This is a genomic window from Pseudoduganella sp. GW821-FHT05F09, from assembly GCF_059419605.1.
The window spans coordinates 1-54,676 of record NZ_JBWKSD010000015.1 but is presented as its reverse complement, the minus strand read 5'-3'; the positions used below and the strand labels follow the sequence as shown (position 1 = coordinate 54,676).

The following is a 54,676-nucleotide window of genomic DNA, read 5'->3' as shown; positions in this document are numbered from 1 at the left end:
GGGATGTAGCTGTCCAGTGCGTCGGCCAGAGCCATGATGGCTACTTCGCCCAGAGGACCGGTGTCGCCGTCCAGTGCTTTACGTGCCGAACCTTTGATGATCGGCAGGTCGTCGCCTGGGAACTCGTATTTCGAAAGCAGCTCGCGCACTTCCATTTCAACCAGTTCCAGCAGCTCTTCGTCGTCGACCAGGTCGCACTTGTTCAGGAACACAACGATGTATGGAACGCCAACCTGGCGGGCCAGCAGGATGTGCTCTCGGGTCTGTGGCATTGGGCCGTCAGCTGCGGAGCAAACCAGGATCGCGCCGTCCATCTGCGCAGCACCGGTAATCATGTTCTTGATGTAGTCGGCGTGGCCTGGGCAGTCAACGTGAGCGTAGTGACGCGATGCGGTCTCGTACTCGACGTGGGCGGTGTTGATGGTAATGCCGCGTGCTTTTTCTTCTGGAGCAGCATCGATCTGGTCGTATGCTTTGGCTTCGCCGCCGAATTTCTTCGACAGAACGGTAGCGATTGCAGCCGTCAGGGTGGTCTTGCCATGGTCAACGTGACCGATGGTGCCGACGTTCACGTGCGGTTTAGTCCGCTCGAATTTACCTTTTGCCATTTTAGACTCCTAACAATTTGATAAGTGTGCAGGGCACGCGCCCGACTGCTTGAGGATGCTGCTTGCTTGATACTGCGAATTCTGGTGCCCTTTACGTGGATTGAACACGTGGCCTCTCCCTTACCAAGGGAGTGCTCTACCACTGAGCTAAAAGGGCTTTATTTGTTGCGATGTACCACATAGATGCAAGCCAACTGGAGCGGGTGAAGGGAATCGAACCCTCGTCGTAAGCTTGGAAGGCTTCTGCTCTACCATTGAGCTACACCCGCGAGGTTTAGATCATCTTCACTACTATCACTCAGTTTTCTTGCAAAAACTTGGTGGAGGGGGCTGGATTCGAACCAGCGTACTCGAAAGAACAGATTTACAGTCTGTCGCCTTTAACCACTCGGCCACCCCTCCGCGAGGAACCGCAGAGTATGAAGCAACTTCTTTGACTTGTCAACACTGTCTGCAGAATTTTTCGACTTCATTTTCTGCAAGCTGCGATGTTTCGTCTGCTTCGGGGCGAGATTGTAATCACAAGAATGTGATTGTGCAAGTGTTGTTTTTAAGTTGAATGATTTCTTATAGAATCGACATCTTGACGCATACATCCGATGCGCCGGAACTGGCCCCGACTGGAGCAGCCGATTTTGGAACCCTACGCTTTTCCCGCAGCCGCCGCCCCCTCTTTCCGCTGGCGCCCGCTGCTGCTGGCCAACGCCGCCCTGCTGCTGGCCTACCTGGCGGCCGGCCGCCTGGGGCTGGAGATGGCGCTGGGCGCGGCCTACGCCAGCCCGCTGTTCGTGCCGGCCGGCATCGCGCTGGCGACGGTGTTCACACTGGGGCCGCGCCTGCTGCCGGCGGTGGCGCTGGGCGCGGTGCTGGTCAACCTGCTACCGCTGGGCAACGCGCCCGCGCCGGCCTGGCCTTCGGGCGTGGCCCTGCTGGCGGCGCTGGCGGCCGGCGCCGGCGCCACCTTGCAAGCCTGGGTGGCCAGCCTGGTGCTGCGGCGCGCGGTGCAGCCGGCGCTGGGGCGCGGGCGCGACGTGCTGGGCTTTATGCTGCTGGCGCCGCTGCTCGCCCTGGTCAGCTGCACGGTGGCGATAGGCGCCAATGGCCTGCTCGGCACGCTGGCCCCGGCCGCGCTGCCGGTCAACTGGTTCACCTGGTGGCTGGGCGACACCACCGGCATCCTGCTGGCCGCGCCGCTGACCTGGATCCTCATCGGCCAGCCGCGCCCGCTGTGGCGCCGCCGCCGCTGGCTGGCGGGCCTGCCGCTGCTGGTGTCGAGCGCGGTGTTCGTCGGCATCTACTTCCAGGTCGAACACTGGGAGAACGTGCAGCAGCTGCAAACCTTCCGCCTCAAGGCGCAGCAGCTGGGCGACTTGCTGCAGGCCCAGTTCAGCGAGCACGAGCGCTTCATCTACGCCATGTCCAAGGCGCTCAACGACCCGCAGCGCGCCATGGGCGCGAGCGACTTCAGCAATTTCGCGTCCGGCTATCTGGACCGGCGCCCCGAGCTGCTGTCCATGAGCTGGCTCAAGCCGGTCGGCCAGGCGCAGCGCGCCGCCTACGAGCAATGGGGCCGGCAGACCATCGATCCCGCCTTTGAAGTGCGTGAAGGCGGCGGCGAGCACCGCATGCAGCGCGCCGGCGAACGCCCGCAGTACATGGTGTCGACCTATATCGAACCCATGAGCAGCAGGCGCTACCTCGGCATCGACTTCCTCAGCGAGCCGGTGCGCGCGGAGGCGGTGCGGCGGGCGCTGCATAGCGGCCAGCCCACCGTCAGCGCGCCCATTTCGCTGTTCCGCCACACCGAGAAGAACGGCCTGATTCTGCTGCAGGCGGTGCAGGCCCCGGGCGACGCCGCCAGCACCATAGGCATGCTGCTGATTTCCATCCATGCGGACTCCTACATCGAGCGCGCCATCGCGCAGGTGAACTTCCCCGCCATGCAGGTGCGCTTGCAGGACGTGAGCGCCGCGCCGCCGCGCACCCTGTACGACCGCCTGCCGCGTTCCGCGCAGGGTGCGGCCGACGGCGCGGCAGCCCACGCGGCCCAGGTGCAGCGCCGCCTGCGCTTCGGCGGCCGCGACTATCTGCTGACTGCGGCGCCCACGGCCGATTACGCGGCGGCCCAGCGCGGCTGGCAAAGCTGGACCGTGCTGACCTGCGGCCTGCTGCTGACCGCGCTGCTGGGCGGCATGATGCTGCTGATCTCGGGCGAGCGCGCGCTGATCCAGGACCAGGTGAAGGACGCCACGCGCCGCCTGCGCGAACGCGAAGCCCGCCTGCAGGCCATCCTCGACAAGGCGGCCGACGCCATCCTCACCATCGCCAGCGACGGCACGCTGGTGTCGGCCAACGGCGCGGCCGGGCGCCTGTTCGGCTACGCGCCCGAGCAGATGCCCGGCTTGCGCCTGGAGCACCTGCTGCCGGTGGCCGACGGCGACACCGCCTCCGGCCTGCTGCGTGCGGTCGCCAGCGGCGTCACCCACGAGCACGAGGCCACCGGCTGGCGCAGCGACGGCAGCGCCTTCCCGCTGGCGCTGTCGGTGAGCGAAGTCGAGCTGCCGGACGAGCACCTGTTCGTCGCCATCCTGCACGACCTGACCGAGCAGCAGCGCGCGCAGGAGCGCATCCACCGCCTGGCCCACCACGACCCGCTCACCGGGCTGGACAACCGCCTGTCGCTGAACCTGCGCCTGGACCAGCTGCTGGCGCAGGCGCGCCGCAGCCAGGGCAGCGGCGCGGTGATGTTCATCGACCTCGACCACTTCAAGAAAATCAACGACACGCACGGCCACCAGGTGGGCGACCTGCTGCTGATCGGCGTGGCCAACCGCCTGCGCGAGCTGCTGCGCGAAATCGACTCCATCGCCCGCCTGGGCGGCGACGAATTCATCGTCCTGGCGGGCAACGCCCCCAACAACCCGATTACGCCCGACAGCGCCAGCCAGATCGCGGTGCGCATCGTGGACGCGCTCAGCACGCCGTTTGTGCTGCAGGGAAAAACCATCCACAGCGGCGCCAGCGTGGGCGTGGCCATGTTTCCGTCCGACGGCGGCGACGGCCCCACGCTGCTGCGCCACGCCGACACCGCCATGTACGCCGCCAAGAGCCAGGGCCGGGGCAATTTCCAGTTCTTCTCGCCCTCGATGAACGCCGCCACGCACGAGCGGCTGCTGCTGGAAAGCCGGCTGTGGCAGGCGCTGGAGCAAAACGAATTCGAGCTCTACCTGCAAGCCCAGGTGGAACTCGAAGGCGGCAGCGTGATCGGTGCCGAGGCGCTGCTGCGCTGGCACCATCCCGAGCTGGGCATGGTGGGGCCGGACCGCTTCATTCCCATCGCCGAGGAGTCCGGCCTGATCCTGCCGCTGGGCGACTGGGTGCTGCGGCGCGCCGTGGAGCGGCTGCAGCTGTGGCGGGACTGCGGCCTGGGCCATTTGCGGCTGGCGGTCAACCTGTCGGCGCGGCAATGCCACGGCAGCGCGCTGCTGCCGCAGCTGGACCGGCTGCTGGCCGAAAGCGGCATCAACCCTGCCCTGCTGGAACTGGAGATCACCGAATCGGCCGCCATGCAGGACCCCGAGCACAGCCGCAAACTGCTGCGCGAACTGCGCTCGCGCGGGCTGAAGGTGGCCATCGACGACTTCGGCACCGGCTACTCCTCGCTGAGCTACCTGAAGCTGTTCGAGCTGGACCGCATCAAGATCGACCGGGGCTTCGTGAAGGACATCGAGACCGATCCGAACGATGCGGTGATCGTGGCGGCCACCATCGCGCTGGCCCATTCGCTGGGGCTGGCGGTGGTGGCGGAAGGCGTGGAAACGGCGGCCCAGCGCGAATTCCTGCGCAGCAAAGGCTGCGAGGAGGCGCAGGGCTATCTGTTCGCCCGGCCGGTGCCGGTGGAGCAGTTCGAGGCGCTGGCGCGCGCCAGCCTGGCGCAGCAGGCGGCGTAAGGACGCTAGCGCAGCAAAGGCGCCAGATCCTCGCCCAGCTTCTCCTGCGCCAGCGGGAGGATGCGGCTGGCGTCGCCGGAGGCCAGCACGGCGGTGACCCATTCCTGCACGGCGGCAAGGCCATGGCGGCTTTCCAGGCCGTCGAACAGCGCCAGCGCCGCACCGTAGCGGCCCTGCTCATTGGCCAGGTCCTGCATGAAGTCGCCCGGGCCGAACTTGAACGGCCCTTTCGGCACATAGGACGGATCTTGCGCAGCAAGGGCGCGCTCCTCGCTGCTCATCTGGCGCGCTACCGCCTCCGGCCGGACACGCATGCCGCCCCAGGCGCCCAGACGGGGCGCGTCCAGCCTGGCGCGCTCGGCGGCCAGCCCGGCGCGCCGCCGCTCGGCCATGTCGGGCCGCACCTGGCGCGTGACCTTCAGGCCGGCCCATTCCGCATGCCCCTCCTGGAACCAGCGCGGCAGCTTGATGGCGCCGCGCGCCTGGCTGAAGTGCACCTGCTCATGGGGCATCACCTCGATCAGGAAATTCAGCGCCGCCTCGTCCCAGCCGGCGCTGCGGAACACGTTCAGCCAGCGCGCCTCGCCGCCCTTGGGCGCCACATAGTCCGGATTGGTGGTGATGGTCATGGCCGACCAGCGCAGGCCGCGGCGCGCGTCGGGAATGACGGGCGCCAGCAGGTCCAGCAGGCCGGCGAGACAGGCGGCCTTGGACTCCACGCCCTGGGCCAGGGCCGGCTCGAAATAAATCCTGGCGCTGGCGTCCGTAGCGGCCGAACGCGCCTCGGCATAAGGCAAGTCGCCGGCGGCGCCGGGCGACAGGGTCACGGCAATGCCGGGCACGGCCACGGCGCCGGTGGCGGCCAGGCCGCAGGCCTGGTCCAGGGCTGCCGCTTGCGGCGCGGCGGGCGCCTGCTGCGCTCCCGCCGCCGCGCAAGCGGACGACAGCACCGCCGGCAGCAGCCGGCGGCGCACCTCAGGCTTGAATTGAAAATTGGCGAACTGCAGACGGCCTTTCACACACACTCCCCGTAACGATTTCCACCATCATTCCACGGTGAAATCTTTACGGTTAGTTAAATTTGGTAAATTCTGGTAAAGGCCGGATTCAGGACGGCGTCAGCGCCACCAGCACCTGCCCCTTGAGGGCGCGGATCAGCGAGGTTTCGTCGGGCGGCACGCCTTCGGGCGCCGGTTCGCTGCGGTCGGCGTAGAACAGGCCCAGCTGCACGCCCTGCACCACCAGCGGCAGCACGATGAAGCTGCGCGCGTCCGGCAGCAGCTTGCGGTGCCAGGCCGGCAGCAGGTCGCGGATTTTCGGCGTGCTGGCGTCGGCGATCATCAGGTCGGCGTCGTTCTGCATGGCCAGGTGGAACAGGTCGCTGCCCGGCGCCATCGGAAAGGCGAACTCGGCCATGCGCGCGGCGTGCTTTTCGCCGAAGGCGATGCGGGCCCGGAAGGTGCCTGCGCGCGCGTCCTTCAGGCACACGGTGGCGTAGCGGAAGCCCATGCTGCGGTACAGGGTTTCCAGCACCGCCTGGATCACCTCGTTGACCTTGCAGCGCCCCGCCGCGCGCATCTGCGCCACCTCCTGCACGCCCGCCAGCAGCTGCTCGCGCGCGTTGTAGGGCTTGCCGCTGGCGTGCTGGCCTTCTGGCAGCTTGCCGCCCGCGTCCATGGTGGCCAGCAGCAGCACATTCGGCAGGCCTTCGGCGCTTTCCTCGGCCGGCGGCGGCGCCGGCTGCAGCTGCAGCGTGTCGAGCAGCTCGTCCATCTCGCCGCGTATCGCCCCCAGCATCTCCGCCATCCGCTGCCGCTCCAGCCCCAGCGCCGCGCCGTAGCGCTCGAACAGCGCCTTGAGCACGTCGTCCGCCAGGCCGCCCGGACGCACCAGCGCGCGCGCCGCGTCCATGCTGAACGAGACCACCAGGCGCACCCAGTCCTGCCGGTTCGGCGGCGGCTTCTGCACCGGCGCCGGCGGCAGCGCGCCGATGGAGCGCACGATCACGTCCGGGATCTTCCATTCATTGAGGATGGCGGCCGACAGCGTGTCGTAGGTGCTGCCCAGTATCATCTGCGAGGCCTGGCTGATGCTGTGCGCGCCGCCCGCCACCAGCACGTTGATCTCGCGGTAGCGCTCGTGGTGCTGGGACGCGATCAGCAGCGGACCGATATTCTTGAACAGGGCGCCGATGGAGGCTTCCTCCGCGCCCTGGTAGGCCGACAGGCGCGCCAGCTCGCGCCCGATCAGGCTGGCGCACAGCGCCGCCTCCAGCTCCACCCGCACGCTTTGCGCGTGCTTGCTGTTGGCCAGCGTGTCCACCAGCAGCATGGCCAGCGCGGTGGTCTTCACGTTGTCGAAGCCGAGCAGGGAAATGGCGCGCGAGATGGTGGTGACAGCAATACCGCCCACCGTGCGGTAGCGCGGCGTGTTGGCGATGCGCAGCACTTTCTGCGTCAGCGCAGCGTCCGACAGCACGTAGTAGGCCAGCTCCTGCGTGCCGCCCTCGTCCGAGTCCACCAGCTGCACCACGCGCGCCACCGACACGCCCAGCGCGAACACGCCCTCGTCGCTGCACAGTTTCTTCAGCAGGGGACCGCGCACGGGACGCGTGTCCAGCTGGGCGGGATCGTGGGACGAGGCAGACGGCATGGTACGGTATCCAGCTATGCCCTATCAGGGCGGCAAGCCATTGTAGCGCCGCGCGCGCCGCGCCGCGTCAGATTGCCGCCAGCCGTCCGGCCCGGATGTTGTATTTCTTCAATATGTCCTGGTGCAGCGCGGACAGCGCGCCCAGCTTGGGGTTGGCCGGGTCCAGCCGCCGCACGCTGGCGATCAGGTTCAGCGCGTCCTGCCCCAGGGTGCCGTCCCAGCCGGTGTTCTCCAGGCATTTGAGCACCGCCACGGCCGCGTTGAAGACCACCTGGCCGTTGTCGGGCAGCTTGGCCACCGCCTCCATCATCAGCTCGACGGCGCCCTTGTAGTCGCCTTCCTTGGCGCGCGCGGCGCCCACGGCCACCATGTCCACCACTTCCTGCCGGCTTTCCGCCGCCAGCTGCTGCGCCAGCTCGCCCTGCCCCGCGTCCTCCAGCACGCGCATGGCCTTGGCCATGGCGGCGGGGCTGCCGGCGTTGCGCATCACGCCGCGCAGCACTTCGGCGGCCTGCTCGGGCTTGCCGCCTTCCAGGCAGGTACGCGCCAGTTCCAGCCGCAAATCGTTGGACAGGCCGGTGGCGCGGCGGCAGCCGGCCAGCGCGAACTGGATGGATTCGTCCAGCCGCGCCTGGTTGCCGGTGTACTCGTGCAGCATGGCCGAGGAGATCGCGCTGCACACGGCCGTGTTGCGCTGCCCGGCCAGCGATTTGTCCAGGTCGCGGATGACGGCGGCCGCCTGCACCGGGTCGCCCTTGCGCACCAGCGTGGACACCAGCCGCGCGTGGTCCTCGGGGTCGCGGAATTCGGAATAGCGGGCCTTGCTGACCACCTGCTTCCAGGCCTGCTCGGCGGCGTCCAGATCGCCCGCCTCCAGCGCCACTTCGCCCAGCCGGCGCAGGCGGCGCACCGCGTGCGGCGACAGTTCCACCGCCTCGCTCAGCACGGCCTGCGCGCTGCTCCAGTCGCTGCCCACCTCGTGGGTGCGCGCCAGCCAGTCGTAGGCGTCCAGGAAGCGCTTGTTCTGCTCCACCAGCGCGCCCAGCATGGCCTGCGATTCGCCGTGCAGGCCGCGCAGGAACAGGCACTTGGCCTGGCCCAGCCGCGCCCAGTGGATGTTTTTGCTGGCGTACAGCTCGGCGTAGATGGGTTCGGCCAGCTCCGGCTCGCCAAGCTCCATGTGCAGCTCGGCGCGCAGGCGCTGGAAGTCGGCCACGTAGCGCGGCTGCTGCTGCTCGCCGTCCAGGCAGGCGGCGATGGCGCCGCGCTGGTCGCCCAGCGCCACCAGCTGGTGGATGCCGGACAGCGCCCGGCGCTTGTCGAAGGCGCGCGCGATGCGCTCCAGCATATTGTCGGCCGTGAAAGGTTTCAGGATGTAGTCGTTGGGCTGCAGCTCGGCGGCGCTGACCACCTTGTTGAACTGGCCTTCGCCGGTGACCATGAAAAACAGCGTGGCGGGCTGGATCAGGCGGTGGTGGCGCAAGTCCTCCAGCATCTGCTGGCCGTCCTGGCCGCCGTCCAGGCAGTATTCGCACAGCACGATGTCGTAAGTCTTGCTGGACAGCATGCGGATGGCCTGGCCCGAACTGCTGGCGTCCTCGATCCGGGTCACGCCGCACAGATTGAGCATATTGTGCAGGCTGGCGCGCATGCCGGGATGCGGCTCGATGGTGAGCGCGCTGATGCCGGCGCCAAGGCCGGCTGTAAGGCGTGCAGGCTGGCTGGCCCGCCCCGCGGTGAAACCCATAGGCTGATTCATTATTCTTTCCGCAATCCGTCTGCGCATGGGCGAGGCGCACGTGATGGCAGCGGCGCGCAGGGATGCGGCGGCAGGCTGCCTGTAGGCAAAGTATATTACGGAAGTGTGAGAATCTGTGAGATTCGCCTGAAAATGCGGCATTGCGGCATCGCGGCGGTGCCTGCCCGCCACAATGCCGCAGCGGATGCCTTATTTGGCGGACTGCGGCTGCTGGCCCAGTTCCGGGTCGCGCTCGATCACGTCCAGCAGCGCCAGCACCACTTCGGGGTCGAACTGGGCGCCGCTGCGGGCCTTGATGTAGCTCATGACCTCGGGATACGGCCAAGGTTCCTTGTACGGGCGCTCGTGCAGCAGCGAGTCGAACACGTCCACCACCGCCACGATGCGGGCGGAAACCGGGATGTCGCGCCCTTTCAGGCCGTTCGGATAGCCGGCGCCGTCGAAATGCTCGTGGTGCGCGCCGGCGATTTCGGCGCCATAGGTCAGATAGCTGACGCCGTCGACCATATTGGCGGCGCGTTCCAGGATGGTGCGGCCGACGTTGGCATGGGTCTGCATCTGCACCCGCTCGTCGGGCGTGTGCAGGCCCGGCTTGAGCAGGATATGGTCCGGCGTGGCCACCTTGCCGACGTCGTGCAGGATGCTGGCCAGGCCTATCATGTCGAGCAGCTGCGGCGTCAGTTCGTCCTCGTAAACGCCGCGCTCCTTCATGCGGGCCGCGATGGCGGTGGACAGCGCCTGCACGCGGCGCACATGGCCGCCGGTGCCGCTGTCGCGGAACTCGGCCAGGTCGGCCAGCGCCACCACGGTGGCCTCCTGCGCCTTGCGCAGCTGGCCGAACATGTACAGGTTGTCGAAGGCAGCGGCGATGCGCTGGCAGAACACTTCCAGCAGGTCGCGCTGGATCTGCGCCAGCGGCCACGGCGGCGTGACGGAGATCGCCACTTCCCGGTCCTGGGTGTGGATGAACAGCACATTGGCCGGGTGCTCGAACTGGCTTTTCTTTTCGGCGAAGGCCTTGGCGATGGCCGGCCACAGCGGATGCTCGGACGGCATGCGCTCGTTTTCGGCCAGCGGCGCGTAGCCGCCGGTGGCGGCCACCACGGTGGCCGGGCCGGTGTCGCCCTGCATCAGGCACAACACGCCGTCGGCGCCCACGTCCAGGATGGCGGACACCTGGTTCAGCACGCCCGAGGCGAACTCGCGCAGCGAATGGATCTGGTACAGATTGGTGGCGCCGGCCAGGATCTTGCCCAGGCCCACGCGGCTGCGCTCGAGCATGTTCAGGCTCTCGTAGGCGCGCAGCGCGGAGATGACCGTGGTGAACAGCTTCTGCGTGGTCAGCTCGGTCTTGGCCTTGTAGTCGTTGATGTCGTATTCGATGATGACGCGCTGTTCGGGCGCCTGGCCGGGCTGGCCGGTGCGCAGCACCACGCGCACGATGGCGTTGTGCAGTTCCTCGCGGATGCGGCGCGCCAGCAGCAGGCCGGCGTCGTCGGTTTCCATCACCACGTCGAGCAGCACCAGGGCAACGTCGGGCGTGTCGCGCAGGATGTCGTAGGCTTCGCGCCCGCTGTAGGCGGAGAACAGCTCCAGCTCGCGGCCCTTGAAGCTGACATTGCGCAGCGCCAGGCGGGTGACCGCATGCACGTCCACGTCGTCATCGACGATCAGCACGCGCCACAGGCGCTGGTCCGGTGCCGGCAAGCCGGCCGGCGCCACTTCCTCATCGTCCTCGTCGAGCAGCCAGTTGTCGTCTGAGGCGTTTGAATCGGTCATACATTCTCCAAGGTCGCGCGAGGCTGCGCGGTTTGCGCGCGCGGCTCTCGCAGCGCGCGCTGTCTGGTTCCCAGCATAATCAGAATTTGCCAGCCTGACAACCCCCGCCAACGGTGCCGCCGCGCGTTTTCCAACAATAGCAAATGCCCCGGAAAAGGGCTACCCTGATAACACCCCTCATGCGAAGGAGCCACCATGCACGACAGCGCCGACAACACCAGCCAGGCCAGCAGCGATAGCGACGGGCGCGAGTTCCTGGCCTTCAAGCTGGGCAAGGAGGAATACGGCATCGACATCCTGAAGGTGCAGGAGATCCGGGGCTACGAGGCGGTCACGCGCATCGCCAGCGCGCCGGAATTTATCAAGGGCGTGATTAATTTGCGCGGCATCATCATCCCGGTGGTGGATATGCGCATCAAGTTCCGCCTGGGTGAGCCTGTGTATGACGACTTTACCGTCGTGATCATTCTCAATATCAAGGGCCGCGTGGTGGGCATGGTGGTGGACAGCGTGTCGGATGTGACCACGCTGATGCCGGAACAGATCAAGCCGGCGCCGGAAATGGGCACGGCCTTCAGCACCGAGTATGTGCTGGGACTGGGCACCATAGACGAGCGCATGCTGATACTGGTCGATATCGATACGCTGATGTCCAGCCCGGAGATGGGGCTGATTGAGAGTTTGCAGCCGTGATGGCGGGTTACGGCGCTACGCGCCTAACCCGCCCTACCCGCCCTGCTTTTTGCAGTTGGTTTTGTCGGCGGCGGGGTCGATGTTCTGGTAGCGAATTTCGTACTTGCCGCTGGCCAGCTTGTCGACCACCCAGGTGTCGCGCGCCAGCACGTAGGCGTAGCGCACATTGGATTTGCGCTCCAGGTCGTACACCTTGATGAACACGGCCGAGTCGTTGCCGGCGTTGTCCAGCGTGAGCTGCATGTCGTCGCCCTTGTTGCTGACCGGGAAGCCGGCCACGTAGCCGGACTGCGTCGGCCAGGCTTCGCCGTTGGGCGCGGCCAGCGCGGGCGCGTCGGCGTCGCAATCGGCCGGGGCGGCGGTGGCCGTGCCCGGCAGCACCACTTGCGACAGCGCCACCACCTTGATCAGCGGCGCGCGCAGCACGCCGCTTTCTGCCGCGTATGGCTTGGCGACGGCCCAGCTGTCGGCCAGCGGATCGCTCTTGGCTTCGGTCCTGGCGGCGGGCGCCGCGGTGGCGGACGGCGCCGCCGTCAGACCGGCCGCCGCGCTCAGTTCGCTCTTGGTGCCCAGCGCGGCGGCCAGCACCGCCTGCAGGCGCGGTTGGCCGGCCGACACCACGCCGCCCACCCAGCCCACCACCAGGCTCAGGCCCAGCGCCACGCCCCATTTCCAGTTGCGGCGCCAGCCCGGGCGCACCGCGCGCGGCTCGTCCATATGCTCCGGCCAGGCGTGCTCCGGCCCCGCGTGCCGGGGCGCCTTATGGCCGTCCTCGTGGCGCGTGCTTTCCAGCCATTCGATTTCCCATTCCTCGGCCGCGATCCACTCGTCATGCTCCTTGCGGCGCTGCGGATCGGCCAGCGTGCCATAGGCGCTGTTGAGGATGGCCATGATGCGCGCCGCCTTTTCGTCGCCCGGGTTCTTGTCCGGGTGGTATTTCTGGCTCAGCGCCTTGTAGGCGGCACGTATGACTTCCTGCGGCGCCATGCGCGCCACTTTCAGGTTGTCATAGTGAGTGTGTATCTTTCCCATCGTTCCGTTAACTTTTCGACAAGCGCGCCGCGACGGGTGGCCGCGCTGAATCGACCATCATAGCTGATTCCGGGCCGTCAAACCCATCAAACAGCCGACGAAAAGCAGTGCAATTCGCGCAATCAGAGACGATGGCTGCGGTCGGCGGCGGCCAGCCGGGCCGGCAATTCCACATTCTTTCCTATGACCAACACCTTAAACAGCTCGCCCATCTCGGCCGGCGACACAAGTTTCTGCAAAGCATTGGCCTGTGGCAAATATGCCATAGCGTCGGACGGGTCGGTGCGCAGCAGCAGCTCGCCCACCCCGGCACCGATCAGGAAAGCGGCCTGGTTCATATAGGCCAGCACGTCGGCGCCGGCGTCCTGCGCGGCCACGGCGGCGGCGGTGAAGTCCACGTGGGCGGTGATGTCCTGCAGGCCGGGCAGGTAGAAGGGCTCGGCGTGGGCGTGGTGGCGGTAGTGGCACATCAGCGTGCCCTTGTCGCGCTGGTCCAGGTAGTACTCGTGGCCGGGGAAGCCGTAGTCGAGCAGCACGGCGGCGCCGCTGCCCTGGGCCAGCATGCGTCCCAGCGTGGCCATGAAGCCGCAGGCGGTGCCGTGCAGCTCGGTTTCATAGCCCTCCGGCAGTTCGGCCTCCTGTTCGGCGCCGATCTGGCTGGCCAGCTGCCGCTGCAGCTCGGCGCCCATGGCGTGTTCCTCATAGGCGAAGCCGCCGTCCTGGATGGTGACGTACAGCTCGCGCCAGCCGGCGGCGGTCTTGCGCACCAGCTGCACCGGCATGGCGTCCAGCACCTCGTTGCCGAACACGGCGCCATCCCAGCGCTCGGGCAGGGCGTCCAGCCACACCACCTGCGGAAAACCGGCCAGCAGCGCCTGCTGGCGCGCGCGCAGCTCGCCGGACAGCTCGACGATGGCGTACTGCTCCAGCGCGATGCCGGCGGCCTTCAGCTCGGTCAGCATGTCGAAGGCCAGCTTGCCGGTGCCGGCGCCGAACTCGAGGATGCGGGGCGCGCTTTGAGCGATAATAGCGGCTGCCACATGGGCCAGCGTGGCGCCGAACAGCGGCGTCAGCTCGGGGGCGGTTGTAAAATCGCCATCCTTGCCCAGCTTGGCGGCGCCGCCGCTGTAGTAGCCCAGGCCGGGCGCGTACAGGGCCAGCTCCATGAAGCGGCTGAAGGGAATGGCGCCGGGCGCGCGCGCGATTTCGGCGGCGATCAGGTGCTGCAGGGCGTGGGACGCGGCCAGCGCGTCGCTAGTGGGTGCGGGTAAGCTCATCCCGGCATTTTAAACAATTCGATGGAACTATTCATGACACAGGCAGACAACACGGCGGCGCCGGCCCCGGTGGCGCTGGTGACGGGCGCCGGGCGCCGCATCGGCCGCGCCATCGCGCTGGGCATGGCGCAGGCCGGCTGGGACGTGGCGGTGCACTACCGCCATTCGCTGGCCGAGGCGCAGCAGGTGGTGGCGCAGATCGCCGCCATGGGCCGGCGCGCCATCGCCCTGCCCTGCGACCTGGCCGACGAGGCGGCCGTGCGGCGCCTGCTGCCGCAGGCCGTGGCCGTGCTGGGGCCGGTTTCCTGCGTGGTCAACAACGCCTCGCTGTTCGACTACGACAGCGCGGCCAGCTTCACCCAGGCGCGCCTGGCCGAGCACATGGCGGCCAATGTGGCCGCCCCCATCCTGCTGGCGCAGGCGCTGCACGCGGCCACGCCGGAAGGCGCCCAGGCCGTGGTTTTGAATCTGCTCGACCAAAAACTGTACAATCTCAATCCCGACTTCCTGTCCTACACCTTGTCCAAGGCCGCGCTGCACACGGCCACGACCATGCTGGCCCAGGAACTGGCGCCGAAAGTGCGCGTGGCCGGCATAGCGCCCGGCATCACGCTGGTGTCCGGCGAGCAGAGCGAGGACGGCTTCGCCAAGGCGCACACGCAAACGCCGCTGGGCCGTTCCAGCACGCCGGAGGACATCGTGGCCGCCGTGCTGTACGCGGCCGGCGCGCGCGCGCTGACCGGCAGCACGCTGCTGGTCGACGGCGGCCAGCATCTGCAGGCCTCGCCGCGCGACGTGATGTTCCTCGCGAAATAATTATTTATACTCTTTATACTGAAAGTTCAACCATGCTGTCCGCCCTGACCCACCCCCGGCTCCAAGACTGCCGCCGCCTGTTCCTGCGCAACTACGAAGTGCTGATCAACATCGGCGTGCACGATTTCGAGAAGAAGGGCGAGCAGCGCGTCCTGATCAATGTGGACCTGTACATTCCGCTGGCACTGTCGACGCCGACCGCCGACGAGCTGCACGAAGTGGTGGACTACGACTTCATGCGCGAGACCATCGCGCGCCGCATGGCCGAGGGCCATGTGCACCTGCAGGAAACCCTGTGCGACGACGTGGTGCAAGCCATGCTGGCGCACCCGCGCGTGCGCGCCGCGCGCGTGTCGACCATGAAGCCGGACGTCTACCCGGATTGCGAAGGCGTGGGCGTGGAAGTGTTCCGTGTGAAGGATGACGTGTGATGAACGCAGTGATGGAAAACCTGGCCGCAGCGCCAACCGGAAAGTCGGCCGAGAAGATCGCGCTGGAGAACAACAAGCTGCACAAGCGCCTGTGCCGCCTGGTGGGCCAGGCCATCGGCGACTTCAACATGATCGAGGACGGCGACAAGATCATGGTCTGCCTGTCCGGCGGCAAGGACAGCTACGCGCTGCTGGACATCCTGATGACCCTGCGCGAGCGCGCGCCGATCAATTTCGAGATCGTGGCCGTCAACCTGGACCAGAAGCAGCCCAACTTCCCGGCCGACATCCTGCCGGCCTACCTGGAAAAGCTGGGCGTTCCCTACCACATTGAAAACCAGGACACCTACAGCATCGTCAAGCGCCTGATCCCGGAAGGCAAGACCACCTGCTCGCTGTGCTCGCGCCTGCGGCGCGGCATCCTGTACCGCGTGGCCGACGAGCTGGGCTGCAACAAGATCGCCCTGGGCCACCACCGCGACGACATCCTGGAAACCTTCTTCCTGAATATGTTCTTCGGCGGCAAGCTGAAGGGCATGCCGGCCAAGCTGGTGTCGGACGACGGCAAGCACATGGTGATACGCCCGATGGCCTACGTGAAGGAAGCGGACACCGAGCGCTACGCCGAAGTGAAGGGCTTCCCGATCATCCCGTGCGACCTGTGCGGCTCGCAGGAAAACCTGCAGCGCAAGCAGATCAAGAACCTGATGCGCGAATGGGACAAGAAGCATCCGGGGCGCGTGGACAACATCTTCTCGGCGCTGTCGACGGTGGTGCCGTCGCACCTGATGGACCGCGACCTGTTCGGCTTCCAGGACATCAAGGCCGACGGCCTGGCCAACCCGCTGGGCGACATCGCCTTCGACGAAGAGCCCTGCTCCACGCCGAGCACCGTGCCCGGCATCATCCCGCTGCAGCCGCTCTGATTTGCCTCAACCCGACACGCCTTGCCGACGTCATGGCAAGGCGTACAATCGGTTGTCAAACCAGGAGCCAGCCATGGACGCGCCAGCAGCAACCTCATTCCCAGAAACCTTGCAACAGCAGCTGGCTCAACTGGCGGAGCTGACCGGCCAGTCCGAGGCCGACATCGTGCAACTGGCATTGCAAGAATACCTGGACTGCCATCTTCCCGAGATGCTGGAACTGCAAGCGTCCGAGCAACAAGCCGATCGCAAGGAATTTTCGTCCAAAGAAGAAGTCCGGGAAGTATTTGCCCGATATGGCGCATGAATCCGGACTTGAATGGACACCGCTTGCGCTCAATAGCCTGGAGCGGGTTCTTGCGCGCATAGCCCAAGACAATCCAGCCGCCGCGCAGCGCTTCGCCCGAACAGTCAAACAAAAAGCTGAACAATTGCGCCAATACCCCGCGCTTGGCAAAGCTGCCCACAACAAGCGCCGCATACTGCTTGTCCATCCAAACTATCAGCTCACGTACCGGGTTACCGGCCAAGCGGTCGAGATCCTCAACATCCGCCACGTCGCCCGCAAGCCAAAATAGCGATCGCACGGCGCCCAAGGTCGCTTGCCTCAGAAACCACGACTACTCCACGCAATTTTCTTGACACCGAGTGTGCGACGACGCAATATATTAACAAATTCGTTAATTGCTTAATTGAATAATGTCCCTAGATAAAGTTTTTGAAGCGCTGGCATCGGCGCCACGCCGAAAGATATTGGCCTACCTGGCCGAAGCCGAAATGAATACGTCCGAGCTGGCGGTGCGCTTCGAGATGAGCGCGCCGGCGATTTCGCGCCATCTGTCGGTGCTGGAAAATGCGGGGCTGATCAGCAGCGAACGGCGCGGCCAGTTTGTGTTCTACAAACTTACTGCGGACAACGTCGCCAGCACCCTGACCAGCTATGCGCTGGAGCTATGCCCTACCGGCAGGCCGCTCAAGCGCGAGTCAGCCGCCATCGCCGCCAGCCGGCGCAACCGGAAAGACTAGGCAGGAGAAGCAGATGCCTTCGATACCAGACAGCCTGAAACAGCACCGCGTCCACAGCGCGGATCCCGCAGGCGTTGTCGGAGGCGCGGTGCGCTACGCGCCGCTCAAGTCGCTGTGGTTCAGCGCTATGGCGGGCGCCGCGCTGATCGGCGGCATCGCCACTTTTTCCTGGGCCGCATTCGCCATCTTCCTTGCCGCCACCATCTTGGTGCTGCTGTTCGGCCATTCGCTTGGCAGCCACCGCAAGCTGATACACAACAGCTTTCAATGCCCGAAATGGCTGGAGTACACGCTGGTCTATTGCGGTGTGCAGGTCGGCCTGGCCGGCCCGCTTGGCCTGCTGCGCCAGCACGAACTGCGCGACTACGCGCAGCGCATGCCGGACTGCCACGACTACCTGCGCCACGGCCGCAGCGTCTGGCGCGACGGCTGGTGGCAGATCCACTGTGACCTGGCGCTCGACACGCCGCCCGCCATCCGCCTGGAGCCGGCCATCGAAAACAACCGCTTCTACCGCTTCCTGGAGCAAACCTGGATGCTGCAGCAGCTGCCGCCCGCCCTGGCGCTTTTCGCCATCGGCGGCTGGGGCTTTGTCTTTTGGGGCGTGTGCGCGCGCATCACGGCAGGCATTTTCGGCCACTGGCTGATAGGCTACTTCGCACACAACCACGGTCCCATGCATGCCGAAGTCCACGGCGCGGCCGTGCAAGGCCATAACATCCGCTTCGTGTCGCTGCTGACCATGGGCGAATGCTGGCACAACAACCATCATGCCTATCCGGGTTCGGCTTGCCTCGGCCTGTACGCCGGCGAGTGGGACCCGGGCTGGTGGACCCTGCTCTTGTTGCGCCGCGCCGGACTGGCATGGGACCTGCGCCTGCCTCACCAGCTTCCGCAGCGTCCCGAACTGCGCAAACTGGACACGCTGCCGCATTCGCCTTGCATAGCCCCTCCGCTCATGGGAACTATCTCAACTTAAGGATATGCCATGAAGGTCGATACCCATTCCAACGCAGCGCAGGGCAAGCTGGAGTTCGTCAAGAAAATGTCCGGCGGCGATTTCCAGGCGGCGCTGGACGGCGCCATGGGCGGCGCGGCGGCGAAGACGAATCCGGTGGCCGAGCTGGAGGCGTATATGAAGCAGACGCCCGCCGAACGCATGCGCGAGGCGCTGCTGAAGAAGCTGGGCGTGAGCGAGGAGGAGCTGGCGGCCATGCCGCCGGAACAGCGCAAGGGCTTTGAAGAGAAGCTCGGCCAGCTGGTGCAGGAGGAAATGCAGAAGGCCGAGCAGACCAAAGGCGCCCGCATCGATACGAGCGCCTAGGCAGCTACCGCTTAGCGCACCACTGCGCTGCGCATCACAGGGTACAGCTTGAAGCGCTCGTCCCACGACGGATGGCGGCGGGCGAAGAACTCCAGGCGCTGCGCGGAGCTGGCGGCGAAGGCGGGGTCGCTGTCCAGCTTGCGCTTGAACTCGGCCGCCACGGCCGGGTCTTTCAGCTGTTCGCGCGCCACTTCCTCTGCCACGTATTCCTCCATGTATTCCTTGCGCTCGAAGGCGTTGTTGAACGCGCCCCAGGCCAGCAGCGAGTCGGCGCTTTCCGGTTCCAGCATGGCCATCACGAGGCGCGACTTGGCCTGCGCGATGGGCACGAACAGCGCGCCCTTGCCCAATTCGCGCGCTTCCTTGCGCCACGCGCCTTCGACCGCCAGCGCCTGGTGCCCTTCAAAGGACTGCGCGCCGAATTTGCTCTTGTCGGCGCGGAAGGCTTCCACTTCGACCTTGCCCAGGTCCGCGTTCAGCACCTTGTAGCTGATGCCGTGCTGCGCCAGCTTGGCCGCCACCATGGCCGCCTGCGCGGCCGGCACCAGGTAGCCGCCGGCCGGCGCCGCAACCTGCAGGTTGGGCACCACTTCGTCGCGCAGCGGCACGGTCCACATTTGCGGTTTGCTTTCGTCGTAGCGGGTCCACAGCGCGCCGGACACGCTGGACGGCGTGCGCGTGTATTCGTAGCCGGCGAACTGTATCATCCGCGTGCGGTCGGTGGTGCGGTAGCTGAGCGGCACCAGCTGGTTGCCCAGGTTTAGCGCGCGCGCGTCCGCCTCGGCCGCCAGCTTGCGCCACTCGGCGCCGTGCTCGGCCACCTGCGACAGCAGCGACACGATGGTGTTGCGCGTGATGCGCACCCGGGTCGGATAGTCCTTCCACGAATGGGTTTCCACCAGCATGGCGAAGCGGTTGCGCAGCGGGAAATAGCCGGTGGAGAAGCGCGGCGCCGACATGCTGTCCTCGAAACCGGACTGCGGATCGTCGGTCTTGGCGAAGGAGATGTAGTAGTGCTTGGGGTCCGAGCCTTCCTTGCGCAGGTCGGCCATCACCGCCTCGCGCAGCGCCACTCCGGCCGTCATCAGCGCCGCGTCGCCGCCGTGCACCGGCTCCACCTGAATCGACACGTCGGGCTGGAACTTGGCGCCGTCGGTCACGTGCAGGTCGATATAGGCCAGCGGGTCCCAGGCGTTCACCAGCGCCAGCATGGCCTGCATTTCCGGTGCATCGGCCTTCACGTAGTCGCGGTTCAGATTGTAGTTCTGCGCCGTGGTGCGCCAGCCCATCGCCACCGGGCCGCGCTGGTTGGGACGGTTCCATTCGCCGAAGCGCTCGTGGCCGTCGACGTTAAACACCGGCACGAACAGCAGCACCTGCTTGTCCAGCGCGCCCGGCGCGGCCTTGCCGTCGAGCGCCTCGCGCAGCGCCAGGAAGCCGGCGTCCTTGCCGTCGATCTCGCCGGCGTGGATGCCGCCCTGCACCAGCAGCACCGGCAGGCCGCGCTTCCTGGCCTGCTCCGCCGTCAGCGCGCCGCTGCGCGAGACGGCCAGCGCCAGCATGGGCCGGCCTTCCGGCGTGCGGCCGAACTCGAAGCAGCGCACCTGCTTGGGGTAGGCCTGCTGGAAGGCCTTGCACAGCTGCTGCACTTCCTCGTAGCGGCCGGTCTGCTGGAAGCCGGAGCGTTCCGAGACGGTGGTGAGCGCGGGCGCGGCGTGCGCCAGGGGCAAGGCGGCGGAACATGCCAGGGCCAGGGCCAGGGCCAGGGTCAACTGCGGGGTGCGGCGTTTCATGTATCAGTTCTCCAGCGTTCGAAAAAGGGGCGCTCAGCGCGGGGTATGGATGGCGATCTCGCTCACCGGCGGGCGCACCGGCACGGCCAGCGGCTCAGGTATGCCGGAACGCGCGCGCGCGCTGGAGGCGGCCGGGCAGCGGCCGTGCTCGCGGTAGTACAGCGCCGCCGCCAGCTGGCCTTCGGCCGGGTCGCCCTGCGCGCGGCTGAAGTCGTCGGCCACGTTGCAGGTCGGGGCGAAGCCGTCGCTGTAGTCGCCGAAGCCCTTTGCGTTCACGCCCTGGTACTGGATGGTGAAGTAGGTGGTGCCGCAGTTGGGCGTGGGGACAAAGGCGTAGGGCTTGCCGCAGGTCTGGCCGCCGATCAGGTTGACTTCCACGTCGACGCCGCGCAGTCCGTTGATCACCGATTCGCTGGCCGAGCAGGTGCCCGGGCCGGTCAGGATGGTGACGCGCTTCAGATTCAGCTTGGGCAAGGGCGCCAGATAAGGCGCCGGCTTGGCGGTGTACAGGCCGAGCGACAGGGGCAGGAAAATCAGCGGCGTCTGCGGCGCCCCCTTGTCGTTGACCAGGGTATGCTCAAACGTCTTGCCGGCGGTGGGCTCGGCGCCGGCGATCATATAGGCCAGTTCGCTGGCGATCACCAGCAGGCCGCCGCCGTTGTAGCGCATGTCCAGCACCAGGTCGTTCACCTTGGCCTCCTCCAGCTGCTTGAAGGCTTCAATCAGCTGCAGCTCGGACACCGCGTTATGGCTGTTGAAGGTCAGATAGCCCACCTTGCCGGTCGGCGTATCGATCACCTTGGTGTTCTGCACCGGCGGCACGTCCAGCTTGGCCGCTTTCAGGAACACCATGAACTTCTGCAGGCCGCGCGCCAGCAGGAACTCGTGCACTTCGCCGGCCTTGACGGGGAACAGGCCCGCGTTGAGCTTGGCGACGGTGGCCGCGTCGCCGGCCCAGACAAAGTTCTGGAAATCCACCTGCTGCAGCACATCGCCCCGGCGCAGGCCGGCCTGGTCGGCTGGCGAGCCGGGCAGGATGGAGGTGATGGTCCAGGTGCGGGGAATGTTGGGGCCGGTATTGCGGGCCCAGTTCATGCCGTAGCCCAGCTCCACGCCGCGCGACAGTTCGTCGTATTCGGCGCTCGAGTAGGTGAAGTGGTAGCGGTCCTTGGGCTTGCCGTTGGCGGTCAGCAGCGGCGTCTTGAGCACATCGAAGTAACTCAGCGCGGTGCTGTAGGAGGCCGGGTTGTTGGCCGGCACTTCCGAATACCACAGATAGGTGTCGTCGGTCCACAGGCGCAGGAAGGACTTCTCGTCGTCCAGCGTGCCCTGGCGGTCGGGATAGAACGCGGTGGCGGTGGACTGGCGCGGCGCGGCGCACAGGTTCATAAAGCTGGAATAGGCGGGCAAGGCCGGCGCGGCCATGCCGCTGGGCGCGCTGCGCGAGACGGCGGCGGGAGTGTTGCCGGCGGCGCCGGTATTGTTGACGTCGCCGCCGCAGCCGGCCAGGCTGAGCAGCAAAACGGCGGCCCAACACGAGAGTAAGGAAATTTTCATGCGGGAATTATAGTCGCCCGCCATGCCTTTTTTTGTCACAGATTGTTGCAAGCTGTGACGCGGCGGAAGAACAAAGGGGACCGCACCGCAATGCGGCGCGATCCCCTTCAGCATGCTAACCGGCTCAGGCCGCCTGGTGGCTGGCCGGCTGGCCGGCGTGGTAGGCGGCGATCAGGCCGGCTTCCTTGGCCTTGGCCGCCTTCAGGTGGCGCTCCTTCACATGGCCGTAGCCGCGGATGTCTTCCGGAATGCTGGCGATGGCCACCGCCTGCGCCAGGTTGGCGTCCGTCAGCTTGCCCAGCAGGCCGGCCACGGTCTGGCGGTACTCGGCGATCAGCGCGCGCTCCATCTTGCGCTCGGCGGTGTAGCCGAAGATGTCCAGCGCGGTGCCGCGCAGGCCCTTGAACTTGGCCAGCACGCCGAAGGCCTTCATCATCCACGGGCCGAACTGCTGCTTGACCAGGTGGCCTTCCGCATCGGTCTTGGCCAGCAGCGGCGGCGCCAGGTGGAACTTGATCTGGTAGTCGCCTTCGAACATATTCGCCACTTTCTCCTTGAAGGCCGGATCGGTGTACAGGCGCGCCACTTCGTACTCGTCCTTGTACGCCATCAGCTTGTAGAAGTAGCGCGCCACCGCTTCGGTCAGGCGCAGCTGCTTGTGGCCCAGCTTGCCCTCTTCGGCGCGCACGTGGTCCACGAACTCCTTGTAGCGGGCGGCGTAGGCGGCGTCCTGGTAGGCGGTCAGCAGTTCCACGCGGCGCTGGATGATGTCGTCCAGCGACTGCGTGCGCTTGAACTCGATCACCTTGGCTGGCGCGGTCAGGCGGGTCACCATGCCCAGGTCGTGCGCGGCGGTGCGGCCCCAGTTGAAGGCGGTCTTGTTGAAGCCGACCGACACGCCGTTCAGCTCGATCGCCTTGAGCAGCGACGCCTCCGTCAGCGGCACCTGGCCTTTTTGGAAGGCGTAGCCCAGCATGAACATATTGGTGGCGATGGAGTCGCCCATCAACGCGGTGGCGATCTGGCCGGCGTCGACGAACTCCACGCGCTCGGCGCCGCAGGCGCGCATGATTTCGCTTTGCGAGCTGGCGCCCGGGAACTGCCAGTCCGGATTCTTCACGAAGGCCGCCGTGGTGGCGCCGGTGGAATTGACGGCGGCCCAGGTGCGGCCCTCGCCCATGCGCGACAGCGCGTCGCGGCTGGCGGTGACGATCTGGTCGCAGCCTATCACCAGGTTGGCCGCGCCGGTGCCCACGCGGGTCGAGTGCAGGTCGGCCTGCCTGTCGGCCAGGCGCACGTGCGACATGACCGGGCCGCCCTTCTGCGCCAGGCCGCTCATGTCCAGCACCACCGCGCCCTTGCCTTCCACGTGCGCCGCCATGGCCAGGATCTGGCCCACGGTCACCACGCCGGTGCCGCCGATGCCGGTGATCAGGATGCCGAACGGCTCCTCGGTCGACAGCATGGCCGGCGACGGCAGCGCCGGCATGGCGGCCGCATTGGGCCCGCCTTCGGCGGCGGCCTTCTTCGGTTTCTTCAGCGCGCCGCCTTCCACCGTCACGAAGGACGGGCAGAAACCGGTGGTGCAGGAGAAGTCCTTGTTGCAGGAGGACTGGTTGATCTGGCGCTTGCGGCCCAGTTCCGTTTCCAGCGGCTCCACCGACAGGCAGTTCGACTGCACCGAGCAGTCGCCGCAGCCTTCGCACACGGCTTCGTTGATCACGGCGCGCTTGGCCGGATCCGGATACTCATTGCGTTTCCGGCGGCGGCGCTTCTCGGAGGCGCAGGTCTGGTCGTAAATCATGGCCGACACGCCCGGCTTGTCGCGCAGCTCGCGCTGCACGTCCATCAGCTCGGCGCGGTGGCGCACGGTCACGCCTTCGGCCCATTTGTAATCGTCCGGATATTTGTCCGGTTCGTCGGTGACGACGATAATCGGCGTGACGCCTTCGGCCGCGATCTGGCGCGAAATCATGCCGGGGTCGAGCGGGCCGTCGAAGGTCTGGCCGCCGGTCATGGCGACGGCGTCGTTGAACAGGATCTTGTAGGTGATGTTCACCTTGGCCGCCACCGCCGCGCGGATCGCCAGGATGCCGGAGTGGAAATAGGTGCCGTCGCCCAGGTTGGTGAAGACATGCTTCTCGTTGGTGAACGGCGCCTGCCCCACCCAGGTCACGCCCTCGGCGCCCATGTGGGTGAAGGTGGAGGTTTCGCGGTCCATCCACAGCACCATGTAGTGGCAGCCGATGCCGGCCAGCGCGCGCGAACCTTCCGGCACCTTGGTCGAGCTGTTGTGCGGGCAGCCGGAGCAGAAGAAGGGCGTGCGGTCGGTTTCCGGATTGGCTTTCACCGGCAGGTTTTTCAGCGCCAGTTCCTTCGCCTCCAGGAAGGCCACGCGTTCCTGGACGCGCTTGGCGACCGGATGGCCGGCGCAGTAGTGGGCGATGCGCGAGGCGATGGCGCGCGCGATCTGCGCCGGGTTCAGCTCGTAGGTGGCCGGCAGCAGCCAGTCGCCGTGGCCGGTCTTGCCCTTGTTGCTCCATTCGCCGGTGTCGTCGAACTTGCCCACCACGCGCGGACGCTCGCCGTCCGGCAGGTTGTACAGCTCTTCCTTCAGCGCGTATTCCAGGATCTGGCGCTTCTCTTCCACCACCAGGATCTCGTCCAGGCCCTTGGCGAATTCGTGCACGCCGTCCGCTTCCAGCGGCCAGGTCATGCCGATCTTGTACAGGCGGATGCCGATGTCGGCGGCGGCCTGCTCGTCTATGCCCAGGTCGGCCAGCGCCTGGCGCGTGTCCAGGTAGGACTTGCCGGCGGTGATGATGCCGATCTTCGGTTTCGGCGAGTCCCAGATGATCTTGTTCAGCTTGTTGGCGCGGCAGTAGGCCAGCGCGGCGTACCACTTGTAGCTGTTCATGCGCACTTCCATGTCCAGCACGGTGTCCGGCCAGCGGATGTTCAGGCCGCCCTCCGGCAGCTCGAAGTCGGTCGGCAGCTGGATCTGCACGCGGTCGGGGTCGAAGTCGACCACGGCGCCGGATTCGATGATGTCGGTGACGCACTTCATCGACACCCACAGGCCGGTGTAGCGGCTCATGGCCCAGGCGTGCAGGCCGTAGTCGATGTATTCCTGCACCGAGGACGGGTACAGCACCGGAATGCCGCAGGCGTTCAGGATGTGGTCGGACTGGTGGGCGGTGGAGGAGGACTTGGCGGCATGGTCGTCGCCGGCCAGCACCAGCACGCCGCCGTGCTTGGCGGAACCGGCGTTGTTGGCGTGCTTGAAGACGTCGCCGCAGCGGTCCACGCCGGGGCCTTTGCCGTACCACATGGAGAACACGCCGTCGTACTTGGCGTCCTCGAACAGATTGGTCTGCTGCGTGCCCCAGACGGCGGTGGCCGCCAGGTCTTCGTTCATGCCGGGATGGAATTTGACGTGGTGCGCGTCCAGGTATTTCTTGGCCTTCATGGCCGTCATGTCGACGCTGGTGACCGGCGAGCCGCGGTAGCCGGTGATGTAGCCGGCCGTGTTCAGGCCCGCTTTCAGGTCGCGCTCGCGCTGCATCATGGGCAGGCGTATCAGCGCCTGGGTACCGGTCATGAAGGCGCGGCCGCGCTCCAGGGTCCATTTGTCGTCTAGCGAAATCTCTTGCGCTGGCTTACCGGATTCCAGATGGGAATCTTTGACTGGTGCGTTCATTACTGTCTCCAATTATTCTCATGGGTGCTGCTGCCCGGCGCGCCGTCTGCGCGGCGCTGGCGGGATAAGGCCTCGCCGTGCTACACGGCGGCCTTGTCGTCTTTCAATACGCCGCGCTTGATCTGGTCCAGCTCGATGGACTCGAACAGCGCGCGGAAGTTCCCTTCGCCGAAGCCCTGGTCGCCCTTGCGCTGGATGATCTCGAAGAAGATCGGCCCGATCACGTTCTGCGTGAAGATCTGCAGCAGCAGCTCGCGCTCGCTTTCAGTGCTGTGGCCGTCGATCAGGATGCGCAGGCGGCGCAGCTCGTCGAGGTTCTCGCCGTGGTGCGGCAGGCGGCGGTTCACCAGCTCGTAATAGGTCTCTATGGTGTCCTGGAACACGATGCCGGTGCCGCGCATGGCCTGGATGGACTGGTAGATATTGTCCGTGCCCAGCGCAATGTGCTGAATGCCCTCGCCATGGTAGGCGTCCAGGTATTCGGCGATCTGCGATTTGTCGTCCGACGATTCATTGATCGGGATGCGGATCTTGCCGCATGGCGAAGTCATGGCTTTCGACTTCAGGCCGGTCAGCTTGCCTTCGATGTCGAAGTAGCGGATCTCGCGGAAGTTGAACAGGTTCTCGTAGAACGAAGCCCATTCCTTCATGCGGCCGCGGTGCACATTGTGGGTCAGGTGGTCGATATAGGTCAGGCCATTGCCGACCGGATTGGCCACCGCGCCGGGTATCGCCACGAAGTCCACGTCGTAGATGCTGATGTCGCCGATGGCGCCGGCCGGCACGCCCTTGGCGGCGTTCTTGCCGCGCCAGCGGTCCACGAAGTACAGCAGCGAGTCGCCCACGCCCTTGATGGCGGGAATGTTCAGCTCCATCGGGCCGGTCTTGTTGTCGAAGCCCCAGGCGCCCAGTTCCAGCGCGCGCTGGTAGGCAAAAGCGGCGTCGTCCACGCGGATGGCGATGGCGCACACGGACGGGCCGTGCTGGCGCGCGAAGCGCTGCGCGAAGGAGTCCTGCTCGGCGTTGATGATGAAGTTGATGTCGCCTTGGCGGTACAGGGTCACATCCTTGTGGCGGTGGCGGGCAATGGCGGTAAAGCCCATGCTCTCGAACAGCGCGCCCAGGGCCTTGGGGTCCGGCGCGGCGTATTCGACAAACTCAAAACCATCGGTACCCATAGGGTTGTCCCAGGACTCGAATTTCATGCGTGTCTCCTCTGCTTATTTTCCGCCCAGTATAGTCCCGCAGGGGGGGCATTAAATTGCGAACAATTCCCGGACGCCGCCGATGTGCGCAATAATATTGCTTGTAACCTGACCAAAAGAGGGATTTATGACCAAGATTGCGCTCGACAAAACCGACCGTAAAATTCTGGCAATTTTGCAGGGCGACGGCCGCCTGTCCAACCAGGACGTGGCCGAGCAAGTCAGCCTGTCGCCATCGCCGTGCCTGCGCCGCATCAAGCGGCTGGAAGAGGAAGGCGTGATACGCCAGTACGTGGCGCTGCTGGACCCGGACAAGATCGGCCTGGGCCTGCTGGCCTATGTCAACGTGCGCCTGGAAAAGCACAGCGACGCGGCCGCCGCCAACCACAGCACCGCGCGCGCGCTGGGCGTGAACCCGGGCGGCACCTCGCCGCGCGCCGACTTCGCGGTGGCGGTGGAACAGTGGCCGGAAGTGGTGGCCTGCTACGCCATGACGGGCGAGATGGACTACCTGCTGCGGGTGCACGTGGAGGACATGGACCACTTCTCGCGCTTCATGATGGCCACCCTGCTGCGCCACCCTGCCGTGCTGGACGTGAAGTCCAGTTTCGCCCTGCAGCGCATCAAGGACACCACCGCCCTGCCCCTGGTTTGATGCGGAGAGGCAGGCCATTGCTGCTCAGCCTGGCGCTGCGGACGACTGGACGAAGTCGATAAAAGCCCGCAGCGGCGCCGGCAAGTGGCGCCGGCCGGAATAGTACAAATACGGTCCGGGGAAAGGCATCCACCAGTCTTCCAATACCGGCTGCAGCTGGCCGGCCGCGATATACGGCGCCAGCCATTCCTCGAACAGATACACCAGGCCGTGCCCCGCCACGGCGGCGCTGACGGCCATGTCCGCCGCCGTCGGCGTGACGATCAGGGGGCCGCTGGGCTCCACGCTCAAACGCTGGCCTTGGCGCTCGAATTCCCACGGCGGCATGGCGCCGCTTAAAAAGCGGCCGCGCAGGCAGGCATGCTGCAACAGCTCGCCCGGGTGCTGCGGCACGCCGCGCCTCGCCAGATAGGACGGCGCCGCCGCCACCGCAAACCGCTGCGTGCGCGGGCCGATCGGAATGGCGATCATGTCCTGCTCCAGCTTTTCGCCGTAGCGTATGCCCGCGTCGCAGCCGCCGGCCACCACGTCGACGAAATTGTTGTCGACCACCACATCCAGCGTCACCTCGGGATACGCCGCCATGAAGCGCTCCACCATGGGCTGCAGGAAAAACCGTGCCGCGCTGACCGGCACATTGAGCCGCAGCATGCCGCGCGGGCTGCCGCGCAGCGTGTTGAGCACGTCGAGCGCCCCCGCCACCTCATCGAGCGCCGGGCGCAAGCGCGTCAACAGCAAGGCCCCCGCCTCGGTCGGCGTCACGCTGCGGGTGGTGCGCACCAGCAGGCGGATGCCAAGCTGGTTTTCCAGGCGCCGCAAGGCCTCGCTCAGCGCCGACGCGGACTGGCCGCCGGCGCGCCCGGCCTGGCGGAATCCGCCGTGCTGGACGACGGCGGCGAAGGCCGACAAATCGGCCATGGACGGCAGTTCGCTGCTCATGGATGCATCCTTATTGTGCGGAATATCGTACAGCCCGTGCGGGATTGCCCCGATTATCACACGGACGCACCGCCGCTACCATGTGCCATGCCATCCCACTCAACCGACAGGAGCACCACATGCAAACCAATTCCGCCGCATCCCCCTACCTTCCCTCCAGCGACCAGTTCACGCCCGCGCAGTGCGGCATCGGCTTCAACCGGCTGGGCTACGGCGCCATGCAACTGGCCGGGCCGCATGTCTGGGGGCCGCCCAAAGACCGCGCCGCCGCCGTGGCGGTCTTGCGCGCCGCAGTGGAAATGGGCGTCAACCACATCGACACCGCCGACTTCTACGGCCCCCACGTTACCAACGAGCTGATACGCGAAGCGCTGCATCCCTACCGCGACAGCCTCACCATCGTCACCAAGATCGGCTTCCGGCGCGGGGATGACCAATCGTGGCTGCCGGCCGCCGCGCCAGAACAGCTGCGCGCCGCAGTCCACGACAACCTGCGCAACCTGGGCCTGGACGCGCTGGACGTAGTCAACCTCCGCGCGCCCGGCGTGGCCGGGCCGGACGGCTCGTCCATAGGCGAAGCGCTGGCCGTGCTGGTGCGCATGAAGGATGAGGGGCTGATACGCCATATCGGCGTGAGCAATGTGGACGCCGCCCAGGTGGCCGAGGCGCAGCGGATGACCAGCATCGTCTGCGTGCAGAACCAGTACAACCTGGCCCACCGCGGCGACGAAGCGCTGATCGACACGCTGGCTGCGCAAGGCATCGCCTACGTGCCGTTCTTCCCGCTGGGCGGCTTCACGCCGCTGCAATCGGACACGCTGACGCAAGTTGCGGCGTCGCTGGGCGCCACGCCGATGCAGGTGGCGCTCGCGTGGCTGCTGCAGCGCGCGCCCAACATCCTGGTCATTCCGGGAACCTCATCGGTGGCCCACCTGCGCGAGAACGTGGCGGCAGGCGCGCTGCGGCTCGATGCGCAGGCCCTGGCGGCGCTGAACGCGATGTGAGGCAGCAGCGCTGCCTAGTCGGGAGTGTTTTTGCGGCCGGGCAGCTTGTCGAACCATTTGACGGCGGCGCGGGTATTGGCCTTGAGCGCGTAGTCCAGCGTGGCCACCTGCTCCTCCACCGCCTCCTGCAGCATGCTGGCCGGGTTGGCCGCCTCCAGCTTCAGGTAGGCGTCGGCCTCGCCGTAGTCGCGGTGGATCTGCATGCCGGCCTTTTTGGCGATATGCATCATGGTCTGGTTGGACGACAGGCAGTGCATATAGAGCGTGTCGACGTCGTTGTTGCGGCAGTGGATGGCGGCGCGCTCGAACAGCTTGGAGCCTATGCCCAGCCCGCGCGCCGACTTCGACACCGACACGCCGAACTCCGCCACCCGCTCCTTCTCGGTGGCCGACTTCTTGGTTTCCTTGGGCGCAAACGCCAGGTGGCCCACGGCCACCAGCTTGAACACGCGGTTGTAGACGCCGAACACCATGTCGCGCGAAAAGTCGATGCCCTGCGCGTACTTGGCGACCTGCTCGTCGCCCAGGTAGGAGCCGAAGCGCAGCAGGCGGTCGCCCCGCTCCAGCGCCAGGAAATGCTTGAGCATGCGCCGCCGGTCGCGCTCGGCCAGCTCCTTGACCATCACGGTCGGCCGGTACTGGCCGCCCTTCAGCCAGCGCCGCAGCGGATTGCGAAACATGTTCAGTCTGGTCACTCATCACTCCCTCGCCACGCGTTGTGCGGCGCAGCATGAAACCCCATTGTATCCGAATTGAAAAACGAAAATCGAGGCCTGCCTCTAGCGTGACCAATTATCGTTCGACATTGCAATTTTAGTGAAGTCGCCTGTCGTTGACGTGTCGCAACCCACGCGTTTACGCCTGAGTAAAAATGCTTTGAGCAACCATCAAACACTTGGGAGGCACTTATGGCAATCGACGTGTACCTGCAAATCGATGGCATCAAAGGCGAATCGGCGGATTCAGCGCACCAAGGCTGGATTGAGATTACTTCTGCACACTGGGGCGTGACGCAGCCCAAGAGCGCCACTGCCTCTACAGGAGGTGGCCACACTGCCGAAAGGTGCGAGCACCGCACGCTGTCGCTTACCAAAGTTGCAGACTTGGCGTCCCCGATCCTGATGCAGACATGCTCAATGGGTCGCACGATTCCCAAAGCAAAGCTTGAATTCATGCGGGCTGATGGATTTGGCATGCCCGTCAAATCCACCCCAAGGATACACGCGGCTATTTCATGTTGCCGCAAGCCCCCGAAGACGCAGGCTACTACGTGTACGAAAACGTCGGCGGCAGGAAAAACACCGGGCATTTGGCGCAATATGCCCACTCCAACCTGCTGTCGCTGATATTTCACGTCGAACGGGAATGGCAAGCTATATCTGATCGTAAGTTTGGTATCGGAAACATCAGCATTGATGGCGGGCTTCCGTATGACAAACACAAGAGCCATCAAAAAGGTATCGAAGTAGACTGCCGCCCCATCCGAAAGGACCAGCTTACTGGCCAAGCCGCACGTGTCTCACGCTTTGATGATGTCTATGATTGCGAACAGACGATCAAGCTCATTCGGCTATTTGTCGAGCACCCCATGGTAAAAGTCGTGTACTTCAACGATGACAAGGTACAGCAAGCACTAGGAGGCCGCGTCCGCTCATTAATCGGCCATGACGATCACTTTCACGCCGAGGTCCGGGAGCCAAAATGAAAATCAATGCTGTATTAGTGGTCTGTGCTCTTGCAATTTTTTCCGACGTTCGCGCTGGCGAGAAGAAATCAGATGAATGGGAAGGTGCGCCGCCAAAACCATTGAACGGAGACTACCAAGTCTATGGTGGCACTTTATCCGAAATGCTTCCGCCGACCAAAAAAGACAGAAAAATAGCCTTCATGTTTAAAGGGGGGCTCGCAAGAGACTTGTTCAACCAGATCGGCCCCGACTCGAAGGATACCTGTAGCGCAGCCAATGATTACAGGGAAAGAGCGCGCGGCGACATTTCCTGCACCTACACTTCGGCCCAAGGATACTCATGCTATCTAGGGCTCAACGTTGTCACTGGAAAGAGCACTCAGGGCTCGATCTGCTAGGCTGAAGTCAGGACTCCTCGTCCTCGCTGGCGCCGAGGGCGGTGCGGACTGCGCCGACGCGGGCGCTGTGGACCAGTTCGGGGATGCGCTGCGGATTGCCGGCGCTGCCCTGGGCGATTTCGCCGGCGTTCACGGCGCGCGCGGCGGCCAAGGCGGCTTCCAGGTGCGCCAGCTGCGGGAAGGGCTTGTCACGGAAGCTGACGCCGTTGCCTTCGCGGCCGCGGGAATCGCATTCGGTGGCCAGCAGCATCTGCGTGAAGCGGGCCGGCTTGCGGAAGGCGTCGCAGCGCTCCAGCAGTTTGACGATGGTGTTCGGCCGCAGTTGCAGCGCGCGGCCCACGTTGCCGTGCTCGCGCGCCGTCATCACGGCCAGGTCGCGGCATTCGCTGGGCACTTTCAGGCGCTTGCACACCTGCTCCACCAGCTTGGCGCCGTCGCCTTCGTGGCCGTGGTGCGACGGCCATTTTTCCGGCGGCGTGAGGCCTTTGCCCAGGTCGTGCATCAGGCAGGCGAAGCGCACCGCCAGCTCGTGGCTGCGCGCGGCGGCGTAGTCGACCACCAGCTGCATGTGCACGCCGGTGTCGATTTCAGGATGGTGCGCTTCCGGCTGCGGCACGCCCCACAGCGCGTCCAGCTCGGGCAGGATGCGCGCCAGCGCGCCGCAGTCGCGCAGCACTTGCAGCATGCGCGAGGGTTTTTGTTCCATCAGCCCGCGCGACACTTCCTGCCACACACGCTCGGGCACCAGCGCGTCCACTTCGCCCTGCTCCGCCATCTGCCGCATCAGCGCATTGGTTTCGGGGGCCACCGTGAAGTCCGGGTAGCGCGCGGCGAAGCGGGCCACGCGCAGGATGCGCACCGGGTCTTCCGCGAACGCGTCCGACACGTGGCGGAAAATGCGCTGTTCGATGTCGCGGCGGCCGTTGTACGGGTCGGTCAGCGTGCCGTCTTCCGCCTTGGCGATGGCGTTGATGGTGAGGTCGCGCCGCACCAGGTCGTCCTCCAGCGTGACATCGGGCGAGGTGTGGAACACGAAGCCCTTGTAGCCGGGCGCGGTCTTGCGCTCGGTGCGGGCCAGCGCATATTCCTCCTGCGTCTTCGGGTGCAGGAACACCGGGAAATCCTTGCCCACCGGGCGGAAGCCCTGCGCCAGCATGTCCTCCGGCGTGGCGCCGACCACCACGTGGTCGTGGTCCTGCACGGGCAGGCCGAGCAGCTCGTCGCGCACGGCGCCGCCCACCACGTAAATCTTCATCGCCATATCAGTCCGGCATTTCCGCGTCGTGCTGGGGGCAGGTTTCGGTTTCGGCCAGCGCTTCGCTCACCCAGCGCGCCACGGCGGCATGGGCGCGCACGCGCTCGCAGTAAGCGTTCAGCGCGGGCGGCAGCACCACGCCGTAGGTCTTGAAGCGCATCACCACCGGCGCGTAGTAGGCGTCGGCGATGGAGAAGTCGCCGAACAGGAATTCGTGGTGGCCGAAGCGGCTCAGGCACTCTTCCCAGATTTCGCTGATGCGGCCGATGTCGGCCTGGGTGCCGGGCGTGCGGCCCTTGCCCGGGTAGCTGCCCTTGATGTTCATCGACATGGAGTTGCGCAGGCTGGAGAAGCCCGAATGCATTTCGGCGCAGACCGAACGCGCCATGGCGCGCGCGGCCACGTCCTGCGGCCACAGGTGTTTTTCAGGGAATTGCTCGGCCAGGTATTCGCAGATGGCCAGGCTGTCCCAGATCGTCATCTCGCCCGCCAGCAGCACCGGCACGCGGCCGCAAGCCGAGTACTCGGCGATCTTGTTGCCGGTGTCGGCCTGGTCCAGCAGCACGCGCACTTCCTGGAAGGGGATGTTGAAGGCGGTCATCGCCACCCACGGCCGCATCGACCACGAGGAGTAGTTCTTGTTGCCGATGACGAGGGTCAGGCCGGGCTCGCGCGCGGCAGCCAGGGTTTGCGTCAGCGTGGGATCCAATACGGTGGTTTGCATATCTGTTCCTGGGTTTTTTAATTTATCGGCCGCCGAAGGTGGCTTCGCTGCGTTCCTGCTCCGTGTAGCCTTTCGGCCCGACCGTGCCGAGGCGCGCCTTCAGCGACTGCGGGCGGCCTTCGAACAGGGCGGCGTAGTAGGTGGCGTTGGACATCACGTTCTTCACGTAGACGCGGGTCTCGAAATAGGGAATCGACTCGATGAAGACCGCGCTCTCCATCGGCTTGTCCAGCGTGGAGCGCCAGGTGCGCAGGCGGCCCGGCCCGGCGTTGTAGGCGGCGGTGGCCAGCACCTGCGAGCCGTCCATGCTGCCCAGCACCATGTTCATGTAATTCGTGCCCAGCATGATGTTGGTCTTCACATCGGTGATGGCGTCCTGCACGAAATCGGTCACGCCTATCTTCTTGGCCACCCAGCGCGCGGTGGACGGCATGACCTGCATCAGGCCGGAGGCGCCGGCGTGCGACTGCGCGTCCATGATGAAGCGCGATTCCTGGCGGATGATGCCGTACACCCAGGCCTTGTCCAGGCCCAGCGTCTGCGTGGCCGGATGCATGATGTCGTCGTGCGGCGAGGGGTAGCGCTGGGTGTAGTCGACCTGCACGCGGGTGCGGTCGGAGGTGTTCACCATGCGGTCCAGGATATGGTTCTGGCGCGCGAATTCGGCGGCGGCCAGGTGGCCGCGCTCGTCCAGGCTGCGCAGCTCCCAGTTCCACTCGCGCGTGCCTTCGAAGCGCAAACGCATGCCGAAGAATTTGAGCGCGCGCTGGAAGCCGGGGCGCTCGCCGATGGCGGCCACCTCGGCCGGCGCCAGCGGCGCGCCCGGCGGCGGAATCGAGATCAGCTTGCCCAGTTCCTCCTGCGCCAGCAGGCCGTAGAAACTGGACTGGTCGCTAATGCCGCGCAGCAGCTGGGCCGCTTCCGGCGTGGGATGGGCCGCGCCGGCTTCCGCCATCAGCGCGCGGGCGCGCCAGTAGATCCAGGCCGGGTCGGTGCGCAGCGCTTCCGGCATGGCGGCGATGTTCTTCTTGACCTGCTTCCAGTCGCCGCTGCGCAGCGCGACGCGGGTTTTCCACTGGTGCTGGTCGATGGACAGCGGCGCGCCTTCGGACTTGCGCCAGTAGCCGGCGGTCTCCGGCGACAGCGAGTAGGACGACTGCAGCGCGACGGCGGCCCAGCCTATGGCCTGTTCCTGCGCGCTCAGTTTGGGGGACGCTTTTTCCAGCGCCAGCACGGCCAGCTTCATGCTGGTCTTGGCGGCGCGGCCCACGGCCACCAGGAAGGTTTCGTGGTCCACCCGGCCGGCGCCGGGGCCTTTGGCGATGGCCACCAGCGGCAGGTCCACCGCCTGCGTGATCTTCTTGTCCACCCCGCCCAGCAGCAGGATGGCGCGGCGCGCCTGGCCGGTGGCGTTGAACTCGCCCGACAGGCGCACTTGCGCCCACACATCCTCGGCGCTGAACTGGCCGGCCTGGAACAGCGTGGCGATCAGGCCCGCGCAGGCTTCGCCGTAGCCGTTCGGCGCGGTCAGCAGCGCGCGCGCGTCGTCCGCCACTTTCAGGCCTTTCAGGGCCTTCGACTGCAGCGCGTAGCACTTCACCTGGGTGTCGTCGTTGAGCACGAACTGCGGCAGCTGGTCGTCGAAATTGGGCCAGTCTTTTTTGCGGCCCAGCTCCAGCAGCCAGTCGTTGCGCAGGCGGTCGGCGATGGCGCTGCCTTCGTAGCGCTTGAGGAATTCGCGGATCTCGAAGGTGGTGGCGTCACGCCAGTGCGATTTCAGCCGATAATAATCAACGTAGGAGGGAATGGAATAGCTGGGCAGGCGGGCGGCGTAGAAGTCGGCCTTCTGCGTCTCGTCCTTGCGCACCGCTTCGCGCAGCAGCAGGAAGGCGTCGTCTTCTTTGCGGGTGTCCGCGCCAGCGTCTTGGGCGTGAGCCAAGCTGGTAATGGCGCATAAAGCTACTGCGCCGGCAATCCATTTGGACCTGGAAATCAATGTACGACTCTCACAAAAATTCAAGACATATCCGAGACATGAGCAGCGACCCTAGAATACCACGCAACCCACCCCAGCCCCTAGCTCCGCCAGAGGGCGGCCAGCCGAAATCGGCGCTGCGCAAGCAGATGCTGGCGGCGCGCCGCGCGCTGGCGCCGGAGCTGCGCGCGCAGTGGGACCGCGCGCTGTGCGAACAGGTGCTGGCCTGGCAGCGCAAAAACAAGGTGGCGGTGCTGGGCGTGTACTGGCCTCTGAGCGGCGAGCCGGACCTGCACGCGGCCTACGCGGAACTGGCGCGGCGCGGCGTGCGGCTGCTGCTGCCGGTGGTGGTGCAAAAGGATGCGGCGCTGGAGTTCGCGCACTGGCAGATCGGCGAGGCGATGGTGAAGGATGCGATGGGGGTGGCGGTGCCGGCGCAGTTGCGCATGGAGGCGTATCCGCCCGCGCTGCTGGTGCCCTGCCTGGGCTACAACCGGCATGGCTACCGGCTGGGCTACGGCGGCGGCTTCTATGACCGCACGCTGGCCCGCGCGCCGCGCCCGGCGACCGTCGGCATTGCCTATTCCTGCCTGCAAGCCGACTTTCCGGATGACAGCCACGACATCGCGCTGGATGCCGTGCTGACCGAGCTGGCTTAAACCAGCCGCTGCCAGAGCGCCGTGGTGGCCGCCGCCTGGTTCATGCTGTAGAAGTGCAGGCCGGGCGCGCCGCCCGCCAGCAGGCGTTCGCACAAGCCCGTCACCACGTCCAGGCCGAAGGCCTTGATGGAGGCGCTGTCGTCGCCGAAGCTGGCCAGCTTCAGGCGCACCCAGCGCGGGATTTCGGCGCCGCACATGTCGGAGAAGCGCATCAGCTGCGTGTAGTTGGTGATCGGCATGATGCCGGCCACGATGGGCACCTGGATGCCCAGCTTTTGCGTCTGCTCGACAAACTGGAAATACGCGTCGGCGTTGTAGAAGTACTGGGTGATGGCGGCGTTGGCGCCCGCCTTCACCTTGCGCTCGAAGGCCAGCAGGTCGTCCTGCGGCGACTTGGCCTGCGGGTGCACTTCCGGGTAGGCCGCCACTTCGATGTGGAACCAGTCGCCGGTTTCGGCGCGGATGAATTCCACCAGCTCGTTGGCGTAGCGGAACTCGCCGGAGGCGCCGTAGCCGCTCGGCAAGTCGCCGCGCAGCGCCACGATGCGCTTGATGCCGTGCGACTTGTATTCGTTGAGGATGGCGCGGATGGACTCGCGCGTGCCGCCCACGCAGGACAAATGCGGCGCGGCGTCTTCGCCGGCGGCGAGGATTTCGCGCACCGTGTCCAGCGTGCCGGTCTGCGTGGTGCCGCCGGCGCCGAAGGTGACGGAAAAATATTTGGGATGCAGCTCGGACAGCTTGGCGCGCACAACGCGCAGCTTCTCCGCGCCTTCCGCCGTCTTGGGCGGAAAGAATTCAATACTAAAATTATGGGTGTCCATCGGCATTCTTCAGAAGTAAGGTGGATAGCGCCCAGGAAATCACACTGTAGAGTATCGCGCCGCCCATGGCAGCCCAGAAACTGTCCACATGGAAGCCGTCGACCCAGTGCGCCACCAGCCAGAACATGAAGCCGTTGATGACCAGGATGAACAGGCCCAGCGACAGCACCGTGACAGGCAGGGTGAGCAGCAGCAGGACGGGACGTATCAGTGTGTTAACCAGGCCCAGCACTAAGGCTGCGACCAGGGCTGCGCCTATGCTTGTGACATCGACGGAATGCATCAGGTAGGGCACGGCGAACAGCGCCGCGGCATTGATTAACCAGGTAAGGACCAAACGCATAAAAAGCCTCGCAGTGCATAACAAAAGGGCCGGCTGCGAGCCGGCCCGGGTCACTGATTAGTAACGGTAGTGTTCAGGCTTGTAAGGGCCTTCTTTTTTCACATTGATGTAGGCGGCCTGCTCTTCGGTCAGCTCGGTCAGCTGCGCGTTCAGCTTGCGCAGCTGCAGGCGGGCGACCTTCTCGTCCAGGTGCTTGGGCAGCACGTACACGCCGACCGGGTAGTCCTTGGTGTTGACGAACAGCTCGATCTGGGCGATGGTCTGGTTGGCGAACGAGGACGACATCACATACGACGGGTGGCCCGTGCCGCAGCCCAGGTTCACCAGGCGGCCTTCGGCCAGCAGGATGATGCGCTTGCCGCTAGGGAAGATCACGTGGTCGACCTGGGGCTTGATGTTGTCCCACTCGTATTTCTTCAGCGCGGCGACGTCGATCTCGTTGTCGAAGTGGCCGATGTTGCAGACGATGGCCTGGTCCTTCATGGCCAGCATGTGCGCTTCGGTCAGGATGTGGTAGTTGCCGGTGCAGGTGACGAAGATGTCGCCGTGTTCGGCGGCGTAGTCCATGGTCACGACGCGGTAGCCTTCCATCGCCGCCTGCAGCGCGCAGATCGGATCGATTTCGGTGACCCACACTTGCGCCGACAGCGCGCGCATGGCTTGCGCCGAGCCCTTGCCCACGTCGCCGTAGCCGGCGATGACGGCGATCTTGCCGGCGATCATGACGTCGGTGGCGCGCTTGATGCCGTCCACCAGCGATTCGCGGCAGCCGTACAGGTTGTCGAACTTGGACTTGGTGACGGAATCGTTAACGTTGATCGCAGGGAAAGCCAGCTTGCCTTCCTTGTGCATCTGGTACAGGCGGTGCACGCCGGTGGTGGTTTCCTCGGTCACGCCCAGGATGGCCGGCAGGCGCTTGGAGTACCAGGTGGCGTCTTTCGCCAGGTGGGCCTTGATCGAGTTGAACAGGCAGATTTCCTCTTCCGAACCCGGATTGGCCAGCACCGAGATGTCGGTTTCGGCGCGGGTGCCCAGGTGCAGCAGCAGGGTGGCGTCGCCGCCGTCGTCCAGGATCATGTTGGAGTACACGCCCTCGCCCGGCCATTCGAAGATGCGGTGGGTGTATTCCCAGTATTCGTCCAGGTTCTCGCCCTTGACGGCGAACACCGGGGTGCCGGCGGCGGCGATGGCGGCGGCGGCGTGGTCCTGGGTCGAGTAGATGTTGCAGGACGCCCAGCGCACTTGCGCGCCCAGCGCTTCCAGCGTGCGGATCAGCACGGCGGTCTGGATGGTCATGTGCAGCGAACCGGTGATGCGCGCGCCCTTCAAAGGCTGCGCGGCCGCGAATTCTTCGCGGATGGCCATCAGGCCGGGCATTTCGGTTTCAGCGATCTTGATTTCTTTTTCGCCCCATGCGGCCAGGCCGATGTCAGCGATGATGTAGTCTTGCGAGGTTTTGAGTACGGCGTTCATCACGCCCTCCTTTCAATGGTTGAAAAAAGTAACGTGAGCGCGGTGTTGATTTCCGAGCCTGGCCTGCCTGGTGTTGTCTGGCGGGTCGCAGCGCTCCTCGGGAAGGGAATTCTAGCAGAAAAACCCGTGGCCAGGTCCAGCCTGGCCACGGGAAGGTGTTGCTTAATTGAGGCCGGCGGCGGCGCGCAGGGCGGCGACCTTGTCGGTGCGCTCCCAGGTGAATTCCGGCTCTTCGCGGCCGAAGTGGCCGTAGGCGGCGGTCTTCTGGTAGATAGGACGCAGCAGGTCCAGCATCTGCACGATGCCTTTCGGACGCAGGTCGAAGTGTTCCAGCACCAGCTTGGCGATCGCGTCGTCCGGAATCACGCCCGTGCCTTCGGTGTAGACCGTGATGTTGATCGGACGGGCCACGCCGATCGCATACGACACCTGCACCTGGCACTGGCGCGCCAGGCCGGCGGCCACGATGTTCTTGGCCACGTAGCGCGCGGCGTAGGCGGCCGAACGGTCAACCTTGGAAGGATCCTTGCCGGAGAAGGCGCCGCCGCCGTGCGGGGCTGCGCCGCCGTAGGTGTCGACGATGATCTTGCGGCCGGTCAGGCCGCAGTCGCCCTGCGGGCCGCCGATGACGAAGCGGCCGGTCGGGTTGACCAGGAATTTGGTGTCCTTCAGCCAGCCGGCCGGCAGCACCGGCTTGATGATCTCTTCGATCACGGCTTCTTCGATCTGCTTGTGGCTCACTTCAGGCGCGTGCTGGGTCGACAGCACCACGGTGTCGACCGACACCGGGCGGCCGTCGACGTAGCGCAGCGTGACTTGCGACTTGGCGTCCGGACGCAGCCACGGCAGGCGGCCGTCCTTGCGCAGCTGCGACTGGCGCTCGACCAGGCGGTGCGAGTAGTAGATCGCGGCCGGCATCAGTTCCGGGGTTTCGTCGCAGGCGTAGCCGAACATCAGGCCCTGGTCGCCGGCGCCCTGGTCCAGGTCCAGGCCCGCGCCTTCGTCCACGCCCTGGGCGATGTCCGGCGACTGCTTGTCGTAGCACACCATCACGGCGCAGCCCTTGTAGTCGATGCCGTAGTCGGTGTTGTCGTAGCCGATGCGCTTGATGGTTTCGCGCGCCACTTGAATATAATCGACGTTGGCGAACGTGGTAATCTCGCCTGCCAGCACCACCAGGCCGGTGTTGCACAGGGTTTCGGCGGCCACGCGCGCTTTCGGGTCCTGCGCCAGGATGGCGTCGAGGATGGCGTCGGAAATTTGGTCGGCAACCTTGTCGGGGTGGCCTTCGGAGACGGATTCCGAGGTGAAGAGATAGTCGTTCGACATTGCAAGCTCCTGATACTGGTTTGGTAAACATGTCGCAACAACCAATACGGCTTGCGACGCTTTAGCGATATTTATATTCCGCTTCGCAAGTTGTCTGTTAACTCAGCGGTTCCTTCATACGTGGTATTTTACGCTTCTTTTAAAAACTTTTGGCAAAGCAAAGCTTTTTGCCTGATCTGAATCATCCATGCTTGTCACCCTATTCCGCCTACTTTCCGTCTTCCCCCTGCCCGTGCTGCATGCGCTGGGCGCCGCGCTCGGCTGGCTGGTTTACCTGCTGTCGCCTTCGCACCGCCGCCGCATGCGCGAGAATATGCGCCAGGCCGGCTTCGAACGCCACCTGGGCGCTGCGATTGCCGAGGCTGGCAAAAGCATACTGGAATTGCCGTTTATCTGGTGCGCGCCACCGGAGCGCGTGTCGCGCCACGCCAGCACCGAGAACTGGGAGCTGGTGCAGGACGCGCTGGACGCCGGACGCGGCATTGTGTTCCTGACGCCACACCTGGGCTGTTTTGAAATCGTGGCGCAGGAAATCGCGCTGCGCACCGAGCTGATGGTGATGTACCGGCCGCCCAAGCAGGCCGCGCTCAAGCCGCTGATCGAGGGCGCGCGCGCGCGCAAAAACCTGCTGCTGGCGCCGGCCAATATGTCCGGCGTGCGCATGCTGGCCAAGACGCTGAAAAAAGGCCTGCCGATCGGCCTGCTGCCGGACCAGGTGCCGCAGGAGGGCGAAGGCGTGTTCGCCGATTTCTTCGGCCGCAGCGCCTACACCATGACCCTGCCGGCCAAGCTGGCGCAGATGGGCGACGCGGTGGTCATCGTCACCTACGCCGAGCGGCTGCCGTTCGGGCGCGGCTATGTGATCCGCTTCGTGCCCTTCGAGGGCGCGCTGGACGGCAACACCGCCGAGCAGGCGCGCGCCATCAACGCCGCCATGGAAAAACTGATCGCGCGCGCCCCGGCGCAATATTACTGGAGCTACAACCGCTACAAGGTGCCGGCCGGCGCGGCCGCAGCGGCCGCCAAGGCGGAGGCGCCATGAGGCTGCTGCTGGGATTCATGTGGCTGCTGCACTGGCTGCCGCTGCCGGTGCTGGGCCGCTTCGGCACGGCGGTCGGCTCGCTGCTGTTCATTATCATGAAGCCGCGCCGCGACATCACCCTGGTCAACCTGCGCCTGTGCCTGCCCGAACTGTCCGAGGCCGAGCGCACCGCGCTGGCGCGGCGCCACTTCCAGTCCTACGCGCGCAGCGTGTTCGAGCGCTCCATCCTGTGGTGGGCCTCCGAGCAGCGCCTGCAGCGCCTGATCAAGGTGGTCTCCTACGACGGCGCGCACCCGGAATCGGCCGGCATCCCGGTGGCGGCCATGACGGGCCGGCCCACCATTTTGCTGTGTCCGCATTTCGTCTGCCTGGACGTGGCGGGCGCCGCCATCGCCATGCAGGCCTCGGCCTCGTCCATGTATGTGCAGCAGAAAAACGCCGTGTTCGACAAGGTGCTGCGCGACGGGCGCGCCCGCTTCAAGCCGGTGCGCCTGTTCACCCGCCTGGACGGCATCAAGCCCATCCTGCGCGCGCTGAAGGAGAAGCTGCCCTATTTCATGCTGCCGGATATGGATTTCGGCGAGAAGGACGCCGAGTTCGTGCCCTTCTTCGGCGTGCAGGCGGCCACGCTGTCGGCCACGGCCCGCATCGCGGCGGCCACCGGCGCCCAGGTGATGCCGGTGATCTCCACCTTCCTGCCCGATTACCAGGGCTGGCAGGTAAAATTCTATGCGCCATGGGATAATTATCCCGGTGCCGACATGGTGGAAGCGACGCGCCGCATGAACGCCTTTATCGAGGAGCGCGTGCGCGAGGCCCCGGCCGAATATTTCTGGACCCACAAGCGCTTCAAGACGCGCCCCAACGGCGAGCCTTCCTTCTACGGCAAGGCGCGCTAAGCCCACAACACCAATCGATTATGAAACTCAAATTCACCAAGATGCACGGCGCCGGCAATGACTTCGTGGTCATCGACGCCATCAGCCAGCAGATCGACTTTACGCCCGCGCAATGGAAGCAGCTGGGCGACCGCCGCTTCGGCGTGGGCGCGGACCAGATGCTGGTGGTGGAGAAGCCGACCCAGCCGGGCTGCGACTTCCGCTACCGCATCTTCAACAGCGACGGCGGCGAGGTCGAGCAGTGCGGCAACGGCGCGCGCGCGTTCGCCAAATTCGTCACGCAAAAAGGGCTGACCGACAAGCGCAGCATCAGCGTGGAAACCATGGCCGGCATCATCGCGCCGCGCCTGGAGGACAACGGCAACGTGACGGTGGACATGGGCGCGCCCGTGCTCGAGCCGGCCCGCGTGCCCTTCGACGCGGACGGCCTGGACGGCGTGGCCGAGGGCCGCGACATGCTGTGGCCGCTGGTGCTGGAACTGGGCGGCGACAAGGAAACCGTGCTGGTGTCGGTAGTGTCGATGGGCAACCCGCATGCGGTGCAGCTGGTGGGCGACGTGGACACCGCCCCGGTGGAGCTGACCGGGCCGCTGATCGAGCACCATCCGCGCTTCCCGCGCCGGGTCAACGCCGGCTTCATGCAGCTGGTAAACCGCCAGCACATCCGCCTGCGCGTGTTCGAGCGCGGCGTGGGCGAAACGCTGGCCTGCGGCACCGGCACCTGCGCGGCCGTGGTGGCCGGCATCCGCCGCGGCCTGCTCGACTCGCCGGTGACGGTGGACGCGCGCGGCGGCCAGCTGGCCATCGCCTGGGCCGGCGAAGGCCAGCCGGTGTATCTGACCGGCCCGGCCGTGACGGTGTACGAAGGCGAGATCGAGATTTAAGCCGGCGCTGCAAGCCAGCCCGGCTCAGGCGGCCTGCAGCCGGCCGCCGGGCGCGCCGTCCTGCGCGTGCCCGGCTTCGGCCTCCTCCCCGGGCAGCCAGGTTTTCAGCCGGTACAGGCGCTGGCGGTAGTTGCCTTCCGGGCCGTCCAGGCCGGCATCCACGCTGTCGAACAGCCGGCTGATGCGGTCCAGGGCCTGGCGCTGCTGGGCATTGCTCACCAGCACCAGGCGGCGCTTGCCGCGTCCGTAGCTGGCGCGGATATCGACCACCAGGCAATGGCCCTGGTCGGCCGCCTTCACATCCAGCAGCAGCGCTTCGGCCCGGCTCAGGCCGAACCATCCCGCCAGTTCCACCCGCGCCGCCAGCAAAGGCTGGCTGCCCAGCAATTCCCGGCTCACGCCCGGCAGGCTGGCGGCCCAGCCGCCGCCGCTGTCCGGCGCGATGCGCCGCAGCGCCGCCTGCGCCTCGGCGCAGCCCTGGGCGGCGGCCTTCTGCAGCCAGTAGGCCGCGCGCACGTCATTCTGCTCGCCGCCACGCCGGGTGCGCCAGGCGTGCATGCCGCACTCCAGCTGCGCCGCGCTGTGGCCCAGATCGGCCGCGCGCTCCAGGCAGGCCTGCGCCTCGCTCACGCTGCGCTGGGAAAATTCGGGTTTCAAATAGATGCGCGACAGCGCGAACCAGGCATCCGCCAGGCCCTGCTCTCCGGCCAAGGTCAGCCAGCGGATGGCGCGCTTGAAATTGGCCGCCGCGATGCCGCCGTGCACGCGCTCGCCGTCCCGGTTCATGCGCGCAAACCACAGCCCCAGCGACAACTGGGCGATGCGCTCGCCGCCGTGCGCTGCCAGCTCGCGGCAGCGCATGCCGATGCCGTCCGCGTCCGCTTCCGGGTCCAGCTCCATATTCGCGTCGGCCCCGGTGGCGGCGCCGGCCAGCGCCCGCGCGCAGCGCGCCAGCAGCTGCACCTGCTGCGGCGCGATCTGCCAGTTGGCGGCGCGCGCCGCCTCGGCGTCCGGCGGCGCGTCGCGCAGCAGCTGGCGCACCAGCGGCAGCGCCTGCTCGAGAAACACCGCGCGCGGCTGGGTGCCCCAGGCCTCGTCCAGCGCCACATAGGCCAGCGTGCTGACCAGCACCGGCGCGCCCGCCGGCGCCGGATGCCGCGGCGGCTGTTGCGACAGCGGCGCCGGCGCCGCGGCCGGCCGCTGCTGCAGGGCCACCAGGCGCAGCGCTTCCGGCAAACCGGCCCGCACCGCCGCGTCGAGCGCCTGCATGGCCTTGGTCCGCAGCGAGGAGCCGGCGCCGGCGGCCGCCGCGCCCAGGGCGCCCAAAGCGCCCAGCGCGCTGGCCGTGTCGGTTTCGCCCGGCGGCGCGTTCAGCACCAGCTGGGCCAGCACCAGGCCGGCCGGCAGCACGCCGGCCTCCCAGGCCCGCTCGTACCAGGGCAGGATGGCTTCGCGGCTGTGCTGCGCGTGTTCGTAGCCCACGTGGTTGCCGATCAGCCGCCATGCCTCGTCCCGTCCCTGCTTGGCGGCGCGGTGCAGCCAATGCAGGGCGGTAGGCAGGCTTTGCGGCAGGCTGGCGCCACCGAACAAATACAGTTTACCCAGCGCCAATTGGCATTGGGAGTCTCCAGCGCGCGCCCCTCTGATCATTACTAGTTCTTCACGATTTGCCATCGTTCCACTATTAATATGATTCATTCAAGAAAAACGCTGCGGCATGGCTGGCCAGGTCATGTGCCCGGCCGCCTTTTATGGCTTGATCTTGCCACATTCCAACTAGCGCAGTAAGGCCAAGTGTCGTTTTATTGCCTATAGTGTGAAATATTAAATGCTAAGTGTTTGATATTGCTCAAATTCCGCAGCACAGCAAAGCGTGTACGCTGATTGCAATCCCATTAACTAAACGAAAGGAAACCTTGCCGCTCAGCATGCAGTGGACAGCTATTCAAGCGTTTCAAAAATACAACACGAAACCACATTTTTTTGGCTTTTGACCAATACTAGCCCTCATAATCGACCAATCCTTCGCCGTGGGCGCAGCGAGCAATTAAGGTTCAAAGCAGACGGCTGCAGTGCATTCGGCAGCTCATGTTTAAGCTCTTTGATCGATTAATCATAAAAGGAAGAACAAATGAAAAAATCATTAGTGGCCCTGGCACTCATGGGCGCCTTCGCTGGAGCTCATGCGCAATCGTCCGTCACTATTTACGGCACCGTCGATGCCGGCGTTTCGAAAACCACCGGCACCACTGCCCAGATCGGCAAACGCGACAACAACAAACTCGGCTTCCGCGGCGTGGAAGACCTGGGCAGCGGCCTGAAGGCCCTGTTCCAGCTGGAGATCCGCTACGAGCCGGACACCGGCACCATAGAAAGCACCTCGGGCGCCAACAGCCGTCCGCTGTTCCAAGGCCAGAGCCGCGTCGGCCTGCAGGGCGACTTCGGCACGGTGCGCCTGGGCCGCGGCCTGACCCCGTTCCAGGAAACCTCGACCGCCTTCGAGCCATGGAGCGGCGTGCCGGCCGTGGCTGGCTACCAGACCAATCTGCAAGTGGCCGGCTACACCAGCGATCCGCTGGCGCCGCCGGGCACCTCGGGCAACCGCTTCTCGAACGCCGTGTGGTACAACACGCCGGTGATCAACGGCTTCCAGCTGAACGTGGCCGTGGGCGCCAAGGAAGCGCTGGGCAACACCGTCGCCATCGTCGGCCGCGGCACCACGCTGGCGCCGCAATACGGCGTCAACGCCCTGCCGTCCGCCAATCCATGGGGCGCCAGCGCCACCTACACGCTGAACCAGTTCGCCGCCTATGCCGCCTATGAGCGCAACGCGATCGAAACCAAGCTGTGGTCGGTGGGCGCGTCGTACAAGCCGATGCCGGCCCTGAAACTGATGGCGACCTACCAGAAGCAGGACATGGACCATACCGTGCTGGCCAACGCGGCCAACCACGAGACCGACGCCTGGATCGTCGGCGCCAACTACACCATGGGTCCGGGCAAGCTGCTGCTGGGCTATGGCGTGAAGACGCCGGACCGCATCCTGAAGACCAAGCAGGCGTCGATCGGCTACGAGTACAACATCTCGACCCGCACCTATATCTACTTCGACCTGTCGAACAAGAAGACCCCGCTGCCGGCCACCACCGCCACCACCAACGACAGCACGGTCAACCACTATTCGGTTGGTATCCACCACAACTTCTGATGCGCGCGCGCTTCAGCTGAACCGGACGGGCCCCTCGCGGGCCCGTTTTTTTTAGCCTTGCAAAACACTAGCCAAAAAGCGCTGTGACTTTTTTGCAACTGCGCTCAACGATGCAACATGGCTTTCTGTACAAGCCCCGATTGCCGTGTCATATTGGTTGCACCGGATTAGTACGCACGTACTATTTTGAGAATAAAAAAACAAATCAATCTTTTGGAGACTGCATGAAAACTAAACTGCTCGCAGCGGGTATCGCCGCATGCTTCGCCGCGCCGGCCATGGCGCAATCCTCGGTCCAGATCTACGGTATCGCCGACGCCGGCGTGATGTATGTGAAAAACGGCGGCCAGGACGCCAAGACCAAACTGGTCAGCGGCATTGCCGACGGCTCGCGCCTCGGCTTCCGCGGCACCGAGGACATGGGCGGCGGCTACAAAGCCATCTTCAACCTGGAAGCGCGCGTGGAACTGGACACCGGGCGCCAGCAAACGGGCAACCTGAGCAGCAACCCCACCTTCGCGCTGACCGAAGGCCTGAACTTCACCGTGCCGGCCGCCGCCGGCGGCGCCGCCACCGCCGAGAAACTGAAGGCCGGCGTGCAGGGCGCGCTCAATCCCGCCATCAACGTCAACATCAACGGCGCGCTGTTCGACCGCACCTCCATGGTCGGCCTGGTGACGCCGGTGGGCGCCGTGCTGCTGGGCCGCATGTACACCCCGGGCTACGAAGTGCTGAACGCCGGCGACGTGTTCGAATCGGGCACGGCGGCGGGCTGGGGCGGCATCGTGGGCGGCACCGGCGGCCTGCTGACGGCCGGCGTGGCGATCCGCTCCGACAAGTCGATCCAGTACCGCATGGAACTGCCGAACGGCCTGAAGGCCTCGGCCATGTACGGCACCGAGAAATCGGGCTACATCGGCATGGACAAGCGCTCCTGGGGCGCCAATGTGCGCTACGTGGCGAACGGCTGGGACGTCGGCCTGGGCCACAACCACGGCACCGACCAGGTCGGCGCGCGCGGCCTGGTGACCACCACGCTGGCCGGCTCCTACGCCTTCGACAACTGGAAGCTGTTCCTCGGCACCCACAAGCAGAAGAACGAGAATTCGGTCATCATCCGCTACGCGGGCGACCTGCTGGCGCCGACCTTCGCCGCCTTCCCGGCGCCGCTGAACACGCTGCTGGCCGGCCAGGCCAACGCCGCGCTGAAACGCAACTTCCTGCTCGACGCGATCAGCTACCAGGTCGGCTTCCACTACAAAATGGGCGCCGGCCGCATCATGGCCTCCGTGGTGCGCCAGGACGACAAGCGCGCCGACGCCAGCGACGCCACCCAGTACGGCCTGGGCTACGACTACAACCTGTCCAAGCGCACCGACGTGTATGTGGTGGGCGCCTACATCAAGAACGAAAACGACGGCCAGTACGCCATCGGCGCGGCCAGCGCCTCGGGCGGCTTCACGGCAAAACCGGGCGATTCGAGCAAGGGCATCCAGGTGGGCATGCGCCACCGCTTCTGACCGCGTTTCCGCGCCACACGGAAAGACGCCTGCGGGCGTCTTTTTTATTGTGCCGTCGGGTAGAATGTGGCTTGCTCTCAACCCACAAGCTGAACAATGGACGCCACCGCCGTACTGCAATACCTGACCGACCACCCGCATTTCTTCGAGGAGCACGCCAGCCTGCTCGGCGAGGTCAAGCTCTCCAGCCCGCTGACCGGGCGCGCCGTCTCGCTGCAGGAGCGCCAGATGGAAGTGATGCGCGACAAGTACAAGGCGCTGGAACTGCGCATGGCCGAGCTGTCGCGCCACGCCAAGGAAAACGAAACCATCGCCGGCCGCTTCCACAGCTGGACCCAGGCCCTGCTGCAGGTGCGCGAAGACGGCGCCATGCCGCGCGTGCTGGCCGACAGCCTGAAGAGCAGCTTCCACGTGCCGCAGGCCACGCTGCGCCTGTGGGGCGCCAAGCCGGAGTACGCCGGGCAGTGGTTCACCGCCGGCGCTTCGGACGACGCGCGCATCTTCGCCAACAGCCTGATGGCCCCGTACTGCGGCGCCAACAACGACTTCGAAGCGGTGCGCTGGCTGGACGACGCCGGCACGGTGCAGTCGACCGTCATCATCCCGCTGCGCAAGCCGGGCAGCGCCGGCGCCAAGGGCGCCACCTTCGGCCTGCTGATACTGGGCTCGCCCGATTCCGAACGCTTCACCGCGCTGATGGCGACCGACTTCCTGGTCCACATCGGCGAAACGGCCAGCACCGCGCTGGCGCCGCTGGTCGGCTAAGGCCGCCATGAGCGCGCGCGGCAAAGCCGACTGGGCGCACGCCTACCTCGAGCAGCTGCGCACGCAGCGCAAGCTGTCCGCGCACACCCTGGACGCCTACCGGCGCGACCTGGCCGAACTGGCCGCCCTCAGCGGCGACACGCCGTGGGACGCGCTCGGCCAGGCCGACGCGCGGCGCTACGCGGCCCGGCTGCACAGCAAGGAACTGGGGCCGCGCTCCATCGCCCGCAAGCTGTCGAGCTGGCGCGGCTTCTTCGACTGGCTGGCCGGGCAGACCCCGCTGGCGGTCAACCCGGCGCACGGCGTGCGCGCGCCCAAGCGTCCCAAGAACCTGCCCAAGGCCCTGCCGGTGGACGACGCCGTGCGGCTGGTGTCCACCCCGGCGCGCGCGCACGCGGGCCCGGCGGAGCCGGCCGAGCTGTGCAACCAGGCCATGTTCGAGCTGATGTATTCCAGCGGGCTGCGGGTGTCCGAGCTGGCCGGGCTGGACCTGCGCCACAGCCCGGAAGCGCTGGGCTGGCTGGAGCAGGACAATGCCGACGTCACCGTGCTGGGCAAGGGCGGCAAGCGCCGCACGGTGCCGGTGGGCAAGGCCGCCATGGCCGCCATCGCCGCCTGGCTGGCGGTGCGCCCGCCGCCGTCCGACGGCAGCGGCGCGCTGTTTACCAGTGCGCGCGGCACGCGGGTGTCGCCGCGGGTGGTGCAGCTGCGCCTGAAAGCGCACGGACTGGCCACCGGCGCCCCGGCCAGCGTGCACCCGCACATGCTGCGCCACTCCTTCGCCTCGCACCTGCTGCAATCGTCCGGCGACCTGCGCGCCGTGCAGGACATGCTGGGCCACGCCACCATCGCCTCCACCCAGGTGTACACGGCGCTGGACTTCCAGCACCTGGCCCAGGTGTACGATAAAGCCCATCCGCGCGCCAAAGTGAAATAGCATGCGCTGCGTCAAGGCTGGCGTTTGGCCGCCTTGCCCAAATTGCGGCATAATCGCTCGATCCCGGCCCCGAGGGGCCACCAACTACTGATCGGCAAGCTGACATGGCACTCATTCCCACCACCATCCTCACCGGCTTCCTCGGCGCGGGCAAGACCACGCTGCTCAACCGCATCCTGCAGGAAAGCCACGGCATGCGCATCGCCGTCATCGAAAACGAGTTCGGCCAGGAAAACATCGACAACGAAATCCTGGTGCAGGACAGCAAGGAACAAATCGTCGAGATGAACAACGGCTGCATCTGCTGCACCGTGCGCGGCGACCTGATCGTGGCGCTGTCGAACCTGGCGCAAAAGCGCAACGCCGGCGAGCTCAACTTTGACCGCGTGGTGATCGAAACCACCGGCCTGGCCAATCCCGGCCCGGTAGCGCAGACCTTCTTTGTCGACGAGGAAGTGGGCGCCCACTACATGCTGGACGCCATCGTCACCGTGGTGGACGCGCGCCACGCCATGCAGCAGCTGGACGCCAACGAGGAAGCGCAGCGCCAGGTGGGCTTCGCCGACAAGCTGCTGCTGTCCAAGACCGACCTGGTGGACCAGGCCGTGCTGGACGAGTTGCTGCCGCGCCTGAAGCGCATCAACCCGCGCGCGCCCATCAGCCACTCCAACTTCGGCAGCGCGCCGATCGCCGAGGTGCTGGACCTGAAAGGCTTCAACCTGAACGAGAAGCTGGAACTGGACCCGGACTTCCTGGCCGCCGAGGAACACGGCCACGACCACCACGACCATGAGCACGGCGAGCACTGCGACCACCCCAGCCACGCCCACGGCCACCACGACCACCACCACAGCCACCACAGCCACCACAGCGACGACATCGCCGCCTTCGTCTTCAAGAGCGCGCGCCCGTTCGACAGCGCCAAACTGGACGAATTCCTGGGCGGACTCGTCAACGTGTACGGTCCTCGCATGTTGCGCTACAAAGGCGTATTGTTGATGCAGGGCGCCGAGCGCAAGGTGGTGTTCCAGGGCGTGCACCAGCTGATGGGCAGCGACCTGGGCGCGAAATGGGCCGACGGCGAAGAACGTGGCAGCAAAATGGTATTTATTGGCAAGAATCTACCGAAAGACATCTTTATTAGCGGATTGGAACAATGTTTGGTATAAACTAACCGGGTTTTGTGGGGTACCGGTTGGTGATTTAGCAACAAGGAACACACCGGTGCGGTTGCCAGCAATCGCGCAACTGAAAATTTGAAAACTCTGTCGTATCGAAGGTAAGCGAAGTGATGACTAAAACTAATAAATCGACCCCCGCCGCTATCGAAGAAGTCCGCCTCCTCACGGAAGAAGAAATTCTGAAAATGGGCGAAGCCGACTACATGAATCCGGCGCAAATGGCGTTTTTCAAGGCCAAGCTGCAATCCTTGGAAAAAGAGCTGCTGAAAAATGCCGGCGAGACGACCGAACACCTGCGCGAAACCGTGCTGGTGCCGGACCCTGCCGACCGCGCGACCATCGAGGAAGAGCACGCACTGGAACTGCGCACCCGCGACCGCGAGCGCAAGCTGCTGAAGAAGGTGCAGCAATCCATCGTCGCCATCGACAACAACGAGTATGGCTGGTGCGAAGAAACCGGCGAACCGATCGGCATTCCGCGCCTGATCGCCCGTCCGACCGCCACCCTGTCGCTGGAAGCGCAGCAGCGCCGTGAACTGAAGCAAAAGCTGTACGGCGACTAAGCAGTCCGCCGCCGCCAGCCTCCCCGGCGTATGGACGCAGGCGGGCGGCTCACTCCCGAAAAAGCATGCCGGCCACACCGCATGCTTTTTTTGTTTTCCGCCTTGCTCTTGGGCTACACTAGGAGTCCAGCATAGCGAGGAACGCCGTGGGCCTGTTTTCCCTGTTTAAAAAAGGCAAGCCGGACGCCGCCGCCCCGGACGGCGACGACGACGCCGCGCGCCTGGCCGCCAACAGCGAAGCGCAGCGCGCCGCCGCCAACAGCCAGCTGCAGCGCGACATCGCGCGCGCCACCGCGCTGAAAATCGACGCCATCGAAGCGGCCATGGAGGCCGACATCTTCAACACGCCGGAACCGGCCTGGGGCAGCCGCCCCGCGCGCCCGGTGCTGAACACCGCGCCGGCGCCCGCCGACAACCCCGCCACCCTGCCCCTGCTCGACGCCAGCACCACCCAGCTGCTGGCCGACGACGAGATCCCCGCCCCGGTGGCCGACAGCGCCACCGCGCCGGTGGTGGAAGAAAGCGCCATCCTGTACGCCAACGGCCAGGCCGCGGTCGCCGAGCAGATGCTGGCCGGCGCGCTGGCCGACGCCGCCGCCGCCGGCCTGGGCGCCCAGCAGGACCGCACCGTCTGGTGGCTGCTGTTCGACCTGCACCAGGCGCAGGGCCAGCAGGAACAGTTCGACAGCCTGTCCATCGACTACGCCAGCACCTTCGAAACCTCGCCGCCGCCCTGGCGCGGTGCGGCGGCGCCGGCTGCGGCCCCGTCCGGCGGCGGCGCCGGCACAGGCTATGCCGGCGTGGCCCCCACGCAAGTGTTCGGCGCGGCGCTGGACGCCGGCGCCGCCGCCGTGCTGGCGCGCATCGACGCAAGCGACGCCGCCGTCCCGCTGCGCCTGGACTTCAGCGCCATCGCCAGCGCCGACGCCGAAGGCTGCGCCCTGCTGCTGGGCGCCCTGCAAAACCTGCAAAAACAGGGCCGCGAGCTGATCGTGGTGGCCGCCGCCGAGCTGGCCGCGCTGCTGCAAGGCAGGCTGGCCGTGGGCGACCGCGCCGGCGGCGAAGCGCCCTGGCTGCTGCTGCTGGAACTGCTGCAGCTGCTGAACCGCGAAAAAGACTTCGAAGAAGCCAGCATGGACTATTGCGTGACCTTCGAAGTGTCGCCGCCGCCCTTCGTCGCGCCCAGCAAAGTGGCCACGGCGGCGCGCGCGACCGTTCCGGCGGCGGTGGCGGCGGCGGGCAAGGCGGCGGACCGCTTCATGCTGCCGGCCGTGGTGGAAGGCAGCTGCACCGCGCTGCTGGACGCCGTCAGCGCCTACGCCGAACAGTACCCGGCGCTGGTGTTCGATTGCTCGCGCCTGGCGCGGCTGGACTTCGGCGCCGCCAACCTGTTGCTGAGCCGCTTGCAGCAGCTCGCGGCGGACGGCAGAAGAGTAGAATTCCGGGAAGTGAACCACCTGGTGGCCGCCCTGCTGCGGCTGCTGGGCTACGCCGGCGTGGCGCGCATCTTCGCCCACAAGTACTAGGACAGGTACCAGGACAAGTACTAACGCAAGTACAGCGCCGCAGCCCCGGCCGGAGCCGGCGTCTTGCAATTGCGCGCACTATCCCCATGTCAGGGACTGGCGCCGGCATCTGCAGCGGGCGTTGCGCGCCATGCGCGAGCGCCACTACTTTTGAGGTCTACATGGAACAATTTCACGGCACCACCATCCTGTGCGTGCGGCGCGGCGCGGAAGTCGCGCTGGGCGGCGACGGTCAGGTCACGCTGGGCAACATCGTCATGAAGGGCACGGCCCGCAAAGTACGCAAGCTCTACCAGGGCAAAGTGCTGTGCGGCTTCGCCGGCGGCACGGCCGACGCCTTCACCCTGCTGGACCGCTTCGAAGCCAAGCTGGAAAAACACCAGGGCAACCTGCTGCGCGCCTCGGTCGAGCTGGCCAAGGACTGGCGCACCGACCGCGTGCTGCGCCGCCTGGAAGCGATGCTGCTGGTGGCCGACGCCACCTCCACCCTGGTCATCACCGGCAACGGCGACGTGCTGGAGCCGGAAAAAGGCATAGGCGCGATCGGTTCGGGCGGCACCTACGCCCAGTCGGCCGCGCTGGCGCTGGCCGAGAACACCGAACTGAGCCCGGCCGAGATCGTGAAAAAATCGCTCACCATCGCCGGCGAGCTGTGCATCTACACCAATATGTCCCACATTATCGAAACGCTGGACGGGAAAGCGGAATGAATATGACTCCTCAAGAAATCGTCGGCGAGCTCGACAAGCATGTGGTGGGCCAGGGCAAGGCCAAGCGCGCGGTCGCCATTGCGCTGCGCAACCGCTGGCGGCGCCAGCAGGTGGCCGAGCCGCTGCGCCATGAGATCACGCCGAAGAACATCCTGATGATAGGGCCGACCGGGGTCGGCAAGACCGAGATCGCGCGCCGCCTGGCCAAGCTGGCCGACGCGCCCTTCATCAAGATCGAAGCGACCAAGTTCACCGAGGTGGGCTATGTGGGGCGCGACGTGGACACCATCATCCGCGACCTGGTGGACATCGGCATCAAGCAGACCCGCTCGTCCGAAATGGCTAAGGTGCGCGCGCGCGCCGAGGACGCCGCCGAGGACCGCGTGCTCGACATCCTGCTGCCGCCGCCGCGCGACTTCGGCTTCGCCACCGCCGCCGCAGCGGAGGAAGGCAAGCCCGACACCACGCGCCAGACCTTCCGCAAGCGGCTGCGGGAAGGCGAGCTGGACGACAAAGAGATCGAGATCGAACTGGCCGACACCGCGCCGCAGATGGAAATCATGGCCCCGCCCGGCATGGAGGAAATGACGGAGCAGATCAAGTCCATGTTCTCCGGCATAGGCGGCGGGCGCAAGAAGGCGCGCAAGGTCAAGATCAAGGAAGCGATGAAGCTGCTGCTGGACGAGGAAGCGGCCAAGCTGGTCAACGACGACGAGATGAAGCAGAAAGCCATCCAGAACGTGGAGCAGAACGGCATCGTGTTCCTGGACGAGATCGACAAGATCGCCTCGCGCTCCGAGGTGGGCGGCGCCGACGTCTCGCGCGCCGGCGTGCAGCGCGACCTGCTGCCGCTGGTGGAAGGGACGACGGTCAACACCAAGTACGGCATGATACGCACCGACCACATCCTGTTCATCGCCTCGGGCGCCTTCCACCTGGCCAAGCCGTCCGACCTGATCCCGGAGCTGCAGGGCCGCTTCCCGATCCGGGTCGAGCTGGAATCGCTGTCGATCGCCGACTTTGAACGGATTCTGACGTCGACCGACGCCTGCCTGACCAAGCAATACGAAGCGCTGCTGGGCACGGAGCAGGTGCAGCTGGTGTTCGCGCCGGACGGCATCACGCGGCTGGCCGAGATTGCCTACCAGGTCAACGAGCGCACCGAAAACATCGGCGCGCGGCGGCTGTACACGGTGATGGAAAAGCTGCTGGAGGAAATCTCGTTCAGCGCCAGCGAAGGCGGCGTGCAGACGCTGACCATAGACGCCGGCTACGTCAACGCGCGCCTGGACGCGCTGGCGGTGAACGAAGACCTGTCGCGCTACGTGCTGTAAGGGAAAGGGGGCAGACCATGGCCAACAAAGCACTGGCGACGCGGCAGAAGATGCAGTTCCGCGTCGAGCCCTCCCAAAAGCCGCGCAATCCCTACGCGGCGCTGGCCAAGAACCGCGCCGCCGGCCCGCACGCCAAGCCCGCCGCCGCGCAGCGCCACGCCGCCAAAGCCGCCCTCAAGAAAATCGACCCCGCCAAATCCGACGACTGACACCCCAGCGGCCTGAGCCGCATTCGGGGTCAAGCCTCAATCACCGCCAAGGCCGACCACTAGCAGGCTGAGCCGCATTCGGGGTCAGACCCCGAATGCGGCTCC

General features: G+C 65.9%; 49 protein-coding genes, 3 tRNA genes, 1 pseudogene and 1 riboswitch. Of the genes and pseudogenes, 29 read left to right on the top strand and 24 right to left on the bottom strand.

Annotation, left to right across the window (positions count from 1 at the left end; genetic code table 11):
- The 4 genes from AC07S4_RS29880 to AC07S4_RS29865 form a co-directional block, all read right to left on the bottom strand.
- Window positions 1–608: GTP-binding protein (locus tag AC07S4_RS29880; protein ID WP_494990044.1), on the bottom strand; the 608-nt coding region annotated here is incomplete at its 3' end.
- 82 nt (window positions 609–690) lie between these two features.
- Window positions 691–765: transfer RNA gene (locus AC07S4_RS29875), tRNA-Thr, on the bottom strand.
- Between the two features lie 38 nt (window positions 766–803).
- Window positions 804–877 (bottom strand) — tRNA-Gly (locus AC07S4_RS29870).
- Window positions 878–926: 49 nt separating this feature from the next.
- Window positions 927–1,010, bottom strand: a tRNA-Tyr gene (locus AC07S4_RS29865).
- Window positions 1,011–1,243: 233 nt separating this feature from the next.
- Between AC07S4_RS29865 and AC07S4_RS29860 the strand changes: the two genes are divergently transcribed.
- A complete protein-coding gene (locus tag AC07S4_RS29860; RefSeq protein ID WP_494990043.1) occupies window positions 1,244–4,558 on the top strand; it encodes a bifunctional diguanylate cyclase/phosphodiesterase in 3,315 nt (1,104 codons plus the stop codon).
- A 5-nt stretch (window positions 4,559–4,563) separates the two neighbouring features.
- Here AC07S4_RS29860 and AC07S4_RS29855 read toward each other — a convergent pair whose 3' ends face one another.
- From AC07S4_RS29855 to AC07S4_RS29840, 4 genes are all read right to left on the bottom strand, one after another.
- On the bottom strand, window positions 4,564–5,577 hold the full coding sequence (locus AC07S4_RS29855) for a hypothetical protein (protein WP_494990042.1): 1,014 nt from the start codon (window positions 5,575–5,577) through the stop codon (window positions 4,564–4,566).
- A gap of 88 nt (window positions 5,578–5,665) precedes the next feature.
- A complete protein-coding gene (locus AC07S4_RS29850; protein WP_494990041.1) occupies window positions 5,666–7,210 on the bottom strand; it encodes an HDOD domain-containing protein in 1,545 nt (514 codons plus the stop codon).
- 67 nt (window positions 7,211–7,277) lie between these two features.
- Window positions 7,278–8,969 carry a response regulator gene (locus tag AC07S4_RS29845; protein ID WP_494990040.1) on the bottom strand — a complete coding sequence of 564 codons (1,692 nt, stop codon included), beginning with the start codon at window positions 8,967–8,969 and terminating at the stop codon, window positions 7,278–7,280.
- A gap of 189 nt (window positions 8,970–9,158) precedes the next feature.
- On the bottom strand, window positions 9,159–10,748 hold the full coding sequence (locus AC07S4_RS29840; protein ID WP_494990039.1) for a DUF3369 domain-containing protein: 1,590 nt from the start codon (window positions 10,746–10,748) through the stop codon (window positions 9,159–9,161).
- Between the two features lie 195 nt (window positions 10,749–10,943).
- On the opposite strand from AC07S4_RS29840, the gene AC07S4_RS29835 reads away from it, so the two are divergent.
- Window positions 10,944–11,441 (top strand): chemotaxis protein CheW, encoded by a 498-nt coding sequence (locus tag AC07S4_RS29835; protein WP_494990038.1) that lies wholly within the window; start codon window positions 10,944–10,946, stop codon window positions 11,439–11,441.
- 33 nt (window positions 11,442–11,474) lie between these two features.
- On the opposite strand, the gene AC07S4_RS29830 is transcribed toward AC07S4_RS29835, so the two are convergent.
- Complete coding sequence (locus AC07S4_RS29830; protein WP_494990037.1) at window positions 11,475–12,473, bottom strand: J domain-containing protein; 999 nt, start codon at window positions 12,471–12,473, stop codon at window positions 11,475–11,477.
- 122 nt (window positions 12,474–12,595) lie between these two features.
- Window positions 12,596–13,750 carry a class I SAM-dependent methyltransferase gene (locus AC07S4_RS29825; RefSeq protein WP_494990036.1) on the bottom strand — a complete coding sequence of 385 codons (1,155 nt, stop codon included), beginning with the start codon at window positions 13,748–13,750 and terminating at the stop codon, window positions 12,596–12,598.
- A gap of 33 nt (window positions 13,751–13,783) precedes the next feature.
- Between AC07S4_RS29825 and AC07S4_RS29820 the strand changes: the two genes are divergently transcribed.
- The 8 genes from AC07S4_RS29820 to AC07S4_RS29785 all read left to right on the top strand — a co-directional run bounded on the left by AC07S4_RS29820 (window position 13,784) and on the right by AC07S4_RS29785 (window position 18,273).
- Entirely contained in the window at window positions 13,784–14,566 is a 783-nt protein-coding gene (locus tag AC07S4_RS29820; RefSeq protein WP_494990035.1) for an SDR family oxidoreductase, read from the top strand.
- A 32-nt stretch (window positions 14,567–14,598) separates the two neighbouring features.
- On the top strand, window positions 14,599–14,997 hold the full coding sequence (locus AC07S4_RS29815) for a dihydroneopterin aldolase (protein WP_494990034.1): 399 nt from the start codon (window positions 14,599–14,601) through the stop codon (window positions 14,995–14,997).
- On the top strand, window positions 14,997–15,923 hold the full coding sequence (ttcA, locus tag AC07S4_RS29810; RefSeq protein ID WP_494990033.1) for a tRNA 2-thiocytidine(32) synthetase TtcA: 927 nt from the start codon (window positions 14,997–14,999) through the stop codon (window positions 15,921–15,923). The genes AC07S4_RS29815 and ttcA overlap by 1 nt, the downstream gene beginning before the upstream one ends.
- Before the next feature lie 73 nt (window positions 15,924–15,996).
- Window positions 15,997–16,230: a hypothetical protein gene (locus AC07S4_RS29805; RefSeq protein ID WP_494990032.1), complete on the top strand. Its 234-nt coding sequence runs from the start codon at window positions 15,997–15,999 to the stop codon at window positions 16,228–16,230.
- Window positions 16,220–16,501, top strand: coding sequence for a type II toxin-antitoxin system RelE/ParE family toxin (locus AC07S4_RS29800; RefSeq protein WP_494990031.1), 282 nt, complete (start codon window positions 16,220–16,222; stop codon window positions 16,499–16,501). The genes AC07S4_RS29805 and AC07S4_RS29800 overlap by 11 nt, the downstream gene beginning before the upstream one ends.
- Window positions 16,502–16,622: 121 nt before the next feature.
- Window positions 16,623–16,949, top strand: coding sequence for an ArsR/SmtB family transcription factor (locus AC07S4_RS29795; RefSeq protein ID WP_494990030.1), 327 nt, complete (start codon window positions 16,623–16,625; stop codon window positions 16,947–16,949).
- A gap of 13 nt (window positions 16,950–16,962) precedes the next feature.
- Entirely contained in the window at window positions 16,963–17,928 is a 966-nt protein-coding gene (locus tag AC07S4_RS29790) for an acyl-CoA desaturase (RefSeq protein WP_494990029.1), read from the top strand.
- 9 nt (window positions 17,929–17,937) lie between these two features.
- Window positions 17,938–18,273: a hypothetical protein gene (locus AC07S4_RS29785; RefSeq protein ID WP_494990028.1), complete on the top strand. Its 336-nt coding sequence runs from the start codon at window positions 17,938–17,940 to the stop codon at window positions 18,271–18,273.
- Between the two features lie 11 nt (window positions 18,274–18,284).
- Here AC07S4_RS29785 and AC07S4_RS29780 read toward each other — a convergent pair whose 3' ends face one another.
- The 4 genes from AC07S4_RS29780 to hppD form a co-directional block, all read right to left on the bottom strand.
- A complete protein-coding gene (locus AC07S4_RS29780) occupies window positions 18,285–20,066 on the bottom strand; it encodes a M14 family metallopeptidase (RefSeq protein WP_494990027.1) in 1,782 nt (593 codons plus the stop codon).
- Between the two features lie 33 nt (window positions 20,067–20,099).
- Window positions 20,100–21,623 carry a S41 family peptidase gene (locus tag AC07S4_RS29775; protein WP_494990026.1) on the bottom strand — a complete coding sequence of 508 codons (1,524 nt, stop codon included), beginning with the start codon at window positions 21,621–21,623 and terminating at the stop codon, window positions 20,100–20,102.
- Window positions 21,624–21,747: 124 nt separating this feature from the next.
- Window positions 21,748–25,323 carry an indolepyruvate ferredoxin oxidoreductase family protein gene (locus tag AC07S4_RS29770; protein WP_494990025.1) on the bottom strand — a complete coding sequence of 1,192 codons (3,576 nt, stop codon included), beginning with the start codon at window positions 25,321–25,323 and terminating at the stop codon, window positions 21,748–21,750.
- Between the two features lie 80 nt (window positions 25,324–25,403).
- Window positions 25,404–26,528, bottom strand: a complete 1,125-nt coding sequence (gene hppD / locus AC07S4_RS29765) for a 4-hydroxyphenylpyruvate dioxygenase (RefSeq protein ID WP_494990024.1) — start codon at window positions 26,526–26,528, stop codon at window positions 25,404–25,406.
- A 127-nt stretch (window positions 26,529–26,655) separates the two neighbouring features.
- Here hppD and AC07S4_RS29760 point away from each other — a divergent pair, with 127 nt between their 5' ends.
- Window positions 26,656–27,183, top strand: a complete 528-nt coding sequence (locus tag AC07S4_RS29760) for an Lrp/AsnC family transcriptional regulator (protein WP_161071514.1) — start codon at window positions 26,656–26,658, stop codon at window positions 27,181–27,183.
- 24 nt (window positions 27,184–27,207) lie between these two features.
- On the opposite strand, the gene AC07S4_RS29755 is transcribed toward AC07S4_RS29760, so the two are convergent.
- Window positions 27,208–28,122, bottom strand: coding sequence for a LysR family transcriptional regulator (locus AC07S4_RS29755; RefSeq protein WP_494990023.1), 915 nt, complete (start codon window positions 28,120–28,122; stop codon window positions 27,208–27,210).
- A 119-nt stretch (window positions 28,123–28,241) separates the two neighbouring features.
- Here AC07S4_RS29755 and AC07S4_RS29750 point away from each other — a divergent pair, with 119 nt between their 5' ends.
- Window positions 28,242–29,126, top strand: coding sequence for an oxidoreductase (locus AC07S4_RS29750; protein WP_494990022.1), 885 nt, complete (start codon window positions 28,242–28,244; stop codon window positions 29,124–29,126).
- A 14-nt stretch (window positions 29,127–29,140) separates the two neighbouring features.
- Here the strand turns inward: AC07S4_RS29750 and AC07S4_RS29745 are convergent, their stop codons facing one another.
- Complete coding sequence (locus AC07S4_RS29745; RefSeq protein ID WP_494990046.1) at window positions 29,141–29,806, bottom strand: GNAT family N-acetyltransferase; 666 nt, start codon at window positions 29,804–29,806, stop codon at window positions 29,141–29,143.
- A gap of 228 nt (window positions 29,807–30,034) precedes the next feature.
- Between AC07S4_RS29745 and AC07S4_RS29740 the strand changes: the two are divergent.
- The 3 genes and pseudogenes from AC07S4_RS29740 to AC07S4_RS29730 form a co-directional block, all read left to right on the top strand.
- A pseudogene (locus AC07S4_RS29740) lies at window positions 30,035–30,331 on the top strand (Hcp family type VI secretion system effector); the annotation flags it as partial.
- Window positions 30,332–30,360: 29 nt separating this feature from the next.
- On the top strand, window positions 30,361–30,831 hold the full coding sequence (locus AC07S4_RS29735; RefSeq protein WP_494990021.1) for a M74 family metallopeptidase: 471 nt from the start codon (window positions 30,361–30,363) through the stop codon (window positions 30,829–30,831).
- Window positions 30,828–31,211, top strand: coding sequence for a hypothetical protein (locus AC07S4_RS29730; RefSeq protein ID WP_494990020.1), 384 nt, complete (start codon window positions 30,828–30,830; stop codon window positions 31,209–31,211). Before AC07S4_RS29735 ends, AC07S4_RS29730 begins: the two co-directional genes overlap by 4 nt.
- Before the next feature lie 7 nt (window positions 31,212–31,218).
- On the opposite strand, the gene AC07S4_RS29725 is transcribed toward AC07S4_RS29730, so the two are convergent.
- From AC07S4_RS29725 to AC07S4_RS29715, 3 genes are read right to left on the bottom strand one after another with little or no spacing between them, the layout of a single operon-like run.
- On the bottom strand, window positions 31,219–32,466 hold the full coding sequence (locus tag AC07S4_RS29725; RefSeq protein ID WP_494990045.1) for a multifunctional CCA addition/repair protein: 1,248 nt from the start codon (window positions 32,464–32,466) through the stop codon (window positions 31,219–31,221).
- Between the two features lie 7 nt (window positions 32,467–32,473).
- Window positions 32,474–33,190 carry a glutathione S-transferase family protein gene (locus tag AC07S4_RS29720; protein WP_494990019.1) on the bottom strand — a complete coding sequence of 239 codons (717 nt, stop codon included), beginning with the start codon at window positions 33,188–33,190 and terminating at the stop codon, window positions 32,474–32,476.
- Window positions 33,191–33,212: 22 nt separating this feature from the next.
- Window positions 33,213–35,186, bottom strand: coding sequence for a lytic transglycosylase domain-containing protein (locus AC07S4_RS29715; protein ID WP_494990018.1), 1,974 nt, complete (start codon window positions 35,184–35,186; stop codon window positions 33,213–33,215).
- 38 nt (window positions 35,187–35,224) lie between these two features.
- On the opposite strand from AC07S4_RS29715, the gene AC07S4_RS29710 reads away from it, so the two are divergent.
- Window positions 35,225–35,824, top strand: a complete 600-nt coding sequence (locus AC07S4_RS29710) for a 5-formyltetrahydrofolate cyclo-ligase (RefSeq protein WP_494990017.1) — start codon at window positions 35,225–35,227, stop codon at window positions 35,822–35,824.
- Here the strand turns inward: AC07S4_RS29710 and metF are convergent.
- The 4 genes from metF to metK form a co-directional block, all read right to left on the bottom strand.
- Window positions 35,821–36,648, bottom strand: coding sequence for a methylenetetrahydrofolate reductase [NAD(P)H] (gene metF / locus AC07S4_RS29705; protein ID WP_494990016.1), 828 nt, complete (start codon window positions 36,646–36,648; stop codon window positions 35,821–35,823). The genes AC07S4_RS29710 and metF overlap by 4 nt on opposite strands.
- Window positions 36,635–36,991, bottom strand: coding sequence for a phage holin family protein (locus tag AC07S4_RS29700; protein ID WP_161071525.1), 357 nt, complete (start codon window positions 36,989–36,991; stop codon window positions 36,635–36,637). Before AC07S4_RS29700 ends, metF begins: the two co-directional genes overlap by 14 nt.
- Window positions 36,992–37,048: 57 nt before the next feature.
- Window positions 37,049–38,464 (bottom strand): adenosylhomocysteinase, encoded by a 1,416-nt coding sequence (gene ahcY / locus AC07S4_RS29695; RefSeq protein ID WP_494990015.1) that lies wholly within the window; start codon window positions 38,462–38,464, stop codon window positions 37,049–37,051.
- A 28-nt stretch (window positions 38,465–38,492) separates the two neighbouring features.
- Window positions 38,493–38,569: riboswitch (S-adenosyl-L-homocysteine riboswitch) on the bottom strand.
- 57 nt (window positions 38,570–38,626) lie between these two features.
- The gene (metK, locus tag AC07S4_RS29690; protein WP_494990014.1) at window positions 38,627–39,793 is read right to left on the bottom strand and encodes a methionine adenosyltransferase; all 1,167 of its coding nucleotides are present in this window, start codon (window positions 39,791–39,793) and stop codon (window positions 38,627–38,629) included.
- A 187-nt stretch (window positions 39,794–39,980) separates the two neighbouring features.
- On the opposite strand from metK, the gene AC07S4_RS29685 reads away from it, so the two are divergent.
- From AC07S4_RS29685 to dapF, 3 genes are read left to right on the top strand one after another with little or no spacing between them, the layout of a single operon-like run.
- The gene (locus AC07S4_RS29685) at window positions 39,981–40,835 is read left to right on the top strand and encodes a lysophospholipid acyltransferase family protein (protein WP_494990013.1); all 855 of its coding nucleotides are present in this window, start codon (window positions 39,981–39,983) and stop codon (window positions 40,833–40,835) included.
- The gene (locus tag AC07S4_RS29680; protein WP_494990012.1) at window positions 40,832–41,734 is read left to right on the top strand and encodes an LpxL/LpxP family acyltransferase; all 903 of its coding nucleotides are present in this window, start codon (window positions 40,832–40,834) and stop codon (window positions 41,732–41,734) included. The genes AC07S4_RS29685 and AC07S4_RS29680 overlap by 4 nt, the downstream gene beginning before the upstream one ends.
- A gap of 20 nt (window positions 41,735–41,754) precedes the next feature.
- On the top strand, window positions 41,755–42,618 hold the full coding sequence (dapF, locus tag AC07S4_RS29675; RefSeq protein ID WP_494990011.1) for a diaminopimelate epimerase: 864 nt from the start codon (window positions 41,755–41,757) through the stop codon (window positions 42,616–42,618).
- Between the two features lie 24 nt (window positions 42,619–42,642).
- Here dapF and AC07S4_RS29670 read toward each other — a convergent pair whose 3' ends face one another.
- Window positions 42,643–44,229: a tetratricopeptide repeat protein gene (locus AC07S4_RS29670; protein ID WP_494990010.1), complete on the bottom strand. Its 1,587-nt coding sequence runs from the start codon at window positions 44,227–44,229 to the stop codon at window positions 42,643–42,645.
- Window positions 44,230–44,749: 520 nt separating this feature from the next.
- On the opposite strand from AC07S4_RS29670, the gene AC07S4_RS29665 reads away from it, so the two are divergent.
- The 10 genes from AC07S4_RS29665 (at window position 44,750) to AC07S4_RS29620 (ending at window position 54,571) form a co-directional block, all read left to right on the top strand.
- Window positions 44,750–45,826 carry a porin gene (locus tag AC07S4_RS29665; protein WP_494990009.1) on the top strand — a complete coding sequence of 359 codons (1,077 nt, stop codon included), beginning with the start codon at window positions 44,750–44,752 and terminating at the stop codon, window positions 45,824–45,826.
- Window positions 45,827–46,050: 224 nt separating this feature from the next.
- Window positions 46,051–47,346 carry a porin gene (locus AC07S4_RS29660; protein ID WP_494990008.1) on the top strand — a complete coding sequence of 432 codons (1,296 nt, stop codon included), beginning with the start codon at window positions 46,051–46,053 and terminating at the stop codon, window positions 47,344–47,346.
- Between the two features lie 96 nt (window positions 47,347–47,442).
- Window positions 47,443–48,111: a DUF484 family protein gene (locus tag AC07S4_RS29655; RefSeq protein ID WP_494990007.1), complete on the top strand. Its 669-nt coding sequence runs from the start codon at window positions 47,443–47,445 to the stop codon at window positions 48,109–48,111.
- Window positions 48,112–48,118: 7 nt separating this feature from the next.
- On the top strand, window positions 48,119–49,048 hold the full coding sequence (locus tag AC07S4_RS29650; RefSeq protein WP_494990006.1) for a tyrosine recombinase XerC: 930 nt from the start codon (window positions 48,119–48,121) through the stop codon (window positions 49,046–49,048).
- Window positions 49,049–49,152: 104 nt separating this feature from the next.
- Window positions 49,153–50,217, top strand: a complete 1,065-nt coding sequence (locus AC07S4_RS29645; RefSeq protein ID WP_494990005.1) for a CobW family GTP-binding protein — start codon at window positions 49,153–49,155, stop codon at window positions 50,215–50,217.
- A 122-nt stretch (window positions 50,218–50,339) separates the two neighbouring features.
- The gene (gene dksA, locus AC07S4_RS29640) at window positions 50,340–50,792 is read left to right on the top strand and encodes an RNA polymerase-binding protein DksA (RefSeq protein WP_161074550.1); all 453 of its coding nucleotides are present in this window, start codon (window positions 50,340–50,342) and stop codon (window positions 50,790–50,792) included.
- 146 nt (window positions 50,793–50,938) lie between these two features.
- A complete protein-coding gene (locus tag AC07S4_RS29635) occupies window positions 50,939–52,318 on the top strand; it encodes an STAS domain-containing protein (RefSeq protein WP_494990004.1) in 1,380 nt (459 codons plus the stop codon).
- 161 nt (window positions 52,319–52,479) lie between these two features.
- Window positions 52,480–53,028 carry an ATP-dependent protease subunit HslV gene (hslV, locus tag AC07S4_RS29630; protein WP_494990003.1) on the top strand — a complete coding sequence of 183 codons (549 nt, stop codon included), beginning with the start codon at window positions 52,480–52,482 and terminating at the stop codon, window positions 53,026–53,028.
- A complete protein-coding gene (gene hslU, locus AC07S4_RS29625) occupies window positions 53,025–54,362 on the top strand; it encodes an ATP-dependent protease ATPase subunit HslU (RefSeq protein WP_494990002.1) in 1,338 nt (445 codons plus the stop codon). Before hslV ends, hslU begins: the two co-directional genes overlap by 4 nt.
- A gap of 17 nt (window positions 54,363–54,379) precedes the next feature.
- On the top strand, window positions 54,380–54,571 hold the full coding sequence (locus AC07S4_RS29620) for a hypothetical protein (RefSeq protein WP_494990001.1): 192 nt from the start codon (window positions 54,380–54,382) through the stop codon (window positions 54,569–54,571).
- Window positions 54,572–54,676 lie beyond the last annotated feature (105 nt).

Excerpts from the sequence above, each read along its gene's own strand:
- AC07S4_RS29760 (WP_161071514.1), top strand. The coding sequence starts at position 26,656 with ATGACCAAGATTGCGCTCGACAAAACCGACCGTAAAATTCTGGCAATT.
- AC07S4_RS29785 (WP_494990028.1), top strand. The coding sequence starts at position 17,938 with ATGAAGGTCGATACCCATTCCAACGCAGCGCAGGGCAAGCTGGAGTTC.
- ahcY (WP_494990015.1), bottom strand. The coding sequence starts at position 38,464 with ATGAACGCCGTACTCAAAACCTCGCAAGACTACATCATCGCTGACATC.
- AC07S4_RS29720 (WP_494990019.1), bottom strand. The coding sequence starts at position 33,190 with ATGCAAACCACCGTATTGGATCCCACGCTGACGCAAACCCTGGCTGCC.
- AC07S4_RS29830 (WP_494990037.1), bottom strand. The coding sequence starts at position 12,473 with ATGGGAAAGATACACACTCACTATGACAACCTGAAAGTGGCGCGCATG.
- hslV (WP_494990003.1), top strand. The coding sequence starts at position 52,480 with ATGGAACAATTTCACGGCACCACCATCCTGTGCGTGCGGCGCGGCGCG.
- AC07S4_RS29725 (WP_494990045.1), bottom strand. The coding sequence starts at position 32,466 with ATGAAGATTTACGTGGTGGGCGGCGCCGTGCGCGACGAGCTGCTCGGC.
- AC07S4_RS29825 (WP_494990036.1), bottom strand. The coding sequence starts at position 13,750 with ATGAGCTTACCCGCACCCACTAGCGACGCGCTGGCCGCGTCCCACGCC.
- AC07S4_RS29755 (WP_494990023.1), bottom strand. The coding sequence starts at position 28,122 with ATGAGCAGCGAACTGCCGTCCATGGCCGATTTGTCGGCCTTCGCCGCC.
- AC07S4_RS29680 (WP_494990012.1), top strand. The coding sequence starts at position 40,832 with ATGAGGCTGCTGCTGGGATTCATGTGGCTGCTGCACTGGCTGCCGCTG.
- metF (WP_494990016.1), bottom strand. The coding sequence starts at position 36,648 with ATGGACACCCATAATTTTAGTATTGAATTCTTTCCGCCCAAGACGGCG.
- AC07S4_RS29700 (WP_161071525.1), bottom strand. The coding sequence starts at position 36,991 with ATGCGTTTGGTCCTTACCTGGTTAATCAATGCCGCGGCGCTGTTCGCC.
- AC07S4_RS29805 (WP_494990032.1), top strand. The coding sequence starts at position 15,997 with ATGGACGCGCCAGCAGCAACCTCATTCCCAGAAACCTTGCAACAGCAG.
- AC07S4_RS29795 (WP_494990030.1), top strand. The coding sequence starts at position 16,623 with ATGTCCCTAGATAAAGTTTTTGAAGCGCTGGCATCGGCGCCACGCCGA.
- AC07S4_RS29800 (WP_494990031.1), top strand. The coding sequence starts at position 16,220 with ATGGCGCATGAATCCGGACTTGAATGGACACCGCTTGCGCTCAATAGC.
- AC07S4_RS29850 (WP_494990041.1), bottom strand. The coding sequence starts at position 7,210 with ATGCCGTCTGCCTCGTCCCACGATCCCGCCCAGCTGGACACGCGTCCC.
- metK (WP_494990014.1), bottom strand. The coding sequence starts at position 39,793 with ATGTCGAACGACTATCTCTTCACCTCGGAATCCGTCTCCGAAGGCCAC.
- AC07S4_RS29815 (WP_494990034.1), top strand. The coding sequence starts at position 14,599 with ATGCTGTCCGCCCTGACCCACCCCCGGCTCCAAGACTGCCGCCGCCTG.
- AC07S4_RS29835 (WP_494990038.1), top strand. The coding sequence starts at position 10,944 with ATGCACGACAGCGCCGACAACACCAGCCAGGCCAGCAGCGATAGCGAC.
- AC07S4_RS29775 (WP_494990026.1), bottom strand. The coding sequence starts at position 21,623 with ATGAAAATTTCCTTACTCTCGTGTTGGGCCGCCGTTTTGCTGCTCAGC.
- AC07S4_RS29685 (WP_494990013.1), top strand. The coding sequence starts at position 39,981 with ATGCTTGTCACCCTATTCCGCCTACTTTCCGTCTTCCCCCTGCCCGTG.
- AC07S4_RS29840 (WP_494990039.1), bottom strand. The coding sequence starts at position 10,748 with ATGACCGATTCAAACGCCTCAGACGACAACTGGCTGCTCGACGAGGAC.
- AC07S4_RS29750 (WP_494990022.1), top strand. The coding sequence starts at position 28,242 with ATGCAAACCAATTCCGCCGCATCCCCCTACCTTCCCTCCAGCGACCAG.
- AC07S4_RS29780 (WP_494990027.1), bottom strand. The coding sequence starts at position 20,066 with ATGAAACGCCGCACCCCGCAGTTGACCCTGGCCCTGGCCCTGGCCCTG.
- AC07S4_RS29645 (WP_494990005.1), top strand. The coding sequence starts at position 49,153 with ATGGCACTCATTCCCACCACCATCCTCACCGGCTTCCTCGGCGCGGGC.
- AC07S4_RS29845 (WP_494990040.1), bottom strand. The coding sequence starts at position 8,969 with ATGAATCAGCCTATGGGTTTCACCGCGGGGCGGGCCAGCCAGCCTGCA.
- dksA (WP_161074550.1), top strand. The coding sequence starts at position 50,340 with ATGACTAAAACTAATAAATCGACCCCCGCCGCTATCGAAGAAGTCCGC.
- hslU (WP_494990002.1), top strand. The coding sequence starts at position 53,025 with ATGAATATGACTCCTCAAGAAATCGTCGGCGAGCTCGACAAGCATGTG.
- AC07S4_RS29710 (WP_494990017.1), top strand. The coding sequence starts at position 35,225 with ATGAGCAGCGACCCTAGAATACCACGCAACCCACCCCAGCCCCTAGCT.
- AC07S4_RS29770 (WP_494990025.1), bottom strand. The coding sequence starts at position 25,323 with ATGAACGCACCAGTCAAAGATTCCCATCTGGAATCCGGTAAGCCAGCG.
- AC07S4_RS29820 (WP_494990035.1), top strand. The coding sequence starts at position 13,784 with ATGACACAGGCAGACAACACGGCGGCGCCGGCCCCGGTGGCGCTGGTG.
- hppD (WP_494990024.1), bottom strand. The coding sequence starts at position 26,528 with ATGAAATTCGAGTCCTGGGACAACCCTATGGGTACCGATGGTTTTGAG.
- AC07S4_RS29745 (WP_494990046.1), bottom strand. The coding sequence starts at position 29,806 with ATGTTTCGCAATCCGCTGCGGCGCTGGCTGAAGGGCGGCCAGTACCGG.
- AC07S4_RS29660 (WP_494990008.1), top strand. The coding sequence starts at position 46,051 with ATGAAAACTAAACTGCTCGCAGCGGGTATCGCCGCATGCTTCGCCGCG.
- AC07S4_RS29790 (WP_494990029.1), top strand. The coding sequence starts at position 16,963 with ATGCCTTCGATACCAGACAGCCTGAAACAGCACCGCGTCCACAGCGCG.
- ttcA (WP_494990033.1), top strand. The coding sequence starts at position 14,997 with ATGAACGCAGTGATGGAAAACCTGGCCGCAGCGCCAACCGGAAAGTCG.
- AC07S4_RS29655 (WP_494990007.1), top strand. The coding sequence starts at position 47,443 with ATGGACGCCACCGCCGTACTGCAATACCTGACCGACCACCCGCATTTC.
- AC07S4_RS29730 (WP_494990020.1), top strand. The coding sequence starts at position 30,828 with ATGAAAATCAATGCTGTATTAGTGGTCTGTGCTCTTGCAATTTTTTCC.
- AC07S4_RS29665 (WP_494990009.1), top strand. The coding sequence starts at position 44,750 with ATGAAAAAATCATTAGTGGCCCTGGCACTCATGGGCGCCTTCGCTGGA.
- AC07S4_RS29620 (WP_494990001.1), top strand. The coding sequence starts at position 54,380 with ATGGCCAACAAAGCACTGGCGACGCGGCAGAAGATGCAGTTCCGCGTC.
- AC07S4_RS29650 (WP_494990006.1), top strand. The coding sequence starts at position 48,119 with ATGAGCGCGCGCGGCAAAGCCGACTGGGCGCACGCCTACCTCGAGCAG.
- AC07S4_RS29735 (WP_494990021.1), top strand. The coding sequence starts at position 30,361 with ATGTTGCCGCAAGCCCCCGAAGACGCAGGCTACTACGTGTACGAAAAC.
- dapF (WP_494990011.1), top strand. The coding sequence starts at position 41,755 with ATGAAACTCAAATTCACCAAGATGCACGGCGCCGGCAATGACTTCGTG.